The sequence below is a fragment of the Caulobacter hibisci genome (assembly GCF_016135805.1).
In the GTDB taxonomy this organism is placed as follows: domain Bacteria; phylum Pseudomonadota; class Alphaproteobacteria; order Caulobacterales; family Caulobacteraceae; genus Caulobacter; species Caulobacter hibisci.
The window spans coordinates 54,960-112,630 of sequence record NZ_JADWOX010000002.1; the positions used below are offsets into that span (position 1 = coordinate 54,960).

32 protein-coding genes (2 of these 32 cut by a window edge) are annotated in these 57,671 nt (G+C 70.4%); 21 read left to right on the top strand and 11 right to left on the bottom strand.

Going from position 1 to position 57,671, the window contains the following annotated elements:
- The 3 genes from I4Q42_RS03570 to I4Q42_RS03580 all read right to left on the bottom strand — a co-directional run.
- On the bottom strand, positions 1–1,909 hold the 5' portion of the coding sequence (locus tag I4Q42_RS03570) for a glycosyl hydrolase 115 family protein (RefSeq protein ID WP_198574692.1). Its footprint begins 572 nt before the window's first position; 1,909 of the gene's 2,481 nt are visible here — the first part of the coding sequence; it begins with the start codon at positions 1,907–1,909; the stop codon falls past the left edge of the window.
- Positions 1,910–2,025: 116 nt separating this feature from the next.
- Positions 2,026–3,138, bottom strand: a complete 1,113-nt coding sequence (locus tag I4Q42_RS03575) for a tyrosine-protein phosphatase (protein WP_198574693.1) — start codon at positions 3,136–3,138, stop codon at positions 2,026–2,028.
- Between the two features lie 17 nt (positions 3,139–3,155).
- Complete coding sequence (locus I4Q42_RS03580; protein WP_198574694.1) at positions 3,156–5,999, bottom strand: TonB-dependent receptor; 2,844 nt, start codon at positions 5,997–5,999, stop codon at positions 3,156–3,158.
- A gap of 225 nt (positions 6,000–6,224) precedes the next feature.
- Between I4Q42_RS03580 and I4Q42_RS03585 the strand changes: the two genes are divergently transcribed.
- Positions 6,225–7,397 (top strand): TetR/AcrR family transcriptional regulator, encoded by a 1,173-nt coding sequence (locus I4Q42_RS03585; RefSeq protein WP_198574695.1) that lies wholly within the window; start codon positions 6,225–6,227, stop codon positions 7,395–7,397.
- 915 nt (positions 7,398–8,312) lie between these two features.
- On the opposite strand, the gene I4Q42_RS03590 is transcribed toward I4Q42_RS03585, so the two are convergent.
- A complete protein-coding gene (locus I4Q42_RS03590) occupies positions 8,313–10,343 on the bottom strand; it encodes a phytase (protein ID WP_198574696.1) in 2,031 nt (676 codons plus the stop codon).
- A gap of 189 nt (positions 10,344–10,532) precedes the next feature.
- Between I4Q42_RS03590 and I4Q42_RS03595 the strand changes: the two genes are divergently transcribed.
- The 6 genes from I4Q42_RS03595 (at position 10,533) to I4Q42_RS03620 (ending at position 20,760) form a co-directional block, all read left to right on the top strand.
- On the top strand, positions 10,533–12,533 hold the full coding sequence (locus I4Q42_RS03595) for a TonB-dependent receptor (RefSeq protein ID WP_198574697.1): 2,001 nt from the start codon (positions 10,533–10,535) through the stop codon (positions 12,531–12,533).
- Between the two features lie 311 nt (positions 12,534–12,844).
- Positions 12,845–14,035 carry a glycoside hydrolase family 27 protein gene (locus tag I4Q42_RS03600; RefSeq protein ID WP_198574698.1) on the top strand — a complete coding sequence of 397 codons (1,191 nt, stop codon included), beginning with the start codon at positions 12,845–12,847 and terminating at the stop codon, positions 14,033–14,035.
- Between the two features lie 113 nt (positions 14,036–14,148).
- Positions 14,149–15,075 carry an ROK family protein gene (locus tag I4Q42_RS03605; protein WP_198574699.1) on the top strand — a complete coding sequence of 309 codons (927 nt, stop codon included), beginning with the start codon at positions 14,149–14,151 and terminating at the stop codon, positions 15,073–15,075.
- A gap of 25 nt (positions 15,076–15,100) precedes the next feature.
- Positions 15,101–16,576: a carboxylesterase/lipase family protein gene (locus tag I4Q42_RS03610; protein ID WP_198574700.1), complete on the top strand. Its 1,476-nt coding sequence runs from the start codon at positions 15,101–15,103 to the stop codon at positions 16,574–16,576.
- A 48-nt stretch (positions 16,577–16,624) separates the two neighbouring features.
- A complete protein-coding gene (locus tag I4Q42_RS03615) occupies positions 16,625–20,053 on the top strand; it encodes a glycosyl hydrolase 2 galactose-binding domain-containing protein (RefSeq protein ID WP_198574701.1) in 3,429 nt (1,142 codons plus the stop codon).
- A complete protein-coding gene (locus I4Q42_RS03620) occupies positions 20,050–20,760 on the top strand; it encodes an SGNH/GDSL hydrolase family protein (protein ID WP_198574702.1) in 711 nt (236 codons plus the stop codon). The genes I4Q42_RS03615 and I4Q42_RS03620 overlap by 4 nt, the downstream gene beginning before the upstream one ends.
- Positions 20,761–20,897: 137 nt before the next feature.
- Here I4Q42_RS03620 and I4Q42_RS03625 read toward each other — a convergent pair whose 3' ends face one another.
- Positions 20,898–21,206 (bottom strand): DUF1244 domain-containing protein, encoded by a 309-nt coding sequence (locus I4Q42_RS03625; RefSeq protein ID WP_198574703.1) that lies wholly within the window; start codon positions 21,204–21,206, stop codon positions 20,898–20,900.
- Between the two features lie 8 nt (positions 21,207–21,214).
- Positions 21,215–22,426, bottom strand: a complete 1,212-nt coding sequence (locus I4Q42_RS03630) for an ROK family transcriptional regulator (protein WP_198574704.1) — start codon at positions 22,424–22,426, stop codon at positions 21,215–21,217.
- Between the two features lie 208 nt (positions 22,427–22,634).
- Here I4Q42_RS03630 and I4Q42_RS03635 point away from each other — a divergent pair, with 208 nt between their 5' ends.
- Positions 22,635–23,576, top strand: coding sequence for a cellulase family glycosylhydrolase (locus tag I4Q42_RS03635; protein ID WP_198574705.1), 942 nt, complete (start codon positions 22,635–22,637; stop codon positions 23,574–23,576).
- On the opposite strand, the gene I4Q42_RS03640 is transcribed toward I4Q42_RS03635, so the two are convergent.
- Positions 23,573–24,592: a cupin-like domain-containing protein gene (locus I4Q42_RS03640; protein ID WP_332873013.1), complete on the bottom strand. Its 1,020-nt coding sequence runs from the start codon at positions 24,590–24,592 to the stop codon at positions 23,573–23,575. The two genes, I4Q42_RS03635 and I4Q42_RS03640, sit on opposite strands and share 4 nt — an antisense overlap.
- Before the next feature lie 169 nt (positions 24,593–24,761).
- On the opposite strand from I4Q42_RS03640, the gene I4Q42_RS03645 reads away from it, so the two are divergent.
- The 3 genes from I4Q42_RS03645 to I4Q42_RS03655 all read left to right on the top strand — a co-directional run bounded on the left by I4Q42_RS03645 (position 24,762) and on the right by I4Q42_RS03655 (position 29,540).
- Positions 24,762–26,291, top strand: coding sequence for a tryptophan halogenase family protein (locus tag I4Q42_RS03645; protein WP_198574707.1), 1,530 nt, complete (start codon positions 24,762–24,764; stop codon positions 26,289–26,291).
- Positions 26,288–27,790, top strand: coding sequence for a tryptophan 7-halogenase (locus I4Q42_RS03650; RefSeq protein ID WP_198574708.1), 1,503 nt, complete (start codon positions 26,288–26,290; stop codon positions 27,788–27,790). Before I4Q42_RS03645 ends, I4Q42_RS03650 begins: the two co-directional genes overlap by 4 nt.
- 103 nt (positions 27,791–27,893) lie before the next feature.
- Positions 27,894–29,540, top strand: a complete 1,647-nt coding sequence (locus I4Q42_RS03655) for a GH35 family beta-galactosidase (RefSeq protein WP_198574709.1) — start codon at positions 27,894–27,896, stop codon at positions 29,538–29,540.
- Between the two features lie 3 nt (positions 29,541–29,543).
- Here I4Q42_RS03655 and I4Q42_RS03660 read toward each other — a convergent pair whose 3' ends face one another.
- From I4Q42_RS03660 to I4Q42_RS03670, 3 genes are read right to left on the bottom strand one after another with little or no spacing between them, the layout of a single operon-like run.
- Positions 29,544–32,594, bottom strand: a complete 3,051-nt coding sequence (locus I4Q42_RS03660) for a TonB-dependent receptor (protein WP_198574710.1) — start codon at positions 32,592–32,594, stop codon at positions 29,544–29,546.
- Positions 32,591–33,529 (bottom strand): FecR family protein, encoded by a 939-nt coding sequence (locus tag I4Q42_RS03665; protein ID WP_198574711.1) that lies wholly within the window; start codon positions 33,527–33,529, stop codon positions 32,591–32,593. Before I4Q42_RS03665 ends, I4Q42_RS03660 begins: the two co-directional genes overlap by 4 nt.
- Positions 33,507–34,112, bottom strand: a complete 606-nt coding sequence (locus tag I4Q42_RS03670) for an RNA polymerase sigma factor (protein WP_198574712.1) — start codon at positions 34,110–34,112, stop codon at positions 33,507–33,509. The genes I4Q42_RS03665 and I4Q42_RS03670 overlap by 23 nt, the downstream gene beginning before the upstream one ends.
- Positions 34,113–34,408: 296 nt before the next feature.
- On the opposite strand from I4Q42_RS03670, the gene I4Q42_RS03675 reads away from it, so the two are divergent.
- From I4Q42_RS03675 to I4Q42_RS03715, 9 genes are all read left to right on the top strand, one after another.
- On the top strand, positions 34,409–34,753 hold the full coding sequence (locus I4Q42_RS03675; RefSeq protein ID WP_198574713.1) for an HU family DNA-binding protein: 345 nt from the start codon (positions 34,409–34,411) through the stop codon (positions 34,751–34,753).
- Entirely contained in the window at positions 34,753–37,401 is a 2,649-nt protein-coding gene (locus I4Q42_RS03680) for a glycoside hydrolase family 3 C-terminal domain-containing protein (RefSeq protein WP_198574714.1), read from the top strand. The genes I4Q42_RS03675 and I4Q42_RS03680 overlap by 1 nt, the downstream gene beginning before the upstream one ends.
- Entirely contained in the window at positions 37,398–40,535 is a 3,138-nt protein-coding gene (locus I4Q42_RS03685; RefSeq protein WP_198574715.1) for a sugar-binding domain-containing protein, read from the top strand. Before I4Q42_RS03680 ends, I4Q42_RS03685 begins: the two co-directional genes overlap by 4 nt.
- A gap of 171 nt (positions 40,536–40,706) precedes the next feature.
- Positions 40,707–44,171 carry a TonB-dependent receptor domain-containing protein gene (locus tag I4Q42_RS03690; RefSeq protein ID WP_198574716.1) on the top strand — a complete coding sequence of 1,155 codons (3,465 nt, stop codon included), beginning with the start codon at positions 40,707–40,709 and terminating at the stop codon, positions 44,169–44,171.
- A gap of 141 nt (positions 44,172–44,312) precedes the next feature.
- Entirely contained in the window at positions 44,313–45,542 is a 1,230-nt protein-coding gene (locus I4Q42_RS03695) for a pectate lyase family protein (protein WP_232792842.1), read from the top strand.
- Positions 45,543–45,762: 220 nt separating this feature from the next.
- Positions 45,763–48,033: an acyl-CoA dehydrogenase gene (locus I4Q42_RS03700; RefSeq protein ID WP_198574717.1), complete on the top strand. Its 2,271-nt coding sequence runs from the start codon at positions 45,763–45,765 to the stop codon at positions 48,031–48,033.
- A 117-nt stretch (positions 48,034–48,150) separates the two neighbouring features.
- Positions 48,151–48,513: a response regulator transcription factor gene (locus I4Q42_RS03705; protein WP_198574718.1), complete on the top strand. Its 363-nt coding sequence runs from the start codon at positions 48,151–48,153 to the stop codon at positions 48,511–48,513.
- Between the two features lie 57 nt (positions 48,514–48,570).
- The gene (locus I4Q42_RS03710) at positions 48,571–49,218 is read left to right on the top strand and encodes a response regulator transcription factor (RefSeq protein ID WP_198574719.1); all 648 of its coding nucleotides are present in this window, start codon (positions 48,571–48,573) and stop codon (positions 49,216–49,218) included.
- Between the two features lie 196 nt (positions 49,219–49,414).
- Positions 49,415–55,336 (top strand): autotransporter outer membrane beta-barrel domain-containing protein, encoded by a 5,922-nt coding sequence (locus I4Q42_RS03715; RefSeq protein ID WP_198574720.1) that lies wholly within the window; start codon positions 49,415–49,417, stop codon positions 55,334–55,336.
- 73 nt (positions 55,337–55,409) lie between these two features.
- On the opposite strand, the gene I4Q42_RS03720 is transcribed toward I4Q42_RS03715, so the two are convergent.
- Positions 55,410–56,948 (bottom strand): sensor histidine kinase, encoded by a 1,539-nt coding sequence (locus I4Q42_RS03720; protein ID WP_198574721.1) that lies wholly within the window; start codon positions 56,946–56,948, stop codon positions 55,410–55,412.
- Positions 56,949–57,106: 158 nt separating this feature from the next.
- Here I4Q42_RS03720 and I4Q42_RS03725 point away from each other — a divergent pair, with 158 nt between their 5' ends.
- Positions 57,107–57,671, top strand: partial view of a helix-turn-helix domain-containing protein gene (locus tag I4Q42_RS03725; RefSeq protein ID WP_198574722.1) — the 5' portion only. 20 nt of this gene lie beyond the right edge of the window; only the first 565 of its 585 coding nucleotides appear in the window; its start codon is at positions 57,107–57,109; its stop codon lies off the right edge, out of view.

Genomic DNA, 57,671 nt, shown 5'->3' on the forward strand with positions numbered 1-57,671 from the left:
GCCACTTGCCGCCGGCGACCTCGTCGTTGAACCGGCGGGTGAGGGCGGCGACCTCGGCGTCGGCCGCCCGGGCCTTGGCAGCGCGGCGGCGGGCCTCGTCGGGCCGCTCGCCGACCAGCCGGTCGAAGGCCTCGGCGTCGAAGACCCGGTGGTTGGCCGCCGCCGCCGCCCGCACCGGATACTGCACCAACTCGAACCAGGCGTCGCGCCGGTCGGCCGGGATCCGGGCGGTCTCGCCGTCCAGCTTGGCGGTCAGGGCGTCGAACCGCGCCAGCCGCGCATCCGCCTGCTCCACCGACAGCGGGCTCGAGCGCGGCGTCGCGCCCTTGCCCCAGAACCACTGCAAATGCTCGGGCTTGCGTTCGAAGTTCAGCTGGTGGTGCGCGGCCAGAATCTCGGCGATCGCCGCCTTGCGGTCGGGGCCGAAGGCGTCGCTGGCGAACTGCTCCACATAGCCGTCGGCGCCCTGGGCGCGCACGCGCTCCACGTCCCAGGCCATGTCGAGGAACAGCTGGGTCTCCAGCTCCGCCGGCTTGATGTCGCCGACATTGACGATCCACAGCTTGCGGGCGCCCAGGTCCCAGGCCCGGCCCATCTCCTCGATCACCAGGGCCGGCGGGGTGGTCGACAGCCACAGGTGCGACAGCGGCGCGCCGAGGTAGGACAGGTGATAATAGACGCCCGAGCCGCCCGACCGCTTGCGCTCCTCGGCGTTGGGCAGCTGGCGGATGTAGCCGAAATTGTCGTCCGGCCAGACCAGGGTCACGTCGTCGGGCACCTTCAGTCCCGAGCGATAGACGTCCAGCACCTCCTTGTAGGCGGTGAAGGCCTGCGGGACGGTCTCGACCTTGGGGCTGACATGGTCGGCGATCAGGCCGCGCTGGTCGGCGAAGATCGTCTCCAGCAGCGCCCGCTGGCCGTCGATGTCGCCGCCGCCGACCATGCCGGAGTCGTGGATGCCCCTCATGCCCAGGGTGTAGATGTTCTCATAGCCGCCGTTGGCCTTGGTCCGCTCGCGCCAGTAGTCCAGCACGCCCTGGCGGTTGGTCGCGTAGTTGTAGGCCTGCGCACCGGCCTTCCACTCGCCGACATTGTTGCGCAGCATCGGCTCGGCGTGGGACGAGCCCATGACGATCCCCCAGCGGTCGGCCAGCGCCGCATTGGTCGGATCGGCGTTGAACGGCTTGGTCACCTCGTGCATGGCCGGCCACAGGGTGTTGGCCTTCAGCCGCAGCAGCAGCTGGAACACCTTCTCGTAGGTCTTCGGGCCGATGTCGCCATAGGCCGGATCGAAGGTCTTGGCCGCCCAGGGCTGCAGGCCCCAGTCCTCGTCGTTGATGAAGATCCCGCGGTATTTCACCGACGGCGGGCCGAAGCGGCGGGTGTCGGCCGCGACGTACAGCGCCTTGCGCCGGCGCGGCTTGACGTCGGCCCACCAGGTCCAGGGCGAGACCCCGGCCGCGCGGCTGAGTTCGTAGACGCCGTAGGCCGCGCCCCGGCGGTCCGAGCCGACGATCACCAGGGCCTTGTCCAGGCCCGGGGCGGGCCTGTCTACCACGGCGATGACGAAGCTCTCCCAGGCGCCCGAAAGGTCGCCGACCTTCAGCCGGCCGTCCCGCACCAGGCCGTCGATCAACGGGTTCCTGCCCAGCGTGCCGACGACGATGGCGGTCTTGCCCGAGGGCGCGCCGGTCGAGAGGCGAGGGGGCTTGCCGGTGACGGCCGCCAGGTCGTCCCGCAGGTCCTGGGCGGCCAGGCCCACGACGGGAAAGTCGGTTTCGGAATGGAGGATTTCGGCGCCGGCGATCGCAAAGGCGTCGGGCGAGGCCTTGTCGACCACCCACTGCGCCTGGGCGCTGGTGGCCAATACGGCCAGCGCCAGACCGACGAGAAACGACGCCAGCCGCATGATGTCCTCCAGATCGCTTAGCTGTCAGGCAGCTTGGTCGAATTGGTCAGACCATAGGGCGATCTGGAGGATTGGCTACTCACAAATTGAACACCATTCTCATCATGCGGGAATGGCTATTCGAGATAGCGCGCCCGCAGGGCCGCCAGGTCCTTGGCGTCGACGCCCAGCACCTTGTCCAGATAGGCCTCGACCGAGCCGTACTTCTGCTCGATCGCTTCCAGCGCCGCCTCGACATAGGCCGGATCGGTGCGCATCAGCACGCGGGTGATCTCCGGCGGCAGCCGGGCGAACATCGCCGCGTTCGGATCGTCGGCCTTGGCGCCGGCCGCCATGGCCCGGCGGGCGTCGGCGGTGTTGAGCAGGGTCTCGCTCATCGCGTAGTCGGCGGTCACCGTCGGGCGCGGCACGCCCAGGGCGGTGAGGATCAGGGCCGAGGCCACGCCCGTGCGGTCCTTGCCGGCCGAGCAGTGCACCAGCATCGGCGCATCGCCCGCCAACAGCTTGTCGAACATCGCCCGGTACTCGTCGGCATAGGCGTCCGGCATCAGCTTGTAGAAGCCGATGAAGTTGGCTCGCACCGCCTCGGCGCTCGGCGGCCCGGCGCCGAACAGGGCCCGCATGTCCATGTCCAGCGCGCCCTTGGGCGAGTTCAGGAACACCGGCACGGCCTTGCCGCCGCGCCAGACGGTGGGCTGGGTCTTGCGTTCCTGGTCGGTGCGCAGGTCGCAGACGAGGCGCACGTCCAGGTCGCCGACGGTCTTGTAGTCGGCGTCGGTCAGGGCCGACAGGCCGTTGGAGCGGAACACCTGGCCCCAGCGCACGTGCTTGCCGTTCGCCGTCGCATAGCCGCCCAGGTCGCGGAAATTGGCCGCGCCTTCCAGCGGCACCACGCGGGTGGCGGCGCGCAGGCCGGTCTTGGCCCCGTCGGCCACGACATAGAAGTAGGGGCGGGCCGCGCCGGCCTGGGCGGCGGTCACCGCCGCCGCGCCGTCCGTGTCGTTGTCGGCCAGCTTGCGCATGGCCTTCAGCGGCGCGCTGGGCGAGCCCGACACATAGAGGTCCACCGGCGCGCCGGGGCGGCTGGTCTTCCAGGCGACCTGGTAGGTCCCGTCCTTCAGCACGACCGAGGCCTCGGTCACCTGAGCCGGCGCGGTGCGGGCCTGAACGGCCGGGGCGGCGAGGACGGCCGCCGCGCAGGCGGCCGTCAGCAGATTGCGGATCATCATGGTTTTCTCGTCCCGGATCAGAAGTTGAAGCGCACGCCGCCCATGAACCGACGGCCGACGCCCTCGGTCTCGACGGGACGGTTGGCGTGGCCCTGGTAGCGTTGGCCCACTTCGTCAGTGAGGTTGCTGGCGTCGAAATAGACGGTGATGCCGTCGCGGAGCTGGTAGCGCAGCGACAGGTCCAGCTGCTCGGTGGCCGCCCAGTAGGTCTGGTCGGTGGCGTCGATGTTGGCCTCGTCCAGCCAGTCGTTGCGCCACTGGTAGGACAGTCGCGCCGACAGGCCGTACTTTTCGTAGAACAGCGAGGCGTTCAGCAGCCGGTCCGACAGGCCCGGGAAGGCGCTCTTGATCCCCTCGGGCGTGGTGAATTCGCCGTCCAGGAAGGTCAGGTTGCCCTGGAAGCCGAAGCCGCTCAGCGGACCCGGCAGGAACCGCCATTGCTGCATGTAGGCGAACTCGATGCCGGCCATCTTGCCGTCCGAGCCGTTCATCGTGGTGGTGTAGGTGTAGCCGGTGCGGTCCAGCAGGCCGACGTCGTAGCGGTCGTCGCGGATCAGCGCGCTGCTGTCGTAGAGCACGTCGTCGATGCGGCGATAGAAGGCCGAGGCCGACAGCAGGCCCGCGCCCGGCAGGTACCATTCCAGCGCCGTGTCGAAGCCGAAGGCCCGCTCGGGCTTAAGGTCCGGATTGCCGCCGGTGACCGTCTCGGAGGTGTCGTTGACCGCCACGCTGGTGCGGATCTCGCCGAACGAGGGCCGGGCGATGCCGCTGATCAGGGCGAAGCGGGCCTGGATGTCGTCGGTGACCTCGTAGTTGACGTGCAGGCTGGGGAAGACGTCGGTGTAGCTCTGCTGCACGGTCAGCGGCGTCTGCACCGTACCGTTGATCACGGCCCCGCGGCTCTCGATGTCGGCGCTCTCGACCCGCAGGCCGGTCAGCACTTCCCACTTGCCCAGGGTCCACTTGTTCTGGGCGTAAGCCGACAGGATGTTCTCGTCGACGGCGAAGCGGTCATAGGCCTGGACGGCCGAGGACGACTTGTAGAGGCCCGCCGCCGTGGCCTTGGCCAGCAGGGCGTCGAGATCGGCGCGCAGGCCGATGTTGTCGATCTGCGTCACGCCCCAGCCGCGGGCGAAGTCGCTGGTCCACTGGGCGTTGGTGATGCGCGGCGTGACGCTCCAGGTCCCGCCGGTCTGGGCCGCCAGGCTCTGCAGCACCGGGGTCGTGCCGACGCCCGAGAAGGTGTTGCCGCTGGCCTTGCGCATGTCCAGCTTGGCGCCGGCCTTGAAGGTCGCCTCGGCGCCAAGCGAGGTCCAGTCGCGGGCGATATCCAGCTGGCCGGTCCAGGCGTCGGTGTCGGTCGAATAGACGATCGGGATGAAGACGTCGTACTGCGAGCCGGTCTGCGGCAGGGCCGACAGCGCCGTCCCGCGGCTGTAGGTCGTGCCCGAACGGTTGGTCGTATAGAGGTCGAGGTCCGGAACGCCCGAGGTCGCGCCGCTATAGACCAGCGACAGGCGGCCGAAATACTGCTGGATCAGCGGCAGATAGGCGCCCGCGTCGGTGTGGGTGTAGTTCAGCCGCCACTTGATGTCGGTGTCGGCCCAGCTGTGGTCGCCGCCCAGGGTGTTGGTGAAGGTGTCGCTGTAGTAGCGGCCGTATTCGAAGCTCGACGAATAGGCCGCGCCGTCGACGAAGCCGCTGTCGGCGCCGCGGTTGGCGGCGGTCTGGGTTCCGGCGCGCGAGAGCTGGAAGTCGTACTGGTTACGCTGCTCGCGGTCGATGAACTCCGAATACAGCGTGTTGAAGAAGATCCGGCCGCCGCTCTCGGGGCGATATTCCAGGCCCAGCTGGGCGGCGTTGTTCTCGCGCTCCAGGCGATACGAACGGAAGCTGAAGTCGTCGGCGGTGTTGAGGTCGCCGTCGCGGTTCCAGGTGATCTCGCGGTTGTCGGTGGTCTGGTTGCGGCGATAGTGGGCCAGGGCCATCACCACGCCGAAGCGATCGTCCGACCAGCTGCCGCGGATCGAGCCCTGGCGCTGCGGGCCATCGCCCAGGGCCATCTCGCCATAGCCGATGTCGCCCGAGACGTGGCCGCCGTCGCGGTCGAAGGGCGAGGCGGTGACGATGTTGATGCGGCCCGCCAGGGCCTCGGCCGGCTGGTCCGGCGTCAGGGTCTTGTTGACCTCCATGGTCTGGATGACCACGGCCGGCACGGAGTCGAAGCGGAACACCCGCTCCTCGGCGCCCAGCACGTTCATCCCGTCGATCGACACCACGGTCCAGCGCTCGGGCGCGCCGCGCAGCTGGACATAGCGCTCCTGGCCCTGGTCGCGCTCGATGGCCACGCCCGGCACGCGCGACAGGGCGGCGGCGGCCGACTGGTCGGGGAAGCGGCCGATGGCGTCGGCGGCGATCACGCTCATGATGTTGTCGGCGGCGCGCTGCTGGGCGATGGCCGCGGCCTGCGAGCCGAGGATCGGGCCGGTGACGATGACGGCCTCGATCGCCGAGTCGTCGGCGTAGCTGATCTCGATCGGCCCCGCGCCGGCCTCGGCCTCGACGCTGCGGTCGGCCAGGCCCGGATAGCGCACGACCAGCTTCTGCGGCCCGGCCGGCAGGGCCAGGGTGAAGCGGCCTTCGCGGTCGGTGGTGGTGCGCAGGCCCAGCTGCGGCGCGGACACCTCGGCGGCGACCAGATAGGTCCCGTCGACGCCGATCACCCGGCCAGTGGCCATGGCCAGCGCCACGGCGGCGGCGGGCTGGGCGGCGTCGGCCGCGTGGGCGGCGGCCGGCAGGGTCAGGATGGCGGCGGTCGAAAGCAGCAGGGCCCTGGCGGCCCCTCGGCTGGCGCGGATCATTGGTGGCTCCCCTCGGTAATGATGAGGGGGCGGATAGCAATTCGAACGAATGTACCGTGTGAAGCTGTCGTGAAATTTCCGCGACGGATTGTTGTAGATCGCGAAATTACTCTGATTTTAAAGGCTATTTTCAGACGTTCGGCGTGGTGAGGGTGCGTTTGTCGCCCCGCAACTTGAACGCTTGTCCAGACTTGCGTTTGAACGCTTGTCCAGCCACACACGGGCATGGCCGTCCTCGACCTAGATTCCGCCGCCCAACTGGCCGAAGCGGGTTTCCGCATCGCCCTGGAAGACGGGCTCGGGGCCGTGACCGCGCGCACCGCCGCCGCCCGCGCCGGCGCGGCGGCCTCGGCCGTGAACTATCATTTCGGCGATCGCGGCGGCTTCCTGCGACGGATCCAGGCCCTGGCCGTCGCTCACGCCGCCGATCAGCGCGCGGCCCTGCGCCTGGATCGCGGCCCGCGTTGGGCCAGCCTCGCCGACCGCCTGACCCTGCTGGTCGCCGAACGGCTGGAGACAGGCCGCCTGGGCCTGGTGCTGCTGGGCGAGTTCGAGATCGAGGCCGAGGTTGGCGGCGACGCCGAACTCCGCGCCGGCGCCGGGGAGGGCAGCCTGGCCGAGTTCGCCTTCTGGCGCGAGACGGCCCTGGCCCTGGGCGCGCCGCAGGAAGCCGCCGACGGCTGGGCCGGCCTGGCGTCGGGCCTGCTGGGCCTGCTGCACGTCGAGCCCGACGCCGGCGAGCGCCTGCTGTGGCTGGCCCCGGCCTTCCGGCGCCTGGGCGCGCGCCTGTCGCGCGCCGAGATCGAGCCCTGCCCGGCGGGGCCGGCCCCCGACGAGGTCCTGCCCGAGCGCGCCCACGCCAACGACACCGCCCGGCGCATCGTCGAGGCCGCCATCGCCGGCATCGCCGAGCGCGGCGTCCATCGCCTGACCCAGCGCGACGTCGCCGCCCGGGCCGGGGTGTCTCTGGCCGCCACCACCTACTTCTTCCGCACCAAGGCCGACCTCGTCGAGGCGGCGATGGTCGAGCTGCACCGCCAGGTCCGCGCCGAGGTCCTGGCCTCGGCGGACGCCGGCGTCGCCGGTGTGGCCAGCGTCATGGCGCCGGCCGGCGGTTTCTCCGAACGGGTCCGGGCGCTCGGCGCCCTGCAACTGGCCGCCGCCCGCGAGCCGACCCTGCTGCCGCTGGCCGCCGCCGTCCGCGCCACTCGCGGCGCCACCTCGATGCGCATGCTCCGCCGCCAGGGCGTCAACGACGCCGACGGCCTGGACGCCATGGTCTGGTCCACCCTGATGGGCGGCCTGATTTCCACCCACCGCTTCGGCGACCCCGACCGCCGCGACGCGGCCTTCACCGCCCAAGGCGACCTGCTCCGCGCCCGGATCTTCGGGCTTTGAGTTTTCTGACCCTCTCCCAGAGGGAGAGGGAGGGGCCCAGGCGATAGCCTGGGAGGGTGAGGGGTTACGCCGCCCGCGGTCCCATCCCCTATCCTTCCTCCGTAAAATCCCCGCGAAAGCGGGGACCCAGGCTTTTTCTGCCACCCACCGCGCTCGACGATAAAACACCTGGGCCCCCGCTTTCGCGGGGGTTTTTAGGGTTTAGGGTTGGCGGACGGGGACAGACGAGGCTGGATCCCCGTTGGCTGTCCGACAAACCTCAGCCCGATCAACGTCCTACAACTTTCTCACGCCCCTGGATCAGACGCGTCGAAACCGCCGGCATAATCACAGCTGTCCCGTCGCAGGGAGAGGGCGCAAGGATCCGGCCCGAAGCGTGCGACGACGATGCGATCGAGCGGGGCCGCCGGAGCTGCGAGAGCAGGGCCGAACGGCTTAAATGAGGATGGGGGACGTAAACCCATCCATCGGGAGGCCGCCGACATTGGCCTCCCGCCCGTCCGAGGGTCCGCGCCGCATGCACGCCTGGCCGCCAAGAAACGGGGCGCATTGCATGGGGAAGGGGCACAGGGCGGAAGAGGCCCGCGCGTCCCGGCCTGAGGTTCAACGATCGCGCGGGGCGTCAGAGCTTCGTCGAAACGGTACTTAAAACTCACACCTCCGGGCGTCGCCCGGACGCCCCGCGCCCTCTCCAATCAACTCAGCGGTTCACCGCGTGAGCATGAGAAGTCGCGCGTCTAAGGAACCTCCCCCCGTGGGGGAGGCGGCCGAAGGCCGGTGGGGGGACGTTCTCAGCTTCCGAGGCGTCGGCCAATCTCGCACCAACTCCCCCCACCGATCGCTTCGCGATCGCCTCCCCCACAGGGGGAGGTTCCTTGCGACCGGTCGCCACCTTCTCCCGCAAGGGGAGAAGGATCATTTGAGACCCAACGCCCCGGCGATCGCCGACCACGGCACCAGCTTGAAGTTCTGGTGCTCCGGCGGGAAGACGTTGCGGCCGTCCTGGGCGACGAAGGCGCCGCCTTCCAGGCCTGCGCCGAGCGAGGCGCTGGTGACGTCCAGGCCGTCGGTCTCGGAGATGCCGTCGATGCCCTTGGCCCCGTCGGCCACCGCCGCGAAGCTGCCGACATAGGCGTTGTCGCCCTCGCGGCGATAGACGGCGTAGCTGTTGTTGCCCTGGCTGGAGAGCACCAGATAGCCCTTGCCGCCGGCCTGCGCGTAAAGGCCGATCCCTTCCAGGTCGTCCTTCAGGGCCGGGTTGGAGGCCACCCGGTCGACGGCCTTGGGCGCGCGGTTGTCCGACGGCTCGGCGCCCAGCTTCCACAGGGCGACGTCTTCCTCGGCCACGTACAGCGCGCCGGTCTCGTCGTCGGCGACGCAGCCCTCGGTCTGGGTGTCGAATTTCACGTCGCGCACTTGGACGGCCCGGACCTTGCCGTTGGCCTGCGCCACCAGCTTCCACTGCCGCACCAGGCCGTCTGGATCGCTGATGAACACATAGGTCGCGCCCTTGCGGCCGCGGTACATGCAAAGGCCGTAGGGGTCCGACAGCCCCGTGGCCTGGACGCCGTCGGCGACCGAGGTCAGCTGCCGGGTCGCCGGGTCCAGCGTGTAGATGGCGATCGACTTGTGGGTGCGGTCGCTGGCGGTGACCAGCACCGTCTCGCGTCCGACCAGCTTGAAGCCCGCGCGCAGGTCGACATTGTTCATCTTGCCGTCGGCCAGGTACTGCAGGGGCTTGCCGGCCAGGTCGTAGACCAGCAGGCCGCCCTTCTTGTCGGTGGCGATGATGGCGCTCTTGGCCGGATCGGCGGGATTGGCCCAGATCGCCGGATCGTCGGCCGCGTCGCCGTCGTGATCGACCGGCAGGGTCTCCATTGTCGGGCGCACGGTGGCGAAGCTGGCGGCGGGCTTGGAGCCGGCCGCGTCGCCGCTCGCCAGCTTAAGCCCGGCGGCAATGTCGGCCCACGACACGACCTTGGCGTTGGCCCCGGCCTTGCGGTCGTCGGCGACCACCAGGGCCCCGGCCGGCAGAGAGGCGCCAAGGGGAGCGCGGGTCGCGAAAAGGCCCGAAGGACCTTCGACGGCGGCCTGTTCGCCGGCCTTGATCGCGAAGGCGCCGACATAGGCGTCGTCCTTGGCGCGGTCATAGACGGCGTAGTCGCCGGCCGTGGCGTTGGCGGCCACCAGGAAGCGGGCGCTGTCGCCGCCGTCGACCAGGGCCAGGCCGGCCACCTCGCCGGCGATCTGGCCCAGGCGGTTGGCGTCGATCAGGGTCGGGACCGGATCGGACTCCGGATCGGCGTCGTAGCGCCAGATGCCCACCGCCTCCTGGGCGACGTAGAGCGCGCCGGTCGCGTCGTCGGCGACGCAGTACTTGGCCTCGGACGACAGGTGCAGGCGGCGCACGATGCGGCCGTCCAGCTTGCCGTCGGCGGTGGCGAACAGCAGCCACTGGTCCAACTGCCCGGCCACGCCCAGGGTGAAGGCGTAGAGCGAGCGGTCGCGGGCCCCGCGATAGAGGCAGACGCCTTCGCCGGCATAGTCCAGCGTCAGCGGCTTGGCGTCGAGATTGGCCGCCTGGCCGCTGGCGAAGTCGTAGGCCGCCAGGCGCAGGCGGCCGCCCTTGCGGTCCAGCAGGGCCAGCAGTGGCTTGCCCTCGTGCTCGCGCACGTCGACGCCATAGACCTCGCCGCCGGCGACCGCGCCGACCCGCTGGCCGTCGAGGCCGTAGAACTCCAGCCCGCCGCCTTCGCCGGTGGCGGCGATCAGGCTCTTGTCCGGCGCGGCCGGGTTGCGGATCAGGGCCACGCCGTTGGCGCCGCCTTCGACGGTGGGGGCGGTGGAGACCACGGGGGCGACGGCGGGCGCCTGGGCCAGGGCCGATCCGGTTCCCAGCAGGAAGGCGAGCACGCCGACTGCGGCGCTGGCACGAAGATGGGTCATTCTGCGGGTCCCCGGGTCGTGAAGGCCTGGTCGGGCCTGAACGTCGCCAGCCTAGAGCGGCGCGCGAGGGCTTATGCGACGATTTCAAAACGGATTGATGACGACCAGAGCCTTTCCGCCACTCGGGCGTTTCCTTGCGCCGACGCATCGATAGGCTGCGCCGACTCTCTCGTCCGTTTCGGAGCCTGCATGTTCGACGTCCCCCTCGAGGCCGCGCCCGTTTCGGAAGTCATCGTCACCGGAGCGCGCCTGCCGCCGTCGGCGGGGGAGGGGGCCTTCGCCATCACCGCCCTGGCCGATCCGGTCTGGGCCCGCTCGACGCGCCTCGACGAGCAGCTGTCGCGCTCGCCCGGCGTCTCGCTGTTCCGTCGCACCTCCAGCCTGGCGGCCAATCCCACGACCCAGGGCCTGTCGCTGCGCGCCATCGCCCCGTCGGGCGCGGGCCGGGCGCTGGTCACCCTCGACGGCGTGCCGCAGAACGACCCGTTCGGCGGCTGGGTGATCTGGAGCGGCCTGCCGTCCGAGACCATCCAGGACGTCCGCATCGTGCGCGGGGCCGGGGCTCAGGCCTATGGCGCGGGGGCCCTGACCGGCGTCGTCGCCCTGACCGGCCGCGACGGCGGCGCGCCGGTGCTCGAAGCGGGCGTCGAGGCCGGGAGCCTGGGCTATCGCCGCGCGGCGGTCACGGCGGGACAGGGCGGTTTCCTGGCCAGCGTCTCGGGCGAGCGTTCCGGCGGCTGGACCCCGGTGCGCGAAGGGCGCGGCGCGGCCGACGAGGCCCTGGCGATGCAGACCTGGACCGCCGCCCTGCGCTACGACGCCCGTCTCACCTCCGGTCCGGCGATGGCCGCGCGCCTGGCCGTCTATGACGAGAACCGCCGCTCGGGCCTGGTCGGCGCCGACGCCCGCACCCGCGGCGCCCAGGCCAGCCTGACCTTGGCTCAGGCCCCGTCCGAAGGCCGCAAGGGCTGGCGGCTGCAGGCCTGGAGCCTGGTCAGCGACCTCCAGAACCGCTCGGTCGCCGTCGCCACGGGCCGCGTCTCGACGACCCCCGCCAACGACCAGTACGAGACCCCGGCCTATGGCCTCGGCTTCAACGCCGCCCTGCGCGGCGTGCGCGGCCTCGTCGAATGGGAGCTGGGCGCCGACGTCCGCGCCGCCGAGGGCGAGACCCACGAGCGCTTCCGCTACATGTCGGGCCAGTTCACCCGCCTGCGCGAGGCCGGCGGCCGCACGACCACGGCCGGGGTCTATGCCGACGCCAGCTGGACGCAAGGGGCCTGGCTGGTCACCGGCGACCTGCGCCTGGACGCCTGGCGCGCCTTCGACGCCCGCCGCCACGAGACCGACGCCCAGACCGGCGCGGTGACCCTCGACGCGCATCTCGCCGGCCGCAGCACGACCACGCCGACGGGCCGCATCGGCCTGCGCCGCGATCTTGGCCCCGGCTTCCTGCGCGCCGCCGCCTATGCCGGCTTCCGCCCGCCCAGCCTCAACGAGCTGCACCGCCCGTTCCGGGTCGGCAACGACGTCACCGAGGCCAATTCCGCGCTCAAGCCCGAGCGGCTCTATGGCCTGGAAGCCGGCGGGGGCCTGGAGGGCGGGGCGGGCAGCCTGACCGCCACCCTGTTCGTCAACAGGCTGGAGGATCCCGTCGCCAACGTCACGATCGGCCAGGGGCCGGGGACCTTCCCGACGGCGGGCTTCATCCCGGCCGGCGGCGTGCTGCGCCAGCGCCGGAACGTCGGCCGCATCGACGCCGTCGGGCTGGAGCTGGAAGGCCGCGCCAACCTGTCCGAGCGCTGGGTTCTGACCGGCGCGGTCATGGCCACCGACGCCGAGGTCGACGGCGGCGCGGACGCCCCGCAGCTGACCGGCCTGCGCCCGGCCCAGGCCCCGCGCCTGGCCGCCTCGGCCGGCCTGGAGTGGAAGGCCAGCTCGCGCCTCGACCTCTTCCTCGCCGCCCGCCACGAAGGCGCGCGGTTCGACGACGACCTCAACACCCGGCGCTTGCCGGCGGCGACGACCCTGAACCTGTCGGCCCGCTACGTCATCAGCCGCTCGACCCGCCTGGAGCTGGATTTGCGGAACGCCATCGACGCCGAGGTCGCCACCGGCCGCACCGGCGACGGGGTCACCAGCTACGACGCGCCGCGCAGCCTGCGCCTGGGTCTTGTCTACGCCCGCTGACGGCCGGCTCGCACAAAACAAAAAACAAATTTACTTATTCAATTGACGGCGAGCACTTCGCCGTGAAGACTGCCCTTCAAGCGATCCGGATACGGCCTCGACGCCGTGATTCAGGACCAGGGAGGGAACCATGAATTTCAGGCACAGCCCTGACGCGTCCGAACCGAGCCTTTCTTCCCGCCGAAACGACTGAGGCCTTCGTCGCCTCGCGGCCTGCCGGTTCACCCGCGCCTTTCCCAAGAATCCTGCACGCGGGAGCCAAGGGATCGGCGGGCCGCTTTTTCTTCCTCCCCTTCATTCAGCGTGAGCCCATGAAGCGCCTCGTCTCGACCCTGGCGGCCGCCGCCCTGCTGATCGCCGCGATGCCCGCCCTGGCCGACGATCCGCCGCCGCCGCTGCCCGACAACGGCCTGGCGCGCACCCCGCCGATGGGCTGGAACAGCTGGAACAAGTTCGGCTGCAATGTCGACGAGACCCTGATCAAGCGCATGGCCGACGCCATGGTCTCGTCGGGCATGAAGGACGCGGGCTACGAGTACGTGGTCATCGACGACTGCTGGCACGGCGCTCGCGACGAGCGCGGCGACATCCAGCCCGACGCCAAGCGCTTCCCGAGCGGCATGAAGGCCCTGGGCGACTACATCCACTCCAAGGGGCTGAAGTTCGGCATCTATTCCGACGCCGGCCTGAAGACCTGCGCCGGCCGGCCCGGCAGCCGCGGCTTCGAGTACCAGGACGCCCGCCAGTACGCGGCCTGGGGCGTCGACTACCTGAAGTACGACTGGTGCATGGCCGGCACCCAGGACGCACCATCGTCCTACTACATCATGTCGGCAGCCCTGCAGGCCACGGGCCGCGACATCGTCTTCTCGATCTGCGAGTGGGGTCATTCCAAGCCCTGGCTTTGGGGCGCCTCGGTCGGCAACCTCTGGCGCACCACCGGCGACATCTACGACGCCTGGGAGGGCGTGAAGGACTACAGCCTGGGGATGCTCAACATCCTCGACAAGCAGGCCGAGCTCCAGCCCTTCGCCAAGCCGGGCCACTGGAACGATCCGGACATGCTGGAGGTCGGTAACGGCGGCATGACCACCGAGGAATACCGCTCGCACTTCAGCCTGTGGGCCATGCTGGCCGCGCCGCTGATCGCCGGCAACGACATCGGCCACATGGACGCCGACACCAAGGCGATACTGACCAACAAGGAGGTCGTCGCCATCGACCAGGACGCCCTCGGTGTGCAGGCCCGGCGGGTCTCCAAGCAGGGCGACCTTGAGGTCTGGGCGCGCCCGCTGAAGGGTGGCGGCCGGGCGGTGGTGCTGCTCAATCGTGGCAAGACCGCCGCGCCGATCCGCGTCGACTGGACCATGCTCGACTATCCGGCGACCGTGCCGGCCAAGCTGCGCGATCTGTGGGCGGCCAAGGACCTGGGCGTACGCAAGGGCGGCTATTCGGCGCACGTCGCGCCGCACGGCGTGGTGATGGTCACGGTAACGCCGTAACCGGCGGCATGAATAAATAAAAAGCGTTTTTTTATTTGTGGCGCGGGCGCTGGACGCAAGGTAAGCCTCGGCGACGAAAGCGGCGGGCGGTCGCCGCGACAAGGGAGTGTTGGGTGATCCAGATCGGGATCGATTTCGGCGGAACCAAGATCGAGGCGGCGGCCCTGTCGTCAGACGGTCGCGTGCTGTCGACGCTCCGCACGCCGACGCCGGGCGACTACGACTCGGCCCTGGCCGCGGTCCGCGACCTGGTGGCCCGCACCGAGCAGGCGGCCGGCGGTCGTGGCTCGATCGGCGTCGGGGCGCCGGGCTCGGTGTCGCCGCGCACCGGCCTCGTGCGCAACGCCAACACCACCTATCTGAACGGCCGCCGGTTCCGCGAGGACCTCGAGGTCGCGCTCGAACGACCGGTGCGCCTGGCCAATGACGCCAACTGCCTGGCCCTGTCCGAGGCCACCGACGGCGCGGCCGCTGGGGCGCGGGTGACCTTCGCCGTGATCATCGGCACCGGCTGCGGCGGCGGCCTGGTGGTCGACGGCAAGCTGGTCGACGGCGGCAACGGCGTGGCCGGCGAGTGGGGCCACATCCCGCTACCCTGGCCCAAGGCCGAGGAAAGCCCCGGCCCGCAATGCTGGTGCGGCCGTCATGGCTGCCTGGAGACCTGGATCTCGGGCACGGGTTTCGGCCGCGACTTCCGCGAACACGGCGGGGCCGCCGACCTGAACGGCGCGGCCATCGTCGAGGCGGCGACGGCCGGCGATCCCGTCGCCACGGGCGCGCTCGACCGCTATCTCGACCGCCTGTCGCGCGGCCTGGCGGTGATCGCCGACATCGTCGATCCGGACGTCTTCGTGCTGGGCGGCGGCATGTCCAACGTCGACCTGCTGTACGACCGCCTGCCGGCCCTGGTCGGCCCGCACGTCTTCACCGACCGCTGGGAGAGCCGCATCGTCAAGGCGCGCTGGGGCGACTCCTCGGGCGTGCGCGGCGCGGCCCGGCTGTGGACCCAGGCCGACTGGGCCAACGATGTCGCCGCCTGACGGCAGGGGGAGGAGGGGGCGCGCCATGCGGACGCCCCGCCTCCTTTTCGCGGCGCTTCTGACAGCGCTGGCAGCTCAGGCCGTCGCCGAGCCTGTGCAGGTCTCGACCAAGGCCGGCGTGCTGGTCGGCGAGCAGCGCGCTGACGCCAGCACGGCCTTCCTCGGCGTTCCCTTCGCCCGGCCACCGGTCGGCGATCTGCGCTGGAAGGCGCCGCAAGCTCCTGCTGCCTGGACCGGAGATCGACCGGCCCTGAAATCCGGTCCAGCCTGTCTTCAGACCTCGCGCGGCTGGAACGCCGTCGACGCGGCGCGGTCCAGCGAGGACTGCCTCTATCTCGACATCCGCGCGCCCAAGCATGCGGCCGACGCGCGTCTGCCGGTCATGGTCTGGGTCCACGGCGGGGCCAACCACGCCGGCTCCGGCGCGGGCACGGTGGAGTCGAGCCTGGTCGACCAGAGCGTCATCCTGGTCAGCGTGCAGTATCGGCTCGGCGTGTTCGGCTTCCTGTCGCATCCGGGGCTGACCCGGGAACAGGGCGGGGCCTCGGGCAACTACGCCCTGATGGACCTGATCGCGGCGCTGCGCTGGGTGCAGGACAATATCGAGGCCTTCGGCGGCGATCCGGCCAACGTCACCCTGTTCGGCCACTCGGCTGGCGGCCAGGACGTGGGGCTGGTAATGCTGGCGCCCCAGGCCAAGGGCCTGTTCGCGCGGGGGATCCTGCAAAGCGGCCTGCCGGGCTTCGGCTTCGCGCCACGCAGCCTGAAGCAAAACGAGGCGATCGGCGGCCAGCTGGCGCGCGCCGTCCACGCTCGGTCGCTGGCCGACCTGCGCAAGGTCTCTGGCGCGGACCTGCTGAAGGCCGCCGAGACCCTGAAAGCCCCGATCGACGACCAGGGCTTCATCTGGACTCAGGCGGTGGTCGACGGCGCGGTGCTGCCCGAGGCGCCGGAGCAATTGCTGGCCGATCCGACGATCAAGCCGATGATCGTCGGCTCCAGCGCCCGCGAGATCGCCCTGTTCGGCGGTGATCCCAAACAGGCCCGGGCCTGGACCGCCGAGACCTTCGGGGCGAGGGCGCCGCAGGTTATGGCCGTGTACGGCCTCGACCAGGATCCTCCGCCGGCCGCCGATCCGGTGCGCGGCGACGCCGTGTTGCAACTGGCCACCGACCGCATGTTCCGCTGCCCGGCCGCCTCCGTCGCCGCCTTGCGCGAGAAAGCCGGCGGCAAGGTCTGGCGCTACGAGCTGGCGACGCCGTCGCCGGGCGAGGGGCAGGTCCACCACGGGTCCGAACTGGCCTTCGTCTTCGACCGGCCCGCCGAGGGCCGTCCGCCAATCCAGGCCTATTGGGCCGCCTTCGCCCGCACTGGCGATCCGAACCCGCCCGGCCTGCCGCCCTGGCCGACCTGGGACGGCGCCCGCCTCGTCTTCGCCCCCGACGGGCCGAGAGTGGCGCAGGGCGACGAGCCGGCCTGCCGGTTCCTGACCAGACCCTAGAGACCATCAGCAACAAGCGGCGACCAAGCCGCGCGCGGAGGAAACAGGATGAACGTTCGCTCGAAGTCCGCCTTGAGGCCCGGCCTGCTCGCCGGCTGCGCCCTGGCCCTGCTGGCCTCCGCCGCGCTGGCCCAGAGCTGGGGACCCTATAACGCTGACCTTCCGGCCGGCGGCGACGGCCTGTCGCGGCCGCTGGCGGGCGCCGCCGAGGGCCAGACCCTGCCGGCCGGCGCGCCCTGGTCGCTGTCGGCCTGGGTGAAGGTCTTCGAGCCGCTCGAGGGCCAGGCCCTGGCGGCGGGGATTGGCGATCCGGCCAGCGGCCGCTTCCTGGCGGTCGGACCAGACGGTTTCGCCGCCGTTGCCGCCGGCGCTCAGACCAAGGGCGGCCAAGCGCCCAAGCCAGGCGACTGGCGGTTCGTGGCCGCGGTCTCCGACGGGGCTAAGGTCACCCTCTATGTCGACGGCCAGCCGGCCGGGCAGGGGACGGCGCCGGCCGCCGCTACCCCGGCCACCGTCGCCCTCGGCCCGCGCAAGGCCGCCGGCTTCGCGCCGTTCGCGGGCCAGGTGGCGAGCTTCCGCGCCGAGGCTCGGGCGCTGTCGGCCGACGAGGTCAAGGCGCTGGCCGGCCGCAAGCCCGATCCGCTGACCGTGTTCGAGACCGGCAGTCCGACCTGGCCCGTCCAGGTGCGCCAGATGTACGGCCAGGTCAGCCCCCAGGAAGCCTGGACCCGGCCTCAGGGCAAGGGCGCGATCTCGGCCCCCGTCGCCAAGCCGCCCTATGCCGGTCCGGCCCTGGTCGAGACCGGCCCGTCGGCCTGGACGCTGAAGCGCTGGAGCCTGGTCGAGGCCCCGAAGGTCGAGGCGGGCGGCGCGGCGATCTCGTCGGCCGGCTTCGACGCCAAGGCCTGGTACGCCGCCACCGTGCCCGGCACGGTCCTGACTACCCTGGTCGACCGCGGCGTCTATCCCGACCCCGACTACGGCCTCAACAACACCGCCATCCCCGAGAGCCTCAACAAGCAGGCCTACTGGTATCGCACCACCTTCGACGCGCCCGCCGCCGTCGCCGGCAAGCGGCCGCGCCTGACCTTCAAGGGCGTCAACTACGCCGCCGAGGTGTGGCTGAACGGCGAAAAGCTGGGCGACATGAAGGGCGCTTTCGTGCGCGGCCGCTTCGACGTCGCCGGCAAGCTGAAGCCGACCGGCAACGTCCTGGCCGTCAAGGTCTCGCCGCCGCCGCATCCGGGCCTGGCGCACGAGGAATCCCTGACCGCCGGGGTCGGCGAGAACGGCGGCATGATGGCCCTGGACGGCCCGACCTTCGTCGCCAGCGAAGGCTGGGACTGGATCCCCAGCGTCCGCGACCGCAACACCGGCCTGTGGCAGGACGTGGTGCTGGACGCCTCGGGCGATGCGCGCCTGGGCGACCCGCAGGTGGTCACCACCCTGCCCAAAGCCGACAACAGCCTGGCCGAGATCGAGATCGTCGCGCCGGTCGAGAACCTGTCGGACCGTCCGGTGCAGGCGACGGTCACGGCCGCCTTCGACGGCGTCCGCGCCAGCAAGACGATCACCGTGGCGCCCGGCGCTTCCACCGTTCGCCTGACGCCGGCCGAGTTTCCGCAGCTGGCCGTCGCCAATCCCAAGCTCTGGTGGCCCAACGGCTATGGCGATCAGGCCCTGCACGACCTGGTCCTGACCGCCTTCGTCGATGGCCAGGCCTCGGACGAGAAGCGCCTGCGGTTCGGCATTCGCCAGATCACCTACGAGCTGTCGCTGATGAACCCGACCGGCCACCTGCGCCGCGTCGAGGTCGATTTCAGCAAGGCCCGCCAGCTGGGCCAGGACGTCACCGACGGCAGCCATGAAGGCATCCGCAAGGTGGTCGACGGCTGGGCGACCTCGCTGACCGCCCAGGGCGACGCCTCGGAAGCCGTCAAGGACGTGCCGGAGACGGGGCTGGCCCCGTACCTCGTGCTCAAGGTCAACGGCGTGAAGATCGCCGCGCGCGGCGGCAACTGGGGCACGGACGACTGGCGCAAGCGCATCGAGCGCGAGCGCCTGGAGCCCTATTTCCGCCTGCACAAGGAGGCGGGCCTCAACACCATCCGCAACTGGGTGGGCCAGAACACCGAGGAGCCGTTCTACGACCTGGCCGACGAGTACGGCCTGCTGGTGCTGAACGACTTCTGGGCCTCGACCCAGGACTATCAGCTCGAGCCCCAGGACGTGCCGCTGTTCCTCAACAACGCCGCCGACGTCATCGCCCGCTACCGCAATCACCCCTCGATCGCCCTGTGGTTCGGCCGCAACGAGGGGGTGCCGCAGCCGATCCTCAACGAGGGTCTGGAGGCCCTGGTCCACGACCTGGACGGGACGCGCTGGTACACCGGCAGCTCCAACCGCGTGAACCTGCAAAACAGCGGCCCCTACAACTACCGTGAGCCGGAAACCTATTTTAGCGACCACGCCAAGGGCTTCTCGGTCGAGGTCGGCACGCCGTCGTTCCCGACGCTGGAGGCCTTCCAAGCGGCCGTGCCCGCGCCCGACCGCTGGCCGATCAGCGACACCTGGGCCTATCACGACTGGCATCCCACCGGTAACGGCGCGACCAAGACCTTCATCGACGCCATGGCCCGCAAGCTCGGCCCGCCGACTAGCCTCGAAGACTTCGAGCGCAAGGCCCAGCTGATGAACTACGAGACCCACCGGGCGATGTTCGAGGGCATGAACCAGGAGCTGTGGACCAAGTCGTCGGGCCGCCTGCTGTGGATGACCCAGCCGGCGTGGCCCAGCACGATGTGGCAGATCCTCAGCCACGACTACGACACCCACGGCGCCTTCTACGGGACCAAGGCCGCCTCCGAGCGCGTCCATGCGCAGATGAGCCTGGCCGATCACGCCCTGGCGGTGGTCAACAACACGACCGCGCCGGTGACGGGCGCGAAGCTGCGGACCCGGGTGCTGGACCTGTCGGGCAAGGTGCTGAGCGACCAGACCGACGCCGTCGAGGTCGCCGCCAACGCCGTCGCGCCGGGGCGCACGTTGGACCTGGGCCTCAAGACGGGGGAGGCAGCGGTGGTTCGGCTCGACCTGACCGGCGCCGACGGCGCGGTGCTGTCGCGGAACCTCTACTGGGTCGGCGCCGACGACGCGGGCGAGCGGCGGCTGACAGAGATGGCGGCCCAGTCGGTGACCCTGGCGGCCAAGGCCGGCAAGGCTTCGAAAGGCGAGGGCGTCGTGACGGTCACCCTGGCCAACACCGGCTCGGCCCCGGCCCTGAACGCCAAGCTGACCCTGGTCGACGCCAAGGGAAACCGCATCCTGCCGGCCTACTATTCCGACAACTACGTTTCGCTGCTGCCGGGCGAGACCCGCACGGTCGAAATCCGCTATCCGGCCGCCGCCAGCACCAAGGGGGCGAAGGTTGCCCTGCGCGGCTGGAACGTTAAGCCTGGCGTGGAGACCGTCCGATGAACCGCCGCCTGCTGATCGCCGCTGGCCTCGCCCTGCCGGGCCTGGCCATGGCCCAGACGCCGCCGAGCGAGGAGGAGGTCCGGCTCCACACCGACTGGCCGTGGCTGGCCCGCTATCGTGACGCCAACGCGACCGACGCGGCCTTGCCGGTCGAGCGCCGCCGCTGCGTGTTCATTGGCGACTCGATCACCCAGGGCTGGAAGGACGCGCGGCCGAGCTTCTTCGCCGACAATGGGTTCTTGGGGCGCGGCATTGGCGGCCAGACGACGCCGCAGATGCTGCTGCGGTTCACGCCCGACGTCGTCGCCCTGAAGCCGGCGGCGGTGCACATCCTGGCCGGCACCAACGACATCGCCGGCAACACCGGTCCGTTCGACCCCGTCGCGACCCGCAACAACCTCTCGGCCATGGTGGCCCTGGCCAAGGCGGCGGGGATCCGCGTGATCCTGGGGTCGATCACCCCGGCCGCGACCTATCCCTGGAAGCCGGCCCTGTATCCGGACGTCGAGATCCCGCGCCTCAACGCCTGGATCAAGGCCTTCGCCGCCGAGCAGGGGGCGGTGTTCGCCGACTACACGGCGGTGATGGACGATGGCCGCGCGGGCATGAAGCCGGGCCTGGCCTACGACCAGGTGCATCCTACGCAGGCCGGCTATGCGGTGATGGAGCCGGTCGCCCTCGCGGCGGTGAAGACGGCGCTGGGTTAGCCCTCGCCCATTCTACCGAGCATCCCCGCGAAGGCGGGGATCCAAGCCGAGGTAACCGGTTAGGCGCGGCGCGTGGCTCTGGACTCGGCTTGGGCCCCCGCCTTCGCGGGGGAGATCGGAGTAAGAGCGGAAAAGGGCTAGGCCTCGCCCCGCAGCCGCCTGTTCAGCGCCACGCTGGCCTCCATGCGCGCCAGCTGCTCCGGCGTGGCCGCCGCCTGGTGCTTCGCCTTCCACTCCGACTGCGGCATGCCGTAGATCGCCTCGCGGGCCGCATCCTTGCCGAGCGTGCCATCGGAGGCCTCGTGCACCCAGTCGGCAAGGCAGTTGCGGCAGAAGCCGGCCAGGCCCATCAGGTCGACGTTCTGGGCGTCGGTGCGCAGCCGCAGATGCTCCACCAGACGGCGGAAGGCGGCGGCGGCGAGCTGGTCGTCGATCTCTACGGACATGTCGGCTCTCAGGTCTTTTGCAGCGCCGCGCGCGAGGGCAGCAGGCGTTCGATGATCGGCAGGATGGCCGCGCCCATGGCCGGGGCGTCGGCCGCCAGGGCCGCGCGCTGCACCGGGGCCAGGGCCGGCACGCCGGGAATGGCCGCCAGCTTGGCTTGCAGGGCCGCGGCCAGGCGGTCGACGATGCTCTCGGGCAGCCGGCCGCCGATATAGACGGCCTGCGGGTTGATCAGGCAGCTGATGGCCACCATCGGCCCGGCCAGCAGGTCGGCGGCCAGGTCGATCCAGGCCTCGATCGCCTCCTGGCCCTTGGACGGCAGGGTTTCGAGGTCGGAGGGGGCGGCGATGGAGAAGCCGTTGTTTTCGAGGAACTGGGCCAGGGCCGACAGCGACACCGCCTCCTGCAGGCTGGCGGCGTCGATGCGCGAGGAGGCCACCGGCAGGAAGCCCAGCTCGCCGCTGCGCCCCTGGGCCCCGCGGAAATACTCGCCCTCGACCACCAGTCCACCGCCCAGGCCAGAGGTCACCAGCACGTAGAAGAAGCTCGGCGCATTGAGGCCGTGGCCGAAATGCAGCTCGCCCAGGGCCGCGGCGGCGGCGTCGTTCTCGACCATCACCGGCAGGTCGTGGCGGCGCGACAGCAGCTCGCGAATGTTGACGGTGTTCCAGGCCCCGTATTCGTCCGGCCGATGGGGCAGGTCCACGCGGGCCATGTCGTCGGGCATGGCCACGCCGACGCCGATGATCCGGTCGGCCTGCACGCCCTTGGTCTTCAGGAAGGCGTTCCAGTTGGTCTCGAAGAACTCGACCACGGCGTCCGGCCCGGCGAAGGCCACTTCCCAGGTCGTGCGCGCCCGCACCTGGCCGGCGAAGTCCAGCAGCAGGATGGTGACGTGGTCGCGGTCGATGTTGAGGCCGATCGAGAAGCAGCCGTCCGGATTGACCGCCAGGGTCATGGCCGGCTGGCCTCGGCCGCCGTGCAGCTTGCCGGCCTCCAGGATCAAACCGTCGTCGAGCAGGCGCTTGGTGATGTTGGTGATGGCCGGCACCGTCAGCCCGGTGAGGGCGGCGATCTCGGGCTTGGTCTTGGCGCCGCCGATGCGGATCGACTGCAGGGTGACGCGCTGATTGTAGTCGCCGGCCCGCTCCAGATTCGTGCCCGACAGGCTGGGACCGGCTTGCGAGGTCTTGCGGGCGGGGCTTTTGGGCGACTGGCTCATCTGTGGTCTGGCTTAACACCTGTGGGGCCAAGGGCGAAACCGTCCTTGCGCCCAGCATGCCATGGTTGGGTCTGTGTAGATTAAGTAAATTTGCTTTCTTTATAGCTTGCGCCAGTGAGGCGACGCGATCACGGTCCGGTTCAACGAACGGGAGGACGGCTTGAAGACTGGCATCGCACGATGGGCCGCGACGGGAGCGGCTGTGGCCGTGTTCCTGTCCGCCAGCCCCGCCCTGGCCGGGTTTTCGGTGCGCGACGGCAAGCTGGTCGACGCCTGCGGCGATGTCTTCCTGGCGCGCGGCGTCAACCTTCCCCACGCCTGGCGGGCACGGGCCACCGGCAAGGCGATCCGCGAGACGGCGGCGCTGGGCTCCAACACGGTCCGCGTGGTGATCAGCGACGGAACCCGCTGGAAGCGCACCTCGCCGAGAACCGTCCGCCGGATCATCGCCAAGGCCAGGCGCGCCGGCCAGGTGGTGATTCTCGAGGTTCACGACACCACCGGCTATGGCCTGGAGCCCAAGGCGGCCCACATTGGTTCGGCCGTGGCCTATTGGGTCAGCCTGGCGCCGGTGCTGCGCGGCCAGGAGGACTATGTGCTGGTTAATATCGGCAACGAGCCGACGGCCGGGACCTCGACGCCCTCGCTCTGGCTGGAGGCCCATCGCACAGCCATCGTCGCCCTGCGCGCGGCCGGCCTGCTCCACACTCTGGTGATCGACGGCCACGACTACGGCCAGGACCGCTCGGGGACCATGCGCGACCACGCCGCCGAACTGTTCGCCGCCGACCCGCTGAAGAACGTGGTCTTCGACGTCCACATGTACGAGGTCTACGGGCGCGGCGAGACCGTGAAAGCCTATCTCCAGGCCTTCGCCGACCAGCGCCTGCCGCTGATGGTCGGCGAGTTCGGTCCCGACCATCATGGCGAGCCGGTGGACGAGGACACGATCTTCCGTCTCGCGAGCGAGATGGGTGTCGGCTACCTGGCGTGGTCGTGGTCGGGCAACGCTCGCGAGGTGGCCGATCTCGATCTCGTTCAGGGTTTCGACGGCAGCAAATTGACGCCCTGGGGCGAGCGGTTCTTCCACGGCCCCGGCGGTGTGGGCGAGACGTCCCGGCGGTCCCGTGTGTTCAAGGGCTGTCGCTAGCTGCGCTTGGCCGCCGCGGCTTCGGCCAAGGCCCGCGACAGGGCGGTCAGCACCTCGCGGCCGGCCGTCTCGTCCAGATCGCCAAGGATGCCCTGGGCCTCGATCGGCAGGTGGGCGCTGGCGTCGTTTTCGTCGCCGAAGACGTAGTGGTCCAGCAGCGCCTTCCAGGCCGCGCGATGGGCCGGGGGCAGGGCGCGCAGGGCGAGGATGGCGTGCAGGAAGGCGTCGCGGGCCAGGCCTCGTCCCGGCGCGGGCGGCGTCCACCAGTAGTTCACCAGCATGTTGACCGCGTCGAGCGAGCGCACGTGGTGCCACCACAGGTACGGCACGTAGATGGCGTCGCCGGGTTCCAGCTCTGCGGTCTGGGCCGTCTCCAGCGCTTGGGCGAAACGGGGAAAACGCTCCAGGTCGGGGTTCTCGAACTCCACCAGGCTGATCGTCGCGCCGGCCGGGGTGTGCTCGAACGGGCCGACATAGAGGTTGGCGACCTGGTCGGGCGGAAACAGGGTGAAGCGGCGGCGGCCGGCGGCCACGCAGGCGATGTTCTCGTATGGATCGTTGTGGGCGGCGACGATCACCCGGTTGCCGATCCACACGCGCGGCTCGATCTCCGGTCCCAGCAGGGGCAGGGGATTGGCCTCCGCGAAGCCGGGCAGGGCGTTCCAGGCCGGAACCGACTGGGCGGCAAGCGCCGCCTGTTCGTCGCTTTCGGCGTGCTGGGCCAGGAAGTCGAAGGTCTTCCTCAGGCTGGCGCGGCCGCCCCGGAAGTTCAGGGTCTTCAGGTCGTCGCCATAGAAGAACCGGCCGCCGGCCTCGGCGGGCGCGAAGACCGTGGCGACCGACTGGCCGGCGTCGAAGCCCGACAGGTAGTCGAACAACGCCCCATGACCCCGGCGGCCCGCCTCGGCCACTGGCCAGTGCGAGGCGAGGCCCCGGATCACCACCGGCTCGGCCGCCGTCGTCAGGGCGGCCAGGTCTTCGGGCGAGGCCGCGCCAGCTTCTCGAATCTGCTTCACCGGCTCCCCCTCGAAGGGCGCCACCCTGGGGTGCGGGCGTGCGATCGGCAAGGGGCCTGACCAATGGCAGATCTTTACCGTTGACGTGCGGCCCCAACTCCTGATGGATCTGCGGCAAGAACAAGGGCCCGGCCAACCGGCGTCCGTAACGGGGTGTGGAACGGCGGATATGAGCTCAGGCGAGCCTCTGGACATCGTCATCGTCGGCGGCGGCACCGCCGGCTGGATGGTCGGCACGGCCCTGGTCAGCGGCCTGCGACCCAATCAGGCCCGCGTACGGCTGGTCGAGTCCGACGACATCGCCACGGTCGGGGTCGGCGAGGCCACCATCCCGGCCATGCGCGACTACAACCGCTTCGTCGGCATCGACGAGGTCGAGATGCTGCGGGCCACCAACGGCACCTTCAAGCTGGGCATCGAGTTCCTCGACTGGGGCTTCCAGGGCTCGAACTACCACCACCCCTTCGGCGTCCACGGCCAGGCCATGGGTGGGGCGGCCTTCCACCAGCAGTGGAACCGGGCGCGGCTGGCGGGCCACGACTTCGACATCGAGGAGTTCTCCTACGCCATCGCCGCGTCGCGGGCCGATCGCTTCGAATTTCCCAATCCCGACCCCAGCCTGATCGAGTCCAGCTACAGCTACGCCTACCATTTCGACGCCAGCCTCTACGCCAAGTTCCTGCGCAAGGTCGCCGAGGGGCGGGGCCTGAAGCGGACCGAGGGCAAGGTCGTGGCGGTCAACCGCGACGGCCTGTCGGGCGACGTCGCCTCCATCACCCTGGCCTCGGGCGAGGTGGTCAAGGGCGACTTCTTCGTCGACTGCACCGGCTTTCGCGGCCTGCTGATCGGCCAGACCCTGGAGAGCCCGTTCGAGGACTGGAGCCACTGGCTGCCCTGCGATCGGGCCTGGGCCGTGCCCTGCGCGCGCGGCGGTCGCCTGACGCCCTTCACCCGCTCGACCGCCCGCGAGGCCGGCTGGATCTGGCGCATCCCGCTGCAGCACCGCTCGGGCAACGGCTATGTCTATTCCAGCGCCCACATCAGCGACGACGAGGCCGCCGCCGTCCTGATGGGTCAGCTCGACGGCGAAGCCCTGGACGAGCCGCGGCAGATCCGCTTCAAGGCTGGCCGCCGCACCGCCTCCTGGACCCGCAACGTCATGGCCGCTGGTCTGGCCAGCGGCTTCCTCGAGCCCCTGGAGTCGACCAGCATCTACCTGGTGCAGGCGGCGGTCATGAACCTGCTCAAGCTGTTCCCGGGCAAGCGGGTCGAGCCGGCCCTGGTCGACGAGTTCAACCGCCGGATCGACCGGGAATACGACCGGGTGCGCGACTTCCTGATCCTGCACTACCACGCCAACACTCGCACCGACGCGCCGCTGTGGAAGCAGTGCCGCGAGATGGAAATCCCCGACAGCCTGAAGCAGAAGCTGGAACTGTTCCGCCGCCGGGGCCACGCGCCCAGCCATCGCGACGGGCTGTTCTCGCTGCACAGCTGGACGTCGCTGCTGCTGGGCCAGGGCGTGACGCCGGAAGGCTACGACCGCCTGGCCGACAATGTTCCGCTGTCCCAGGCCCTGGCCGAGATGGAGCGTCAGCGGGCGGCCATCACCCGGCGCGTGCCGCTCATGCCCAGCCACGCCGACTTCGTCGCCCGCCACTGCGCCGTCCCCGCCCGGACCGCGGAGGTGGTGGCATGAGCCGGCCGATCGAAACCGTTGTCGTCGTGGGGCGCGGCGCGGCCCCGTGGCTGACGGCCCTGGCCTTGCGTCGCGCCTTCTCGGCTAGCGGCCTTGCCGTTCGCGTCGTCGAGACCGGTCCGCCGACGTCGGGCCTCGCGCTAGCCGGTCTGCCGTTGCTGGGCAATCTGCATCAATTGCTGGGCTTGTCGGAGCTGGAGCTGACCCGGCGCTGCGGCGCGGTTCCGTCGCTGGGCCAAAGGTTCGCCAATTTCGCTGGCGACGGGACGGCCTTCCTGCACCCCTACGACACCCACGGCCAGGCGATCGACTATGTCGACTTCACCCATCACTGGGTGCTGGCCCGCCAACGCGGCCTGACGACGCCGCTGGAGGACTTCTCGCTCGGCGCCACGGCAGCCCGGCAAGGGCGCATCGTGGAGGGCGACGAGCCTGGCCGGCTGTCCTCGCCGGGCGTCGGCCTGCACGTCGACGCCACGGCCTATGCGGCCCTGGCCCGCCATCACGCCCTGGCGGCCGGCGCGATCGTCGAGCAGGGCGCGGTGGTCGAGATCGAACGGACCGGCGAGCGGATCGACGCTGTGGTGCTCGACAGCGGCGTGCGGGTGGCCGGCGACCTCTTCGTCGACGCCGGCGACGGCGCCCTGATCGGCCAGATGCCCGGCGCGACCTTCGAGCCCTGGAGCGCCTGGCTGCCCTTCGACCGGGTCCTGCCCCTGGCCGGCCGCCGGCTGAGCCCCATCCCGGCCTTCGCCCATATCGAGGCGGTCGCGGGCGCTTGGGTCGGACTCTATCCGCTGGCGGACCGCACGGCGGGCTTGGCGGTGTACGACTCCCGCACGACCGACGCCGAGATCATGATCCGCAACGCCGAGGCCGCCGCGCCGCTCGGCTGGCGGGCGGGCGAGCCCATGGTTCTGAACCCCGGCATGCAGACGCGGCCCTGGATCGGCAACTGCGTGGCGGTGGGCGAGGCGGCGATCGCGCTCGATCCCTCCGACGCCGCGCCGATGCACGCCTTGCAGGCCGGAATCTCGCATCTGGTGACGCTGTTTCCGCTCGACGCCGTCGGCGGGCCGGAAGCCCCCGCCTACAATGCCGCCGTCACGGCCCAGGGGCGCGGCCTGCGCGACTTCCAGGCCATGCACTACCGCCTGGCCTCCCGCGACGGCGCGCCTTGGGACGCCGTGCGCGCGGCCGAGCCGCCCGCCGACCTGGCCTATCGCTTGCGCCTGTTCGCGGCCCGGGGCGTCGTGCCGGCGCACGAGGACGACGCCTTCCAGGCGCCCAGCTGGGCTGCCTGCCTGATCGGCCACGGACTGATCCCGGCGGCGCACGATCCTCTGGCCGAGGGCCTGTCCGAGGCTGAGCAGGTCCAGGCCTTCCAACGGATCCTGCAACGCATTGCTGCCGAGGTTGGGCAGATGCGGCCCCTGGAGGCCAGGCTGGCCGCGATGGCGCCGCGCCCGCCTGCCGCCGTGCCTCTCAGGTTCACCTGACGACTGGTCGGGCCACTTGTCGGATTGGTATGATCTCTCGTTGACAAGGCGACCTGCGTCCTCTGAATGCTAGCGGTAACAAGGCGTGGGGAGGCGTGGAGAGATGAGCTTCAAGAGCTGGTGCGGCGTAGGTGTCGCCACGATCGCGCTGCTGACGGCTCAGGCGGCCTTCGCCGAGATCCCGCGCCTCGAAAAGCACGGAACCAGCGCCCGCCTGGTCGTCGACGGCAAGCCGATGCTGGTGCTCGGCGGCGAGCTGGGCAATTCCAGCGCCTCCAGCCGCGCCTACATGGCCCGCCACTGGCCGCGTCTTAAGGCGATGAACCTCAACACCGTGCTGGCGCCCATCTCCTGGGAGCTGATCGAGCCGAAGGAAGGCGCCTACGACTTCTCCAGCGTCGATGACCTGATCGCCAACGCCCGCGCCCAGGACATGAAGCTCGTCCTGCTGTGGTTCGGGGCCTGGAAGAACAGCATGTCGACCTATGTCCCGGCCTGGGTGAAGCGCGACCAGGTCCGCTTCCCGCGTGTGAAGGCGGCAGATGGTTCGACGGTCGAGATCCTGTCGGCCTTCTCAGACGACACCCGCAGGGCCGACGCCAGGGCCTATGCCGCCTTGCTGGCCCACCTGAAGGCGGTCGACGCCGACCGCGACACCGTCCTGATGGTCCAGGTCGAGAACGAGATCGGCATGCTGCCCTCGGCCCGCGAGCACGGCGTGGTCGCCGACGCGGCCTATGCCGGCCCGGTCCCCCCCGCCCTGATCCAGCGCCTGAAGGCCGGCGGCGAGGCGATAGAGCCGGAGCTGCGCGATCTCTGGAAGCGCAACGGGAGCCAGGAGAAGGGGACGTGGGCCGCCGTGTTCGGCGCCGACGAGGCCGGGCAGGAGGTGTTCACCGCCTGGTCCTACGCCCGCTACACCGAGGCCGTGACCGTCGCCGGCAAGGCCGCCTATCCGCTGCCGATGTACGTCAACGCCGCCCTGAACCGTACCGGCAAGAAGCCCGGCGAATACCCCAGCGGCGGGCCGCTGCCGCACTTGCTCGACGTCTGGAAGGCCGGCGCGCCGAGCCTGGATCTGCTATCGCCCGACATCTACTTCCCGAACTTCAGCGATCTCGCGGCCCGGTTCGTCCGCCCTGACAACGCGCTGTTCATCCCCGAGGCCAACAACGCCAGCGCGCCGGAGACCCCGGCCAACGCCTTCTACGCCTTCGGCAATCTCGCCGCCCTGGGCTTCTCGCCCTTCGCCATCGAGAGCGTCAACGCCGAGGAGCAGAAGGCCATCGCCGACGCCTACGACGTCCTGCGCCAGCTGACGCCGGCCCTGCTGGCCGCCCAGGGCAAGGGAACGACGGCGGGCTTCAAGCCGCGCGTGCTGGAGGACGGCACGGTGCAGGGCGCGCCCGTGACCAAGGTCATGGGCGACTACCGCTTCGAGGTCGGCTTCATCGATCCGTGGACGCCCAAGGCCTCGCAGAAGCCGGCGACCCACGGCGGCCTGATCCTCCAGGTCGGCCCCGAGGACTATCTGATCGCCGGGAGGGGGATCTTCGTCACCTTCGCCGGAGCAGGGAAGGGGCCGCCGCTGGCGGGCATCGACAAGGCCGAGGAGGGGGTGTTCGACGCCCAGGGCCGCTGGGTTCCGGGCCGCCTGCTCAACGGCGACCAGACCCACCAAGGCCGCCACATTCGCCTGTCGCCCGACCAGTTCCAGATCCAGCGGGTGCGGTTCTATCGGTATCGGTAGGGGCTACATCGCCCACCGCAGCCCCACCCGCACCTCGCGCCCGGTGTCGTGGCGATAGGTCGGGATCAGCGTGCGGTCGCTGAACTGCCGCTGCGCCGCGCCGGCCAGGTTCGAGGCTTCGGCGGTCAGGGTCAGGCGGGGCGACAGCTCCAGCCGCGCCGAGGCGTCGAGCGTGGTCAGCGGATCGACACCGTCGACGTCCCCGCCGTTGGGGGCGGGAATGGTGGCTAGGTAACGCCCGCGATGGCTGACGGCGAGACGCGCCTCCACGCCTGGCCGCCGATAGGCCAGGGCCATGTTGGCCGCCAGGCGCGGCGCGCCCAGGGCGTCCTGCATGTCGACCCAGGCGCCGGCCTGGTCGAGCAGGCGCACCACGGTGCGGGTATAGGCCGCTGCGCCCTGGACGATCCAATGGTCGTCGAGGCTCGCGCGGAACGAGGCTTCGGCCCCCGTCAGCCGGCCCGGTCCCGAATTGATCGGCCGCGAGAACTGCCAGATCGGCAGGTCCGGCGAGCAGTCCAGCGCCGCGCCGCAGGCCGCCGCCGCGACGCTGCCCGGCAGGCCGAACGGATTGTCCGAGAACCGCGCCGGGCGGGTGACGGTCGATTGCACCGTCGTGGCGATCTCCTTGTGATAGACCGCCGCCGTCAGTTGCAGCCCCTGTCGTGGCCGCCAGTCCACCGACAGGTCGAAGGCGTCGGCGCGGGTCGGGCGCAGGTTCGGATTGCCCGAAGACGCCGTTTTGGCGCCGGTGGTCGAAAGCCCCACACCCGGGCGCAGGCTTATCAGGTCGGGCCGCACCATGACCCGCGCCGCCCCGAACCGGACCACGGCGTCGGCGCCCAGGCTCCAGGCCAGGTTCATCGACGGCAGGGTGGACCAATAGGCGTTCGGCGCCGTCTTCCAGCGCGGGACCGCGTCGGCGCCGACATCCAGCCCGCCGGCCTCGATCCCGGTGCGCACCAGGCGAACGCCGGCCTCGCCCCAGAACCGGCGCGACGGATCACGGGGCAGGGCCAGTTGCAGGTAGGCCGCGTCCGCCCGCTCGGTGACCGCATAGTTCAATGCAGCCACCGGGCCTGGACCGCTCTCGTAGCAGCCGGCGCCCGGACAGGCCGCCTCCAGGGTTCTGGCCACGTCGAAGGCCAGCCACTGGCGCGGCGCGCCGGTCACGCCGAAGTCCACGCCCTGACCGACCATCAGCGAATAGTTCGCGACCGACAACGCCGCGAGGCCGGCGGGCAGCACGCTGTTGATGTTGCCGATGCCGCCGTCCGACCGCATCCGCGCCGCTCCGACGGTGCGATAGGTCTTGGCCAGCACGCCCACGCGCCAGTCGATCGGGCCGGAGCGGTCCTCCAGGTCCATGGCCAGCGACCTGTAGCTGTTGTCCACCCAGTTGGGATCGGAGCGGAACTCGCTGGCCGTCCACGCGCCGGGCGTGGTCAGGGCCGCGTCCCCGAAGCTCAGGGCGGGCCGGTCGCCGTCAGAGAAATCGTAAGCGAAGCCATCGACGTCGAACTGCTCCAGATAGAGCGTCTGCTGCGCCGGATTGCTGAAGTCCGAGCGGCTGAACCCCGCCAGCATCCTGCCCTCCACGCCTTCACGGAAACGGCGGGTCGCCGCCAGGGTGGTCTGGCGGAAGACCGTGCTCAGCACGTCGCGCCGCGCCTCCGAGCGCACATCGACATTGTCGAACCTGCCGGCGATCAGCACCGGCTTGCGGCCGCCGAACGGCACGATGTTCGCCTGGGTCACCGTCACGGCGTTCTGCCCGCAGCGCGGATCGGGCGGGCTCGTGCAGGCGCCCGGCGTGCGGAAGGTGAAGCTCTCCAGCAGGTTCTCGCGCCGGTCCGAGCGCAGTTCCGCATAGATGACGTCCAGCGCGATCCGGGTCGCGTCGTCCGGCCGCCACTCCAGCGAGCCGGTCAGGCCCAGGCGCTCCTGGTCGACCTCGACCAGTTCCAGGCGTGGGATGCGGGCGTGCAGGGCGGCGTTGACCGTGGCCAGGTCCAGCGGCGCGGCGACGGCGCCGAAGCCGGGCGCGACGGCGTTTCCGGTCTCCCACTGGCCGGCGCTGGCCCCGGCCTCCAGCGTCGCGCGGCCCGAATAGGCGGCCGAGACCAGCACGCCCAGCCGTCCGGCCGCGTCCCGCCGCGACAGCACCGCCGACACTCGTGGCCGAGCGCGGTCCGACAGGGTCTGGTAGCCGGCCTCGACCACGAACACCGCGTGCCGCCGGGGCAGTTCCAGCGGCGAGCGGGTACGCATGTCGATCGTGGCGCCCAGCGAGCCCTCGTCGAGGTCGGCCGAGGCTGATTTCTGAAGCCTGACCTGCTTGAAGAGATCGGCGGCGAAGATGTTGTAGTCGAAGGCCCGGCCGCGATTGGTGCCGCCGACGGCGTTGCTGGCCCCGAAGGTCGCCAGGGTCTCCATGCCGTTGACGCGGGTGCGGGTGAAGCGGCCGCCGACCCCGCGCACGGCGATCTGCCGGACCTCGCCGGCCTCGGGACCGGCCGCGACGCCGGGGATCTGCCGCAGGGCGTCGCCGAGGCCCAGGGCGCCGGCGCCGCGAAGCTGTTCCTCGAGCAGCACGTCGACCTGGGCCGGCGCATCGCGGGCCTCGTCCTGCGCCGGTTCGGCCAGGGGGCGGGCCAGGACGCTGATCGCCGCCACGGCCGTCGGCTCGTCGTCCTCGACGACAGGGGAGGGCGCGCGCCGTACGGGCGGCGCGGTGACCATGACCTCGCTGCGGCGTTTCAGGGAGACGACGCCGCCCGTCGAGATCGCGAAGTCGAGGTCGGAGCCGGCCAGCAGGGTCCGCAGCGCTTGGTCCAGCGACAATGACCCGGACAGGCCCGGTGCGCGGCGACCGACGGTCAGGGCCGCGGGCGCGACGATCGCCGTTCCGGTCCGCGCCGACACCGCCAGCAACGCCGTGGCCAGCGGCTGGGCCGGCTGGTCGAAGGCGAAGCGGCGCTCCGGCGCGGCGAGGGCCGGCGCGGCGGCCATGCACGCGACCGCCAGCGCGCCGATCGCGGGCGCGATCCTCATTTTGTGGCGACGTCGATCATGCGCGTCCCGTCGGCGGCGCTCCGGACGGTGACCGGCAGGATCTCGGGCAAGCTGGCCACGAACCGGTCGGCCTGCTCCAGCTGGAAGCCGGCGGTGATCCGCAGGGCGGCGGCGCGCGGCGTCACCCTGACCGGACGGCCCCGGGCGACCAGGTCGGCCACTACATCGCCCAGGGGCGCGTCGGCATAGGCCAGGCGTCCGCTGCGCCAGGCAGCGGCGTCCGCGGGGGCGGCCAGCTTGCCCGTCTGGGCGCGGCCATTGTCGATCTGCACGTAGTCGCCGGCCCCGAGCCGGGCGACAGGCCGTCGCGCCGCGCCCTCATAGACGGCCACGAGGCCTTCCTCGACCGCGACCCGCACCTGGCCGCCGGCCCCGGCCCGCGTGTCGAAGCGCGTGCCCAGCACCTCGACCTCGGCGCCGCCGACCGCGACCTGGAAACGTCGGCCGTCGGCCTTGCGGACGGCGAAGAAGGCCTCGCCGCGTTCCAGCGTATAGCGGCGATCGTTCCAGCGGGAGGCCTGGGTCAGGCGGCTGCCCGGCGCCAACACCGCCGTGCTGCCGTCCTTCAGCGCAACCTGCCGAGCGGTGGTCCCGGCTTCGAAGGCGGCGGGCCGGGGCAGGAGCACGATAGCTGCGACCAGGCAGGCGGCCAGGGCCGCACCGGCGGCGATCCATCCCACGGGAGCGCGACGGGGCAGGGGGCGTGCCGATGGTCGCGCCAAAGCCTCGATCTGGCCCAGCGCCAGCACCAGCGCCTCGGCCTCCTCATAGGCGCGGACATGCAGGGGATCGGCGTCCAGCCAGGCGCGCAGCCGCGCCGAGCGCTCCGGCGGGAACGGCTCGCCCAGCACCGCCAGGGCCCAGGCCCGGGCCTCGCGGCCGATCGGCGAGTCAGGATCGACGGCTGCGTTCACGGGACAGGCCCCTAAAGTCGGTTGCGTGGTCTATGCCGCCGCGCGCCAGGGCGCGTTGGCAGACGGCGGTGGTTTCATCGATGGTCTTGCGGACCAGGGCTTCGGAGACCCCCTCGCGGCGGGCGATCTCGGCGAAGCTCAGCCCCTCGATGCGGTTGGCGGCCAAGTAACGGCGATGACGATCGGGCAGGCCGGCCACCACCTTTTCCAGCAGCTTCAGGTCATCGCGCGCGATCAGGATGCGCTCGACGTCCGGCGGCTCGTCGGGCTCAAGGGCGGGGGCCGAGACGTCGAGCAGGCGCGCGGTCCGCTGGCGGCTGCGCCGGCCGTCGAGACACAGGTTTATGGCGACGCGGAACACGAAGGCCCGGGGGCTTTCCAGCGCGCGATCAGATGACCGCTCCCCCAGCTTGAGGAAGGCCTGCTGGGCGACGTCCTCGGGATCGGGCGGGCCGCCGCCGAAGCGCGCGCGCAGGAAGGCGCACAGGTCGCTCCAGTCCTGGGCGTAGGCGCGGCGATAGGCCGACCGGTCTTTCCACAGCGCCGCGTTCTCGCGCGCCTCTGGCCGCTCCGCCCTCGACACGGGGCCTCCCCATCCTCCGGTTCAAGCCGGTGGGCGGACGATGCTGGTGATTGTCGGCAGGATCAATGCGCTGCGAAAAATATGCCCCGGGCATGATTTTGTTGTGCGGATCGGTCAGCGGGAAACGTCGTTCGGCGTCGGGTAAAAACTTGCTGAAATTTCCCGCAATTATTTAAGTTACCGGTACCTTTTTCGCTTTTCGTCGCGAATGCGACATGCTTATTTCAATCATGACACCGGTGACTATCCGGGCGAGACGGTCGGCAAGACCGCGATTGGGAAGGGGAGGCGGCGCCATGAACAGCTCTGCACGCGACTCGGGCGCGCCGCCAAAAGGCCGCGCCGAGGCTGGCGACCGGCCCGCCGAAGAGCCCGTCTTCGACATCGGCCGGGCTTTCGAGGTGTACGTCGGCGACATGCTGACCCGCTCGCTCTGCCGCCAGATCCGCCAGGCCCTGCTCAAGGGCAAGGTCGTCGAACTGCCGGGCCTTGGCCGTTTCGAAATCCGCGACAAGCGCCGCTACGGCCTGGTGAACCCCTCCAGTGGCGCCCGCGCCGACCTGGGCGGCGAGCGGGCGATCGTCTGGCGTCCCGACCGCAAGCTGCTGCGTGACCTGAATTCTTCCCGAGGCGATGTTTGATGAGCGTTTCCGTCCACGGCCGTCGCTTTGGCCTCGTTTCCCTGCTGGCCCTCACGCTGGCCACGGCGCCCGCCGCCGCCTTCGCGGCCGACGCCTTCCATGACGTTAGCCTCTCTCCCGAAGCGCGCGCCGCTGACCTCGTCTCGCGGATGACGCTGGAGGAGAAGGCCGGCCAGCTGAAGCACGCCGCGCCGGCCATCCCGCGCCTGGAAATCCCCGCCTACAACTGGTGGAGCGAGGGCCTGCACGGCGTCGCCCGGGCCGGCGAGGCCACGGTCTTCCCGCAGGCCATTGGCATGGCGGCGACCTGGGACGTTCCGCTGATCCACGACGTGGCCGACACCATCGCCACCGAGTTCCGCGCCAAGTACGTCGAAAAGCGCGGGCCCGACGGCGCGGTCGCCCAGTATCGCGGCCTGACCGTCTGGTCGCCCAACATCAACATCTTCCGCGACCCGCGCTGGGGCCGGGGCCAGGAGACCTGGGGCGAGGACCCGCACCTGACCGCCGCCTTCGGCGTGGCCTTCGTCCAGGGCCTGCAGGGGACCGATCCCAAGCACTACAAGACCGCCGCCACCGCCAAGCACTTCGCCGTGCACAGCGGCCCCGAGGCCGACCGCCACCACGACGACATTCACCCCAGCAAGCACGATCTGGCCGACACCTACCTGCCGGCCTTCGAGGCCCTGGTGAAGCAGGGCAAGGTCGAGGCGGTGATGTGCGCCTACAACGCCGTCGACGGCGTGCCGGCCTGCGCCAGCGACTTCCTGCTGAAGGACACCCTGCGCGGCAAATGGGGCTTCAAGGGCCACGTCGTCTCCGACTGCGCCGCCATCGCCGACGTCTTCCTGCCGACCTCGCACAGCTACGTCAAAACCCCGGCCGAAGCCGTCGCCGTCAGCCTCAAGGCCGGCAACGACCTGATCTGCGCCGAGTTCGGAGCCGACAAGAGCGCCGAGATCGGCCCGATCGTCGACGCCGTAAAGGGCGGGCTGGTGACGGAAGCCGAGCTCGACCAGGCCGTCCGCCGCCTGTTCGTGGCCCGCATCAAGCTGGGGCTCTTCGACCCGCCTTCGAACGTCGCCTATTCGAAGATCACGCCCGCCGACAACGACACCCCGGCCAACCGCGCCCTGTCGCTGAAGACGGCCCAGGTCTCGATGGTGCTGCTCAAGAACGACGGCCTGCTGCCGCTGAAGGCCGCGCCGAAGCGCATCGCCGTCATCGGCCCCAACGCCGACAGCCTCGACGCCCTGGTCGGCAACTACAACGGCACGCCATCGAAGCCGGTCACCGTGCTGGCCGGGATCCGCGCCCGCTATCCGCAGGCCCAGGTGACCTATGTCGAGGGCACGGGGCTGGTCGGTGCGCCGATGGCGACCCTGCCCAGCGACGCCCTCTGCGCCGACGCCGCCTGCGCGACCAAGGGCGTCAAGGTCGAGACCTTCCAGGGCCTGGATCTGGCCGGCGAGGCCAAGACTGGGGCAGCCGACAACATCCAGGTCGCCTGGGGGCGACCGCAGCGGGAAAAGCGCCAGACGTCAACGCGCTGGAGCGGCTACCTCAAGCCGACCGAGACCGGTCTTCACCGCTTCACCCTGCGCGGCGAGGGCGGTTATCGGGTGATCGTCGACGGCAAGGTCGTTGTCGACGCCTGGAAGCGTCCGGCCGACGCCACGCCGGAAGGGGCCGTCGCCCTGACCGCGGGCCAGGCTCACGCCATCACGGTCGAGGCTTGGCAGGACGGCGACCGCGGCGACCAGCGCCTGACCTGGAGCCGTCCCAGCCAGGGCGCCGAGGCCGCCATCGCCGCGGCCAAGGACGCCGACGTCGTTCTGTTCGTCGGCGGCCTGACCGCCAAGCTGGAGGGCGAGGAGATGTCGGTCCGCGCTCCGGGCTTCGCCGGCGGCGACCGCACCCGCATCGACCTGCCGGCCCCGCAGCAGGCGTTGCTGGAGGGCCTGCACGCCACCGGCAAGCCGGTCGTGCTGGTGCTGATGAATGGCTCGGCCATGGCCGTGAACTGGGCCGACCAGAAGCTCCCAGCCATCGTTGAGGCCTGGTATCCGGGCGGCGAGGGCGGTCACGCCGTGGCCGGTCTCCTAGCGGGCGACTTCAACCCCTCGGGCCGCCTGCCGCTGACCTTCTATCGCTCGGCCGACCAGCTGCCGCCGTTCAAGGACTACGGCATGGCCGGCCGCACCTACCGCTACTTCGGCGGCGAGGCGCTCTATCCGTTCGGCCATGGCCTGAGCTTCACGACCTTCAAGTACGGTCAGCCCAAGCTCGCCAAGATGGTCAGGGCCGGCGAGGGGCTGAAGGTCTCGGTGGCCGTCACCAACGCCGGCCAGCGAGACGGCGACGAGGTGGCCCAGCTCTACGTCTCGCGCGGGTGCGCCGGCGCGCCTGTCCGGTCGCTTAAGGGCTTCCAGCGGATCGCCTTGAAGGCCGGCGAGACCCGTACGGTGACCTTCGATCTCGATCCGGCGGCCCTGAGTGTCGTCGACCCGGCCGGGGTGCGTTCGGTCGAGGCCGGATCGGTGGATCTGTGGATCGGCGGCGGCCAGCCCATCGCTCGTCCGGGCCTAGCCAAGCCCGCCGGCGTCGCCGCCCACGTCGCGGTCACTGGCCGCAAGGTGCTGCCGTGAGGCTCGACCGCCGATCCTTCCTGGCCGCCGGCGGCGCGGGCCTTGCCGCGACAGGCATGGCCCAGGCCGCGCCGGCGGCCGACCTCCTGGCCGTGCCCGACGAGGGCTGGAGCCTGTGGATCGACCAGGCCGCGGCCTGGAAGGACGATACGCTGCACCTCCCCAGCGCCGTCGATCTGCTGACCCTGCCCATCAACCCGCCGACCGGCGGCTGGAGCGCGCTGCAGGCGCCCGAAGCCATCACCGTCAGCCTGCCGACCACGGTCGAGGAGCACTTCTGGGGCAAGTTCGCCTCGCGTCCCTACGGCGCCGACGAATACCGCTACGCCGAGGACGACGACGTGCCGCGCTACGGCGCCTACAAGGGCGTGTCCTGGTGGTCGCGGTCGATCGACATTCCCGCCGCCGCCAAGGGCAAGCGGGTGCTGCTGAACCTGCGCGGCGCGCGGCTGCGGGCCGAGGTGTTCCTGAACGAGCGGCTGGTCGGCTATTCGATCATGTCGGAGCTGCCCTTCGCCTGCGACCTGACGGCGGCGATGCTGCCGGGCCAGGCCAACCGCCTGTCGATCCGCATCACCAATCCCGGCGGCCGCTTCGACTGGCGCGACAGCACCACCATGGCCTGGGGCAAGGTCAAGCTTTTCGCCTCGCACGGCTTCGGCGGCCTCGACCGCGGCCTGTCGCTGAGCATCCACCCACTGGCCGCGCGCATCGATGACGCCTGGGTGCTGAACACGGCGCAGCCCCGAACGGTCACGGCCTTCATGGATGTGGTGCTGGAGAAGCCGGCCACACACCCCGAACGCCTGCGCGCCAAGGCCTCGGCGATCCTGGTCGACGACAGCGGCGCGCCGGTCGCCGCCGAGATCAAGCTGGAAAGCCTCGAAGCCCTCGAAGGCGGCCGCCGCCTGCGCGCCCGCTTCACGGTGACCGCGCCCAAGGCCGACCTCTGGGACCTCGACACGCCGCGCCTGCATCGCCTGCGCTTCTCATGGGCCGAGACCAGACGCGAGATCGACGCCCGCGAGGTTCGCTTCGGTTTCCGCTGGTTCGGCGTCGAGGGCGTGGGGACCAACGCCCTGCTGCGGCTGAACGGCCGCCGCATCCGGCTCTATTCGGCGATCTCCTGGGGCTATTGGGGCTTCAACGGCCTGTGGCCGACGCCGCAACTAGCCGGTCGCGAGGTCACCGCCGCCCGGACCCTGGGCCTCAACGCGCTGCACTTCCACCGCAACGTCGGCAAGCCCGAGGTCTTCCAGGCCATGGACGAGATGGGCCTGCTGCGGGTGATGGAGCCCGGCGGCGGCCGACACGCCATCGGCCGCGACCTCAAGCCTGGCGAAGCCCTGCCGCCCGCCGACGCCTTCAGCCGTCAGTTCATGATCGAGAAGTGCCAGGCCATGGTGCGGGCCTTCCGCTCGCACCCGTCGCTGGCCCACTACACCCTGCAGAACGAGATCGGCGCGAACCTGGCCAATCCCGACGTGCAGCATGTGCTGAAGGCCATGCACGACCTCGACCCCAGCCGGGCGGTCATCCTCAACGACGGCTTCGTCAAGCGCGGCGCGGCCCAGGCCATGTACCTGCCCTATGACGACCACTACTACCGCTCCGACGTCGAGGCATGGGGCGGTTGGTGGGTCGAGCACCAGGGCGCCGGCGACCAGTGGTACGACCGCTTCTACGCGGGCAAGGACGACTACATTCACCGCCAGACCGGCAAGCCGTTCATCGTCGAGTTCGGCGAGATGCAGGGCTGCGCGGTGGCCGACAACCATGTGGCCATGGTCGCCGAGATCCTGGCCAAGGGCGGCAAGAGCTACGATCTCGAAGACCACAAGGCGATCGTCGGCGCGACCAGCGACTTCCTCGACCGCTGGGGCTTCCGGAAGGCCTTCCCGACCACCGAGGCGCTGTTCCTGTCGGTTGGGACCAAGGCCTATGACGCCTGGCGCAATTACCTGGAGAGCATCCGCCTGGGCGAAACGGTGGACGTCGCCGCCATCTCCGGCTGGGAGAGCACGGCGATCGAGAACCACTCGGGCATCGTCGACGTGCTGCGCGGCTTCAAGGCCGATCCGACCCTGATGAGTCAGAGCCTGCGGCCGGTCCTGGCCGTCGCCAAGCCCCGCAAGCTGGCCTATGCGCCGGGCGAGGCGGCCGAGCTGGACCTCTGGCTGTTCAACGACACCGGCAAGGCCGCGAGCGGCGAGCTGGTGCTCAGCGTGATCGGGCCGGACGGCGCGGCGCGGGCGGCGGGGCGCTGGTCCGCGCCTGCCCACGAACCCGATCGCCTGTCGTGGCTGGTCGCCGAAAGCGTCCGCACCCCGGCCTTCGAGCGGGAAGGGCGGTATGTCATCCGCCTGGTGTTGGCCGGCTCGGGCGAGGTGATTTCCGACCGCGAGGTCTGGGTCGCCGCACCGCATAGCGGTCCGCGCCGCAAGCTGAAGCTCGCCGTCTCGGGCGTGGCCAGGAGCTTGCGCACCCAACTCGAAAACCAGCCCGGCGTCGCGGTCGAGGATTTCAAGCCCGGCGCTCGCTACGACGGCATCGTCGCCTCGGGCCTGAAGGCCAACGAGATCGTCCGTCGCCAGGTCGGCGAACAGACCGGCCTCGAAGCCCAGCCCAAGAAGGGCGAGAAGGTCAAACTGGTCCTGGGCGAGCTGCCCGCCGAGGTGCTGGCCGCCGTCCAGGCCGGAACCCCGCTGCTGGCCATGGTGCAGGAAGACGGCCTGGCCGAAGGCGTCGCTCGGCAGCTCGCTGGCCTAGGCCTCTTCACCTACGCCGGCCAGGTCGGCGGTCTGCGCGCGCCGTGGATGGGCAACTGGAACTACGTCCGCGCTCACCCGACCTTCGCCGGCATCCCCTCCGACAGGGCCATGAGCGTGCTGCACCAGGTCGAGGGCCAGCCCTCGAACGGCCTGCTGGTTGACGGGCAGGGCGTCGAGGTGATCGCCGCCTACAGCCGCGACCACGACCGCCGCAACGGCGCGGCCAGCCTGGTCGCACGCAAGGGAGCGATGCGCGCGCTGGTCCACCGCCTGCCCGACATGGCCCCGCCGCTCCAGGCCCGCTGGCTGAGCAACGCTCTGGACTGGCTGGCCGCCGATCCGATCACGAGCCCAGGAGGGTGAGCGACGATGTCCAGCGCCTAGAGCCATGACCTGACGGCCCGGCCGTCCAGACAACACCAAGAGATGAGCAACGGCCTTCCCGCCGCCACGCCCCTGGCGCGGCGCACGGGAGCGCTCGCGCCAAATCCGACGCGTCCGAGAGGCGCGATCCATATTGGGAGGGAAACCAAGATGAACATTCAAAACGGGGCCAAGGCCCCCAGAACGCGGCTTCTGGCCGGCGTCTCGCTGGCGGTGCTGCTGAGCCCCGCGCTTGCCTTCGCCCAGGCCCCGGCCAAGCCGGCCGCCGATGCGCCGATCGCCGACAACCAGGTCAGCGAGGTGGTCGTCACCGGCTATCGCGCCGCCCTGCGCAGCGCCATCGACACCAAGAAGAACTCCGACGTGATGCTCGACGCCATCAACGCCGAGGACATCGCCGACTTCCCCGACTCCAACCTCGCGGAATCCTTGCAGCGCCTGCCGGGCATCTCGATCGACCGCGACAATGGCGAGGGCCGCACGATCAGCGTTCGCGGCCTGTCGGGCGACTTCAGCCGTGTACGGATCAACAACATGGAGGCCCTGTCGACCGGCGCGGCCAACGACTCCGGCGCCAGCCCCAACCGCTCGCGCGCCTTCGACTTCAACGCCTTCGCCTCGGAGCTGTTCAGCTCGGTGCGGGTGCGCAAGTCCTCGTCCGCCGAGGCCGACGAGGGCTCGCTGGGAGCCACGGTCGACCTGATCACCGGCCGGCCCTTCGACTACAAGAAGAGCGCCTTCGCCCTGTCGGCCGAGGACAGCTATTACCAGAACGGCAAGAAGCACAGCCCGCGCATCACGGGCCTGGTGTCCAACCGCTGGTTCGACGGCCGCATGGGCCTGCTGCTGTCTGCCGCCTACGCCAAGCGGACCTCCGAGGACGACACCTACGCCCGGGGCGGCGGCTCGGCCGACTACGTCTATCGCGGCTCGACCTGGACCGGCGACGAACTGCCCGGCCGCGCCGGCTTCGCCGCCCCGACCGGCACGGTGTTCACCGCTCTGATCCCGACCACCCTGACGGGCGCAGCGCTGGACGCCTACAAGGCCAATCCCGCCAACTACTACAATCCGCTGGCCAACCCGGCCGCCTATGCCGAGCTGACCGGTTCCGATCCCGCCGCCTACGCCAAGCTCTATCCCAACTGCGCGGCGACCGCGGCCCAGTCGGTGGCGACCCTGACGCCTGTCTCGCCGGGCTGCAACGACAGCCTGATCCGCTTTCCGGCCCTGCCGTCGATCGCCCAGCGCGACGTGGAGACCGAGCGCCTGGGACTGACCGGCGCGTTCCAGTTCGAGATCGGCCCGCGCACCAAGCTGTCGGTCGACGGCCTCTATTCGAAGTTCGAGAGCACCAGCACCAACTACCAGCTCTCGCCCGTCGGCCTGAACCGCAACAACACCAACGCCAGCTACCAGTACGGGGCCAACGTCCCCACCGCCACGGCCCGCGCCGGCAGCGCCATGACCGACGCCCAGCGCCGCGCCCTCTATCCTGGCGGCTGCACCTTCACGGCCGAGACCGACCTCAATCCCGGCCAGGACTGCGGCCAGCAGCTGTACGGGGCTAGCCCCGTCAGCGGCTATGCCTTCAGCTACAATCCCAACAACCTGGATCCTTACGAGTACTACACCAACCCGTCCTCGCCCGGTTACGCCGGTCCGGCCGCGTCCCTGCCGTTCCGCGGCGACCTGATCGGCCGCCCGTCGGTGAAGCTGCTCGACGCCGAGGTGGTCGGCCAGAACGCCGAATATCTGAAGCTGGGCAATGTCGACTGGCGCTCGGGCGCGGACCGGGGCGCCTACACCACCGACTTCCGCCAGGTCTCGGCCGAACTGACCCATGAGTTCAGCGACAGGCTGAAGGCCACCCTGGCCTACGGAGCCTCGCGCTCTGAGAACAAGAACACCGGCACCCTGGTCGAGTTCAACTACATGGACGCCCAGGAGGCGTTCATCTTCGACGAGCGGGGCGCTAACGGCATGCCGCGCTTCGACGTCGGCTTCGACGCGGCCGATCCGACCAAGTGGGGCATCGTCAAGGGCTTCTCAGGGATGCGCCACTACAAGCGCAACACCCTGAACACCTACAATGGCGTCAAGGGCGACGTGTCCTATGAGCTTGACGACAACTGGACGATCAAGTTCGGGGTCACTGGCCGCAAGTACGAGTTCTCGACCGACCAGTACGAGCGCAACAACGACCTCCTGAACCCCACCGAAAAGGAGGCTGGCGTCAGCGTCGCCTCGCTGGGTCAGGTGATCGAGTTCGGCCAGGGGCTGGACGTGCCGACGGGCACGACGACCCGCTTCTTCGCCCCCAACCTGGAGGCCTTCGACAGCGTCTTCGGCTTCACCTGTGACTGCATCAACAAGTACGGCGACTTCCGTATCACCCGGAAGCGCAACCGCTCGGCCTCGTTCGAGGTGGCCGAGAAGAATCTGGCCTACTACGCCCAGTTCGGCTTCAACTACGAGGTCTGGGGCGGCCGGCGGATGTTCGGCAACATCGGCGTGCGCCAGGCCCACACCGACGTCGAGTCCACGGGCGAGACCACGGCCGGCCGGGTGATCAAGGGCGAGAACAAGTACACCGACACCCTGCCGTCCGGGAACCTGACCTGGGAAGCCTGGGACAACCTCTATATCCGCTTCGCCGCCGCTAAGGTCATGGCCCGCCCGCTGCTGGGCAACCTGTCGCCAGCCATCACCGGGGTCAGCATCCCAAGCGACGGCTCGGTCACCGGCGGCACGCTCACGGTCGGCAACCCGAAGCTCTCGCCGTTCCGCGGCAAGGCCTTCGACGTGGCGGCCGAGTGGTACTTCGCCAAGGGCGGCCTGATCAGCCTGGGCTACTTCCGCAAGGACATCGATTCCTATCCGCAGACGGTGTTCTACGAGGCCCCGCTGTCGGAGTTCCTCGACGCCGACGCCATCGCCCAGCTGAAGGCCCAGTTTCCGGGCGAGACCGGCGGCGACGTCTTCCGCCGCGCCTATATCGACGCCGACAACGTGATGTTGGCCCGCCAGGTCCGCGACGCGCCGGGCGGGGTGCTGCAGGGCGTCGAGTTCAGCTACCAGCAGGACTTCACCTTCCTGCCCTGGTACTTCAAGAACCTCGGCGTCCAGTTCAACGTCACCAAGCTCGACACCGAGCTGAAGTACATCCTCGATCCGGGCTCGGTGAACGCCACCACCGGCGCGGTGATCAAGGCTCCGGTCTACGGCGCCGGCCCCTGGCTGGGCGCTTCGCCCAAGGGGGTCAACTTCACGGTCTATTACGAGACCAAGAAGTTCAACGCCCGGGTCTCGATGGCCCAGCGCGACGAGTACTACACCAAGTATCCGGTCGGGGCCGGCAACTGCGACCCGGGCCTGCAGGCCAACGGCTCGGCCTGTGACGGCCCGCTGATCAACGAGTTCGACGGGGCCAAGTCGACGATGAACGTCGACTTCTCGATGCGCTACCAGCCGCTCAAGCAGGTCAGCATCACCTTCGAGGCGCTGAACATCACCGACGAGAAGTCCGAGCGCTTCACCTTCACCGACCCGGTGATCCTGTCCTACGGCGGCAGCGGCCCCAACTACCGGGTGGGGGTGCGCTACAAGTACTAGGGGCGCCCGCGAGACTGGCCGGCGCGCCCCTCCGCGCGGCGGCCGCCCGCCTTCGGCTTTCCCCAGGGCCTGGAAGGCGGCCTAGGCGGAGGACCCTCGCGGTCCTCCGCCGTTTCTTTTCAACGTGCGAAGGTGCGGACCATGACCATGCAAGAGCGGATACCGCGTCGAACCCTGCTTGCGGGCCTCGGGGCCGGACTGGTTCTGCCTGCCGCCGCCCGGGCCGGAGACCTCGCCGCCGCCGGCTGGGCCAGCGCCAGGGGCGGGGAGGGCGGCCGAACCCTGCGCGTCACCACCTTGGCGCCCGACGGCCCAGGCTCGTTCCGCGCCGCCGTCGAGGCGGCTGGACCGCGCAAGGTGGTGTTCGACGTCGTCGGCGTCATCGACCTTGGCCGCAAGAGCATCCGTATCCGCGAGCCGTTCCTGACCGTCGCCGGCGAGACCGCGCCGTCGCCGGGGATCACCTTCATCCGTGGCGGCATCCAGGTGGAAAGCCACGACGTCGTCCTGCGCCATCTGCGCGTCCGCGCCGGCCGCGACGGCGCGCCCGATCGCAGCGGCTGGGAGGTGGATGGGATCACCTGCTGGAAGGCCCATGACGTGATCGTCGACCATTGCTCGATCGCCTGGGCCACCGACGAGAACCTCTCGGCCTCCGGCCCGCGCTTCGACGGCGGCGACACGGTGGAGGCCTGGCGTCAGGGAACCTCCCGCCGCATCACCTTCAGCAACAACATCGTGTCCGAGGGGCTGTCGCACGCCAGCCACGTGAAGGGCGAGCACTCCAAGGGCACGCTGATCCACGACAACGCGACGGAAGTCCTGATCGTCGGAAACCTCTACGCCCACAATTTGGAGCGCAACCAGCTGTTCAAGGGCGCGGTCCACGCCGTCTCGGTCAACAACCTGGTCTACGATCCGGGCACGCGGGCCATGCACTACGCGCTCAACGCCCCGGAGTGGGAGGGCCGCGCCTGGCAGGTGGGGCAGCTGGCCCTGGTCGGCAATGTGATCAAGGGCGGCGCCTCGACCCGGCCGGACTTGCCGTTCCTGATCGTCGAAGGTCAGGGCGACCTCGACCTCTACGCCCGCGACAACCGCGCGGCCTATGCCGACGGCCGGCCGATGCCCGAGCTGCGGGTGCTGCCGACCACGCCCCTGCCGAAGGTGCGCCGGCTGGCGCGGCCGCCGCTGTGGCCGAAGGGGCTGAAGGCGCTTCCGGCTTCCGCGGTTGAAGCCAGCGTCCTGGCCACCGCCGGCGCAAGACCGTGGGATCGCGACGCCATCGACCTGCGGGTGTTGCGGCAGGTGAAGGACGGGACCGGCCGCGTCATTGACGATGAAAAGGAAGTCGGCGGGTATCCCAAATAATCCCTCTCCCCTTGCGGGAGAGGGTGGCCTGCGAAGCAGGTCGGGTGAGGGGTCTCTCAAAACTGAAAGCTGCGCGCTGCGGTAAGGCCGGGTGAAGCGCTCCCACCTGAGAGACCCCTCATCCGACGACCTTCGGTCGCCACCTTCTCCCGCAAGGGGAGAAGGATCGCTCGGGCTTCTACACGCGTTTGACCCCCGACCAGTAACCAAGGCGGGCGTCATGACCAGCTTCTCCTCCCTGCGCCGGGATCTCCTGACCCGGCCGATCTTCCAGTGGGCGCAAGGCGTGATGCCGGCCCTGTCGCAGACCGAGCGCGACGCCATCGACGCCGGCGACACCTGGTGGGACGCGGCCCTGTTCACTGGCGATCCGGACTGGAACGAGCTGCTGTCGTTCCCCAAGCCGCAGCTGCGCCCCGACGAGCAGGCGTTCATGGACGGCCCGGTCGAGCAGCTGTGCGCCATGCTGGACGACTGGACCATGACCTGGGAGACCCGCGACCTGCCGCCAGAGGTCTGGACCCTCCTGAAGGAGAAGAAGTTCTTCGGGATGATCATTCCCAAGGACTATGGCGGCCTGGGCTTCTCGGCCTTCGGCCATGCCGAGATCGTCCGCCGCATCGCCACCCGGTCGGTATCGGCGGCGGTCACTACGATGGTGCCCAACTCGCTCGGCCCCGGCGAGCTGATCCTTCGCTTCGGCACCAAGGCCCAGCAGGATCACTGGCTGCCGCGCCTGGCCGACGGCCGCGAAGTGCCCGCCTTCGGCCTGACCAGCCCCGAGGCCGGCTCCGACGCCGGGGCGATGATCGACGAGGGCGTGGTCTGCCGGGGAACCTGGGAGGGCCGCGAGGTGCTGGGCGTGCGCCTCAACTGGCACAAGCGCTACATCACTCTCGGACCCGTCTGCACCGTGCTGGGCCTGGCCTTCAAGCTGCGTGATCCCGACGGCTATCTGGGCGGCGAGGCCGATGTCGGCATCACCTGCGCCCTGGTCCCGACCACGACGCCCGGCGTCGAGATCGGCCGCCGCCACCTGCCGGCCTTCCAGACCTTCCAGAACGGTCCCAACTGGGGCAAGGACGTCTTCATCCCCATGGATCTGCTGATCGGCGGCGCCGAGCGGGCCGGGCAGGGGTGGAAGATGCTGATGACCGCCCTGGCGGCCGGGCGCGGCATCTCGCTGCCGGCCCTGTCGGGCGCGGCGGCCGCCTTCAGCGCCCTGACCACCGGCGCCTACGCCCGGGTGCGCAGTCAGTTCAACGTGCCGATCGGCAAGTTCGAGGGCGTGCAGGAGCGCCTGGCCCGCATCGCCGGTAACGCCTACCTCGTCGATGGCGCCCGCCGGCTGACCTGCACGGGCCTGGATCTGGGCCACCATCCGTCGGTGATCTCGGCCCTGCTGAAGTCCGGCGCCACCGAGCGGATGCGGGTCGTCGTCAACGACGCCATGGACGTCCATGGCGGCAAGGCGATCATCGAGGGGCCGCGCAACTACATGGGCGCCCAGTATCGCGCCGTGCCGGTCGGCATTACGGTCGAGGGCGCCAATATCCTGACCCGCAGCCTGATGGTGTTCGGCCAAGGCGCGATCCGCGCGCACCCGTTCATGCTGGAAGAGATCCTGGCAATCGGCGAGCAGGACCTTGAGCGTTTCGACCAGGCGTTCTGGAAGCACGTCGCCCACAGCCTTCGCAACGGCGTCCGCACGATCGCCCGCAGCTGGACCAACGGCGCGCTGTCGCCGGTTCCGGACGCCGGCCGCGCCACGCGTTTCTACAGCCAGGCGGGCCGCTACGCCGCCGGCTTCGCCCTGGCCTCCGACATCGCCCTGCTGACCCTGGGCGGCGATCTGAAGCGTCGCGAGATGCTGTCGGCGCGGCTGGGCGACATCCTGTCGGAGCTCTATTTCCTGTCGGGCGCCCTCAAGCGTTGGGAGGACGAGGGCCGCCAGGACGCCGACTTCCCCTTGCTGCAATGGTGCGCCGACACCGCCTTCGCCACCATCGAGCAGCGCTTCGACGAGCTGTTCGCCAACCTGCCCAACCGCTTGGCCGGCTGGCTGCTGCGCGCGGCGATCCTGCCGTTCGGCGCCCGTCGCCGCGGACCGTCCGACAAGGTCACCCGCGCCTGCGCCGAGCTGCTGATCCAGCCGTCCGACACCCGCGACCGCCTGGTCGAGAACGTTTATGTCGGCGGCAAGGACGAGGCGGTCGGCCAGCTGATCGACGCCTTCGAGCGCGTCGTCGCCACCCAGCCGATCCACGACCGCCTGAAGGCCGCCAAGGTCCGCGACCGCGTCCGGGCCTGGGAGGAGGGCCTGATCACCGCCGACGAAGCCGCCGCTCTGGACGCCGCCGACAAGGCCGTGGCCGAGGTGGTCGCCGTCGACGACTTCCCGCACGACGGTTTGGCCGCTCAGGCTTCCGCCCGGGTGGAGGTCCCGCCGCCGCCGTCGCGAGAAGGCGTGTCGCCGGCCTATATCCACTGAACTCAAGCAGTGTCCGGGCGAGCGACCACAAACCAGCGTATGGGTGTCGCCGCCCGACCCCGGGGGCTAAGGCTCTCTCGTCAGCGTCCAGGTTCCGGGCGTGCTTAGAGAAACGCCATGTCCCGTCGGCGCGCCATCGCCGTCATCGACGACGACGCCCTTGTCCGTTCCGGCCTGGCGCGGCTGATCCGGTCCTTCGGGCTGGAGGTCGGCGTCTTCGGCTCGGCGGCGAGCTTCCTGGCCTCGGGGCCGGAGGCCTGGGCCGTCGTCGTCACCGACATCCACATGCCCGAGATCTCGGGCCTGGACCTGTTGCGCCGCCTGCGGACCAGTCATCCGGACCTGCCGGTCGTCGTGGTCACCGCCTTTCCGGACATGCGCGACCAGGCCCTGGCCGCCGGCGCTCGCGATTTCCTCGAAAAGCCCTGCGCGCCCGATCGGATCGAGGCCAGCTTGAAGACGATGCTCGACGAGGCTTGAGGCGGCGCTTGTCAGAAACGGGGCGGGGGCCCCAAGGTTAGCTTGGTGGAGGCGGGGATGGCCAAGGCTGAACGGCAGGTGGACGAGGCGGTGCAGACCGTACTGATCGTCGACGACAACGAGCTGTTCCGCGGCTCGATGGACAAGCTGTTCCGCTCGGTCGGCCTGCAGACGGCGCTCTACGCCTCGGCCCAGGCCCTGCTCGACGCGGCCCTGCCGGAGACGGCCTGCTGCATCCTGGTCGACGTCCGCATGCCCAAGATGAGCGGCCTCGACTTGCAGGAAGCCCTGGCCGCCCGCCGGGTGCGCGCGCCGGTCATCGTCATGACCGGCCACGCCGACGTGCCGATGACCGTGCGGGCCATGAAGGCCGGCGCCGTCGATTTCCTGGCCAAGCCCTTCCGCGACCAGGACGTCATCGACGCCGTCACCGCCGCCCTCGCCAAGGACGGCAAGCGCCGCGAACTGGCCCGCGATGTCGCCGAGGTGAAGGCGCGCTTTGACGGCCTGACCCCGCGCGAGCAGCAGGTCATGACCCTGGTCACCGCCGGCCTGCTCAACAAGCAGGTAGCCGGCGAGCTGGGCCTGCAGGAGATCACCGTCAAGCTGCACCGCGGCAGTCTGATGAAGAAGATGCAGGCCGGCTCCTTCGCCGAACTGGTGCGCATGGCCGAGGCCCTGGAGCGCGAGCGCGCCGCGTCCTAGCAACGACCGCCTGCGCAAGGTTTCGCCACGTCGCGAAAATTGTGCGCGTGCGATCTCGACGTTTCTCGACAGCAAAGCTACACGACCTAAAGTATCTGTTTTTGGGGGTGGGCTTGTGTCTGAGTTGAGCGTCTCGCGTTCGCGCGTGTTGCGTCGTCGTCTCCTGGGGTGCAGCCTGGCGGCCCTTGCCGCGGGCATGGCAGGGACGGCCCAGGCGGCCTGTTCGCCCAATCCGCCTACGGGCCTGGTCACCACATTCTGCTCGGGCGCGACTACCGGTCGCCTGACCGTCGCAACGACCAGCACGACCGAGATCTCGGCCGGCGCCAGCCTGACGGCGGCCGGCGGCGACAACGCCGCTGTGCTGATCACCTCGACCGGCACGACCTATATGACGCCCGTCACCACCGCGACCCTGAACGTGCTGGGGCGCATCAACGGCGGCGCCGGGGCTGGCGTTCTGGTGCGCAACGAGACCACGGTTCCCTATTTCAACCAGACCACCGCCAATATCGTGGTGGGAGCCGACGGGGTGATCGAGGGCGCGACCGCGATCCGCCTGGATGGGACGACGGGCGCGAATTACTACGGCCGTTCGATGGCCAGCATCGACAACAGCGGCGTAATCCGTTCCTCCTCCGGGGCGGCGCTGGTCGCTTCCCCGGTCGACCGGACGGCCTTCTTGACGGTGATCAACCGCGCCGGCGGCTATATCGGCGGCATCAGCGGTACGGTCCAGACGCTCGACAACGCCGGCGTCATCGATGGCGGTTCGGGTTCGGCCTTCAGCTACGCGTCTGGCAACTACGCCCTCTGGGGCGGGGTGGTGACCAACACCGGCACGATCCGGTCGTCGGGATCGGTCGCGACGATCAACCCGGGCTCGGCTCCGTCGATCATCAACAGCGGCCTCATCGTCAACACCGGGACGGGCGTCGCCATCGGCGCGTCGGGCGGCATCGTGGTGGACAACAAGACCGGCGGCGTCATCCAGGGCGGCGGCTCGGTCGCCATCGACGCCTTCAACGGCTCGGGCGCGCTGCGGATCACCAATCGCGGCGTGATCAACGGTTCGGTCCTGGCCACCTCCTATGCCTATGACGGTTCGTCAGTCGACAATGTAGGCGGTGTGATCAACGGCGACTTGGTGTTCGGCTCGTCCGGCGACGTGCTGATCGCCGCCTGGGGGGCAAGCGGCCTCGACTATGGTACGATCACCGGCCGGCTCGATGGCGGCGGCGGCGCGAACGCCGTGCGGCTTCTGGTTTCCAGCGATCAGACCCTGGGCCAGGCCTTCGCCGGCTCGGTCCTGCCGACCAATTTCCAGACCTACCAGATCGCGCTGAGCAACAGCGCGGTCGTCACCTTCGAGGGCGACCTGCCCGATGGCGTGGCGCTCAGCGGGACGGGCGGCGTCGTCTCCAAGGGGACGGTCAACACCACGGGCACGGCCTTCTCGACCTACTACACCTCGGGCATGCGCCTGAACTTCACCAACAGCGGCGACATCACCGCCCAGCTGTCGATCCCCAGCGGATCGGGCCCCTATCTGCCGTCCGCCTACGCGGTCTATCTGCGCGGCGCCGCCAAGTTCGTCAATTCGGGGACGATCCAAGGCCTGAACGGCAATGGCGCCTATGTCGTCCAGGACTATTCCACCGACACCTTCCTCAACAGCGGCTCGATCATAGGGTCGGCCTACGGGCTGACGGTGAGCGGCTTGTTCACCAACGAGGGCCTGATCCGTTCGACCGATGGCGTGGCGGTGCTGCTGGATCTCGGGGGCGGGGTCACCCGGGGAAAGACTTCGACCAACACCGGCCGTATCGAGGGCGTCACCTCGGGCGTCACCATGTCGTCCGTGACCCTGGTGAACAACGGCGTGATTACCGCGTCCAACGGCGCGGGCGTTGCGCCGGGCTACTATTCGACGGTCGACAACGGCGCAGACGGGGTCATCGCCGGAACGACCGGCTCGATCGCCGCCGGCTACAACGTGATCGTCCGCAACGCAGGGACTTTGAATGGCGACGTCAATCTGGCGGCGTCCTATTATGACACCTCGTCTGACGTGTTCTGGGATGCGGGCGGCACGCTGAACGGCTCGCTGTTGTTGGGCGGCGGCGACGACTACTTCGTCACCGACCTTGGCCGGATCAAGAACGGCAAGTTCGTCGGCGTGACGGGCTTGGTCGATGCCGGCGCCGGCGCCGACACCCTCGTGTTGCGGATCGCCACTGACACCAAGGCCACGCTCGGCGCTATAGCCGGGTTCGAGAAGCTGGCCCTCACCCTTGCCGATGACGCCAAGGCGACGATCGCCATCGACGGCGTCCTGAACAGCAGCCTGGCGACCAGTGGGGCGGGGACGCTGGACCTGACGGCCGACATTGCCACGTCCGACTCGATCCTGACGGTCAACGGTCCTCTGGAGCTGTCGACCCAGGGCGTCAGCTATGGCGCGACCAGCCAGCTCTCGGTGATCAGCCGTGGCGCGCTGAGCGTGAACCAGTCGGTCGCCGGCTACTGGACCAGGGCTATCCAGCTGACCTCGGGCGCGACGTTCGAGAACGCCGGCTCCCTGACGGTGTCAGGCGCAATCGCGATCACGGGCGGCGACAAGGTCGTCAATTCCGGGACCATCGCCCTGTCGAACGCTGCGGGCCTCTACGACGCCAAGACGTTCGTCAACACCGGCAGTCTCACCCAGACCGCGGGATCAGCGTCGGGCTATGTCGTCAGCGGCGTGCTCACCGTGCAGAACAGCGGCACGATCTCGACCATCTCCTCGGCGATCCAGTACGGCGGCTGGTCGAGCACGCCCTTCACCGTGACCAACAGCGGGGTGATCGCCAGCAGTTCGGGCGCGGCAATCCAGAGCGAATACGCCTCGAACCTGGTCAACATCACCAACGCGGCCGGCGGTTCGATCTCCGGCGCCACCGCCGCGATCTCCACCGGCTACTATGCCGACACCATCCGTAACGACGGCGCGATCACCGGCCTGATCAGCACCGGCTACGGCGACGACCGTATCGAGAACTATGGAACGATCACCGGCCGGGTGGATCTGGGCGACGGCAACGACACCTTCGTGCAGTGGCTCGGCGGCAAGATGGACGGCACGGTCGACGGCGGCTACGGCCTCGACACCCTGGTCATCGACTCCACGGGCGGCGGCAGCCTCAGCGGCTCGCAGTTCGTGAACTTCGAAAGCTTCCGCCAGATCGGCGGCGGCAGCATCACCTATTCGGGCGACTTCACCGCCTCGACCCTGCTGCTCGACGGCGGCGAGGCCAAGGTCGCCGCCGGCACGACCGTGCGGACGACCGGATCCACCACCTTCTCGGGCGGCGCCAGCGGCGAGCGCCTGATCAACGAGGGGACGATCGCGGGCCGGGTCTCCTTCGCCGGCGGCGTCGACAGCATCGTCAATCGCGGCGTCATCGGCGGGACTGTGAGCCTGGGCGCGGGCGATGACAGCTTCACCGAAGGCGCGGGAAGCTCGGCGGGCAACATCGACGGCGGCGGCGGGATCGACACCTATATCGTCGAGCTGGCGGGCGACCGCACCGGCCTGAGCGCGCGCACGAACTTCGAGGCCCTGTCGGTCACCGGCCAGGGGACGCTCGGTCTCACCCTCGACCAGAACTGGACCTCGATCAGCCTGGCGGGCGCGGGCCTGACCCTGCGCAAGGCGGGCTTCTCGGTGGCCGGCGTCTATGGCGGCGACGCCGCCGAGACGGTGTCGATCGACGGCGACGTGGCCACGATCAACCTCGGCGGCGGCGACGATCGTCTGATCCTGGCCGGCGCCAGCTTCGGCGGCCTGAAGATCGGCGGCGCGGGCGTCGACGTCCTGTCCTTCACCGACACCGGCCTGGTCACGCTGACCGGCCAGTTCAGCGGCTTCGAGACCGTCAACCTGGCGGGCGGCGCCCTGGCGGTGGCCGGGTCGTTTGGCGCGACCGGCGACACGACCGCCTTCGGGGCCGGGAGCCAGACCCTGTCGGTGCTGTCGGGCGGGGTGCTGTCCGGAACCATCGACCTGGGCGCGGGCGACGACGTCCTACGTCTGGCGGCCGGCGGCCAGCTGGCCGGCACGGTGCTGGGCGGGGCGGGCTCCGACCTGGTCAGCATCGACCTGGTCTCCGACCTGTCGCTGCGCGGCGACCAGCTGCAGCAGTTCGAGACCCTGGAAGTCACGGGCACGGGGGCGCTGAACTTCACCGGCGGGGCGGCCCAATTCACCCGCCTGGTCACTTCCAGCCAGGACTTCACGATCGCCAGCGGCGCCAGTCTGCAGGCCGGAGACCTGACCCTCGGCGTGGCCGCCAACACCGTCACCGTCGGCGGCGCGTTCCAGGGACGCATGGACCTGGGCGCGGGCGACGACCTGCTGCGCCTGACCTCGGGCTCCACCTTCAGCGGTTCGGCCGCCGGCGGCGCGGGCTATGACCGCCTGGAACTGGCCGTGGGCGGCACGGACGCCGCGCCGACCGCCTTCGGCGTGGGGGCCTTCACCGGCTTCGAGGCGCTGGGCGTGCAGTCGGGCGTCTCCAGCCTGTCGGGCGACTTCGGCTTCGACACCATCCAGGTCTCGGGCGGCCGCCTGATCGGCTTGGCCGGCTCGCGACTGTCGGCGAGCACGATCACGGTGGGGCAGGGGGCGACCTTCGGTTCGGCCGGCGCCGTCGTCGGCGACATCGCCGTCAGCGGGACGCTCAGCCCCGGCGCCTCGCCCGGCACCATGACGGTGACGGGCAATGTCGCCCTGGCCGCCGGCTCGACCAGCCTGTTCGAACTGACCTCGTCGGTCAGCGACAAGCTGGTGGTCTCGGGCAAGGTGACGATCGCCCAGGGCGCGACCCTGAAGCTGACCGGCGCGGCCACCGGACTGACCCCGGGCCGGCGTCTCGACCTGATCGTCGCCAACGGCGGCATCACCGGTTCGTTCTCGACCGTCCAGGGCGCCGAGGACCTGAACCTGCACCTGACCCAGTCGGCCACCCGGTTGGAGGCCCTGGGCCTGTTCACCACCAGCTCGACCTTCTCGCGGGAAGTCTCGAACCTCGTCACGACCCTCAACACCGCCTTGATCGCCGACAAGGCCAGCGCCAGCCTGGTCGCGGCCCTGCCGGCCCTGGTCGATCCGACCACCGGCCGCAGCAACGCCGCGGCCCTGGCGCGCGTGACGCCGCAGGCCTACGCCTCGGCCACGCAGCTGGCGACCGAGGATGGCCTGGCGGTCATCGACGCCGCGCGCGGCCAGTCGCGGTTCGCGCCCGAGGAGGCGGGGCTGTTCGGCTTCGGTCAGGCCTTCGCCGGCCGCCGCGATCTCGACGGCGATACGGGCGCGGGCGTGGTGAGCGGCAAGATCGACGGCGCGGGCCTGATCAGCGGCGTCGGCTACGGCCTGAAGTCGGCCTGGATCGGCGGCTTCGTCGGCTATCTCGACGGTCGCCAGCGCCTTGCTGGACTGGACGCCCGCACCGAGCTCGACGGCTTCGTCGTCGGCGCCCTCGGGCGCGTGGCCCTGTCAGGCTTCGAGCTCGACCTGGCGGCGGCGCACGACAGCGCCGACACCGCCACCCGGCGCACCGCGCCCGGCGGCGTCCAGGCCAGCGGCGACTACAAGCTGAAGACCTGGGTCGCCGACGCCAGGCTGAGCTATCCGGTCGCGGTCGGCGGCGGCGACTGGGCGGTGCGCCCCAGCCTCGGCGCCAGCTATGTGGCGACCAAGCGCGGCGGCGTGGCCGAACAGGGCGGCGGGGCCTTCGGCCTGACCCTGTCGGGCGAGAGCACGACCACCTGGTTCGTCGACGGCCAGGTCGAGCTGCGCGGCGGCCAGGCGGCGGGCGCCAAGCTGCATCCGTTCGTCTCGCTGGGCTTCCGCAGCCGCGTCGGCGGCGACGATCCGGCCGCCTCGGCCCGCCTGACCGGCCTGGACGCGACGATCACCGCCGACGGCCTGCAACGCGCCAAGACCCTTGGCGCGGTCGGCGCGGGCCTGGGCTACGACGTCTCCGGGCGGATGACGGTCTCGACCGCCTATTCCGGCGAGTTCGGCGACGGCGGCCGGCAGGCGGTGCTGGCCGGGCTGAACTGGAAGTTCTGATCCCGGCGATCATCATCGGAAAGAACGGAAACCCCGGAGCCTGGCTCCGGGGTTTTTGGTGCGCGGTCTACCGTCAGGCCGCCGGCAGCCGGATCTCGATCCGCGCCCCTGTCGTCCCTTCGAGGGGCGACAAAATCGCGATACGGCCGTCATGGGCGGCTACCGCCGACTGGCAGATGGCCAGGCCCAGGCCCATGCCGCTGGACTTGGTGGTGTAGAAGGCCTCGAAGGCTCGCTCGGCGGCCTCGGGCGAGAAGCCCGGGCCCGTGTCGGCGATCTCGATCACCGCCTCGTCGCCCTCGCGGCGCGCGCGCGCCAGCAGGCGGCGGGTCGGACCGCCGGCCATCGCCTGGACCCCGTTCAGCATCAGATTGACCAGGGCCTGCTGCAGCACCACCCGGTCGCCCTGGATCATCGTGTCGCCGGCCTCGGGCGCCAGCACCAGTTCGACGCCGTGCTCGGCGACCTCGCGGGCCACGAAGCTGGCCGAGGCGGCCAGCAGGCCGTCCACCGCCAGCGGCGCACGCTCGGCCGGGGCCTGGGCGATCAGGCCCCTGATGCCGCGCACCACCTCGGCGGCGTGGGCGGCGGCCGTCACCACGTCGGCGACGGCGTCCTTGGCCTCTTCGAGGTCGGGCGTTTCGCGGTCGAGCCAGCGCTGGGCCGCGCCGGCGGCGTTGGAGATCGCCGCCAGCGGCTGGTTGACCTCGTGGGCGATCGAGGCCGACAGCACGCCCAGCGTCGCCGCCCGCAGCGCCTGCTCCAGCTCGGCCCGGGCCCGGTCGAGCCGTTCCTGCATCCGCCGCCGTTCCGTCAGGTTGACGATCGAGGCCTGCACCCGGTCCAGGCCCTGTTCGTGCGGCGGGAAGTTCAGGGCCACGATCACCGGGATCAGCTCGCCCGTGCGGCTGCGCACCACCGTCTCGGTCTCGAAACTGGGCCGGCCCTCGTCGAAGGCGAGCAGGAACTGGGCGAAGGTCTCGTCGGTCTCGGGCAACAGCTGGTCCAGCCGCTCGAAGAAATCGGCCTTGTCGGCCACCCCCATCATGGTCAAGGCCGTGGCGTTGACGTCGGTGATGCGCACCGTCGCCTTGATCTGGCGGACCAGTTCGGGATGGCGCGCCAGGTGGTCGGCCAGGTCGGTCACGCCCTGCGCCCGCAGGCCGTCCAGCGCCGCCTTCACCGGCCGGAAATCGTGCTCCCAGATCGAGATCGCCAGGGTGTTGAAGATGGTGCGGTAGCGGGCCTCGCTGAGGGTCAGGGTCCGGCGGGCCTGCTGATTGCGACCGGTCAGCAAGGCCGCCACGCCCAGCGCCGCCAGACTAACCAGCAGGCGCAGGGTCGGCGCCAGTTGCGGGGCGCGGCCGTGCGAGACGGCGAAGCTGATCGTGGCCAGGGCCGCGCAGGCCAGGGTGACCCCCCACAGCCGCCGGCCCGTCAGGTCCTCGCCGACCAGTAGGGGCACGAGCACGTAGAGCACCGCCACCGCGCTCGACAGCGGCGTGAAGGTGTCGACCACGAAGACGGCGGCGGCGATCGCCGCCGCGCCCCCCAGCCGCAGGCGGCGGCCCAGGGGCGAAGCGGTCGGGGCGGGGAAGGGGTGGGCGAGCATGCGAAACTTCATAGCGCGACCTGCATGCCGGCCGGGACCCCATACCAAGGTCTGGGGCGCGCCAACCAAGTCGGTACGCCGGGCCTACGTCCGTTCGGTGTCGGGGCGTGGCGGCCCCTCGCTAAGGTTGCGGTCATCAGAGGCGGCAGGAGGCCAGCATGTTGCGCGCGATAAACACCCGGGCGGACACCGGAACCAACAGCTCCACCCCGCCCCAGGCGATCTGGCTGGTCGAGCAGGCCCGCGCGGCCCTGGAGGACGACCTCGGCTCGGCCCGCGCCATGCTCGACCGCCTCGCCGTCGTGCTGGGCCCGCGTGAGCCGCGCAGCTTCCTGCCGGGCTCGCCCGTGCGTGGCCGGGGTCCGGCCCGGGGCGGCTTGGCCGGCTGGCAGATCCGCGCCGTCGCCGCCCATGTCGAGGCCCGCCTCGACGACAGCCTGCACGTCGAGACCCTGGCGGCCCTGGTCGGGCTCAGCGCCAGCTATTTCTGCCGCGCCTTCAAGGTCAGCACCGACGAGACGCCGCACGTCTACATCATGCGCTGCAGGCTCGAGCATGCCCAGGCGCTGATGCTGGAGACCGACGACAGCCTGGCCCACATCGCCGCCGTCTGCGGCCTGGCCGACCAGGCCCACCTGACGCGGCTGTTCCGCCGCCACACCGGCCAGACGCCCAATGTCTGGCGCCGCGAGAACCGCCCCTGGGGCCGCAGCCTGGTCACCG

Excerpts from the sequence above, each read along its gene's own strand:
- I4Q42_RS03575 (WP_198574693.1), bottom strand. The coding sequence starts at position 3,138 with ATGATGATCCGCAATCTGCTGACGGCCGCCTGCGCGGCGGCCGTCCTC.
- I4Q42_RS03580 (WP_198574694.1), bottom strand. The coding sequence starts at position 5,999 with ATGATCCGCGCCAGCCGAGGGGCCGCCAGGGCCCTGCTGCTTTCGACC.
- I4Q42_RS03585 (WP_198574695.1), top strand. The coding sequence starts at position 6,225 with ATGGCCGTCCTCGACCTAGATTCCGCCGCCCAACTGGCCGAAGCGGGT.
- I4Q42_RS03590 (WP_198574696.1), bottom strand. The coding sequence starts at position 10,343 with ATGACCCATCTTCGTGCCAGCGCCGCAGTCGGCGTGCTCGCCTTCCTG.
- I4Q42_RS03595 (WP_198574697.1), top strand. The coding sequence starts at position 10,533 with ATGTTCGACGTCCCCCTCGAGGCCGCGCCCGTTTCGGAAGTCATCGTC.
- I4Q42_RS03600 (WP_198574698.1), top strand. The coding sequence starts at position 12,845 with ATGAAGCGCCTCGTCTCGACCCTGGCGGCCGCCGCCCTGCTGATCGCC.
- I4Q42_RS03610 (WP_198574700.1), top strand. The coding sequence starts at position 15,101 with ATGCGGACGCCCCGCCTCCTTTTCGCGGCGCTTCTGACAGCGCTGGCA.
- I4Q42_RS03615 (WP_198574701.1), top strand. The coding sequence starts at position 16,625 with ATGAACGTTCGCTCGAAGTCCGCCTTGAGGCCCGGCCTGCTCGCCGGC.
- I4Q42_RS03620 (WP_198574702.1), top strand. The coding sequence starts at position 20,050 with ATGAACCGCCGCCTGCTGATCGCCGCTGGCCTCGCCCTGCCGGGCCTG.
- I4Q42_RS03625 (WP_198574703.1), bottom strand. The coding sequence starts at position 21,206 with ATGTCCGTAGAGATCGACGACCAGCTCGCCGCCGCCGCCTTCCGCCGT.
- I4Q42_RS03630 (WP_198574704.1), bottom strand. The coding sequence starts at position 22,426 with ATGAGCCAGTCGCCCAAAAGCCCCGCCCGCAAGACCTCGCAAGCCGGT.
- I4Q42_RS03645 (WP_198574707.1), top strand. The coding sequence starts at position 24,762 with ATGAGCTCAGGCGAGCCTCTGGACATCGTCATCGTCGGCGGCGGCACC.
- I4Q42_RS03650 (WP_198574708.1), top strand. The coding sequence starts at position 26,288 with ATGAGCCGGCCGATCGAAACCGTTGTCGTCGTGGGGCGCGGCGCGGCC.
- I4Q42_RS03655 (WP_198574709.1), top strand. The coding sequence starts at position 27,894 with ATGAGCTTCAAGAGCTGGTGCGGCGTAGGTGTCGCCACGATCGCGCTG.
- I4Q42_RS03660 (WP_198574710.1), bottom strand. The coding sequence starts at position 32,594 with ATGAGGATCGCGCCCGCGATCGGCGCGCTGGCGGTCGCGTGCATGGCC.
- I4Q42_RS03675 (WP_198574713.1), top strand. The coding sequence starts at position 34,409 with ATGAACAGCTCTGCACGCGACTCGGGCGCGCCGCCAAAAGGCCGCGCC.
- I4Q42_RS03680 (WP_198574714.1), top strand. The coding sequence starts at position 34,753 with ATGAGCGTTTCCGTCCACGGCCGTCGCTTTGGCCTCGTTTCCCTGCTG.
- I4Q42_RS03690 (WP_198574716.1), top strand. The coding sequence starts at position 40,707 with ATGAACATTCAAAACGGGGCCAAGGCCCCCAGAACGCGGCTTCTGGCC.
- I4Q42_RS03695 (WP_232792842.1), top strand. The coding sequence starts at position 44,313 with ATGACCATGCAAGAGCGGATACCGCGTCGAACCCTGCTTGCGGGCCTC.
- I4Q42_RS03700 (WP_198574717.1), top strand. The coding sequence starts at position 45,763 with ATGACCAGCTTCTCCTCCCTGCGCCGGGATCTCCTGACCCGGCCGATC.
- I4Q42_RS03705 (WP_198574718.1), top strand. The coding sequence starts at position 48,151 with ATGTCCCGTCGGCGCGCCATCGCCGTCATCGACGACGACGCCCTTGTC.
- I4Q42_RS03710 (WP_198574719.1), top strand. The coding sequence starts at position 48,571 with ATGGCCAAGGCTGAACGGCAGGTGGACGAGGCGGTGCAGACCGTACTG.
- I4Q42_RS03715 (WP_198574720.1), top strand. The coding sequence starts at position 49,415 with ATGGCAGGGACGGCCCAGGCGGCCTGTTCGCCCAATCCGCCTACGGGC.
- I4Q42_RS03720 (WP_198574721.1), bottom strand. The coding sequence starts at position 56,948 with ATGCTCGCCCACCCCTTCCCCGCCCCGACCGCTTCGCCCCTGGGCCGC.